41 protein-coding genes and 2 riboswitches (2 of these 43 running past the window's edge) are annotated in these 57671 nt (G+C 60.8%); of the genes, 18 read left to right on the top strand and 23 right to left on the bottom strand.

Going from position 1 to position 57671, the window contains the following annotated elements; genetic code table 11:
• From FBY12_RS03130 to FBY12_RS03115, 4 genes are all read left to right on the top strand, one after another.
• On the top strand, nucleotides 1–902 hold the 3' portion of the coding sequence (locus FBY12_RS03130; protein ID WP_145251084.1) for a sigma-54-dependent Fis family transcriptional regulator. Its footprint begins 514 nt before the window's first position; only the last 902 of its 1416 coding nucleotides appear in the window; the start codon falls outside the window, past its left edge; the stop codon is at nucleotides 900–902.
• Between the two features lie 274 nt (nucleotides 903–1176).
• A complete protein-coding gene (locus FBY12_RS03125) occupies nucleotides 1177–2568 on the top strand; it encodes a GntP family permease (protein ID WP_101208753.1) in 1392 nt (463 codons plus the stop codon).
• A 7-nt stretch (nucleotides 2569–2575) separates the two neighbouring features.
• Nucleotides 2576–3349: a 3-hydroxybutyrate dehydrogenase gene (gene hbdH, locus FBY12_RS03120; protein ID WP_101208754.1), complete on the top strand. Its 774-nt coding sequence runs from the start codon at nucleotides 2576–2578 to the stop codon at nucleotides 3347–3349.
• 69 nt (nucleotides 3350–3418) lie between these two features.
• Nucleotides 3419–5374 (top strand): acetoacetate--CoA ligase, encoded by a 1956-nt coding sequence (locus tag FBY12_RS03115; protein WP_145251081.1) that lies wholly within the window; start codon nucleotides 3419–3421, stop codon nucleotides 5372–5374.
• Between the two features lie 253 nt (nucleotides 5375–5627).
• Here the strand turns inward: FBY12_RS03115 and FBY12_RS03110 are convergent, their stop codons facing one another.
• On the bottom strand, nucleotides 5628–6734 hold the full coding sequence (locus FBY12_RS03110) for a PilT/PilU family type 4a pilus ATPase (RefSeq protein WP_145251078.1): 1107 nt from the start codon (nucleotides 6732–6734) through the stop codon (nucleotides 5628–5630).
• A gap of 195 nt (nucleotides 6735–6929) precedes the next feature.
• Here FBY12_RS03110 and FBY12_RS03105 point away from each other — a divergent pair, with 195 nt between their 5' ends.
• Together FBY12_RS03105 and FBY12_RS03100 are read left to right on the top strand one after the other, a co-directional pair.
• Nucleotides 6930–9467, top strand: a complete 2538-nt coding sequence (locus FBY12_RS03105) for a PAS domain-containing sensor histidine kinase (RefSeq protein WP_145251075.1) — start codon at nucleotides 6930–6932, stop codon at nucleotides 9465–9467.
• Nucleotides 9468–9522: 55 nt separating this feature from the next.
• Nucleotides 9523–9798 carry a peptidylprolyl isomerase gene (locus tag FBY12_RS03100; protein WP_145251072.1) on the top strand — a complete coding sequence of 92 codons (276 nt, stop codon included), beginning with the start codon at nucleotides 9523–9525 and terminating at the stop codon, nucleotides 9796–9798.
• A 107-nt stretch (nucleotides 9799–9905) separates the two neighbouring features.
• Here the strand turns inward: FBY12_RS03100 and FBY12_RS03095 are convergent, their stop codons facing one another.
• The 8 genes from FBY12_RS03095 to FBY12_RS03060 form a co-directional block, all read right to left on the bottom strand.
• Nucleotides 9906–10823: a sugar kinase gene (locus FBY12_RS03095; RefSeq protein ID WP_145251069.1), complete on the bottom strand. Its 918-nt coding sequence runs from the start codon at nucleotides 10821–10823 to the stop codon at nucleotides 9906–9908.
• Nucleotides 10824–10952: 129 nt separating this feature from the next.
• On the bottom strand, nucleotides 10953–12206 hold the full coding sequence (locus FBY12_RS03090) for an amino acid deaminase (protein ID WP_145251066.1): 1254 nt from the start codon (nucleotides 12204–12206) through the stop codon (nucleotides 10953–10955).
• 39 nt (nucleotides 12207–12245) lie between these two features.
• Entirely contained in the window at nucleotides 12246–13010 is a 765-nt protein-coding gene (locus tag FBY12_RS03085) for an IclR family transcriptional regulator (RefSeq protein ID WP_121730640.1), read from the bottom strand.
• Between the two features lie 146 nt (nucleotides 13011–13156).
• Nucleotides 13157–13546, bottom strand: a complete 390-nt coding sequence (locus FBY12_RS03080) for a RidA family protein (RefSeq protein WP_092269232.1) — start codon at nucleotides 13544–13546, stop codon at nucleotides 13157–13159.
• Between the two features lie 42 nt (nucleotides 13547–13588).
• Entirely contained in the window at nucleotides 13589–14380 is a 792-nt protein-coding gene (locus FBY12_RS03075) for an amino acid ABC transporter ATP-binding protein (RefSeq protein ID WP_145251063.1), read from the bottom strand.
• Nucleotides 14377–15039, bottom strand: a complete 663-nt coding sequence (locus FBY12_RS03070) for an amino acid ABC transporter permease (RefSeq protein ID WP_092269237.1) — start codon at nucleotides 15037–15039, stop codon at nucleotides 14377–14379. The genes FBY12_RS03075 and FBY12_RS03070 overlap by 4 nt, the downstream gene beginning before the upstream one ends.
• A gap of 9 nt (nucleotides 15040–15048) precedes the next feature.
• On the bottom strand, nucleotides 15049–15711 hold the full coding sequence (locus tag FBY12_RS03065) for an amino acid ABC transporter permease (protein ID WP_121730638.1): 663 nt from the start codon (nucleotides 15709–15711) through the stop codon (nucleotides 15049–15051).
• Between the two features lie 53 nt (nucleotides 15712–15764).
• On the bottom strand, nucleotides 15765–16613 hold the full coding sequence (locus FBY12_RS03060; protein WP_145251060.1) for a transporter substrate-binding domain-containing protein: 849 nt from the start codon (nucleotides 16611–16613) through the stop codon (nucleotides 15765–15767).
• Between the two features lie 378 nt (nucleotides 16614–16991).
• Between FBY12_RS03060 and FBY12_RS03055 the strand changes: the two genes are divergently transcribed.
• Nucleotides 16992–17423, top strand: coding sequence for a thioredoxin family protein (locus FBY12_RS03055; protein ID WP_145251057.1), 432 nt, complete (start codon nucleotides 16992–16994; stop codon nucleotides 17421–17423).
• A gap of 139 nt (nucleotides 17424–17562) precedes the next feature.
• Here FBY12_RS03055 and FBY12_RS03050 read toward each other — a convergent pair whose 3' ends face one another.
• Both FBY12_RS03050 and FBY12_RS03045 read right to left on the bottom strand, forming a co-directional pair.
• On the bottom strand, nucleotides 17563–19122 hold the full coding sequence (locus FBY12_RS03050) for a TerC family protein (RefSeq protein ID WP_145251054.1): 1560 nt from the start codon (nucleotides 19120–19122) through the stop codon (nucleotides 17563–17565).
• 378 nt (nucleotides 19123–19500) lie between these two features.
• A complete protein-coding gene (locus FBY12_RS03045; RefSeq protein WP_145251051.1) occupies nucleotides 19501–20367 on the bottom strand; it encodes a LysR family transcriptional regulator in 867 nt (288 codons plus the stop codon).
• A gap of 140 nt (nucleotides 20368–20507) precedes the next feature.
• On the opposite strand from FBY12_RS03045, the gene FBY12_RS03040 reads away from it, so the two are divergent.
• Nucleotides 20508–22046, top strand: coding sequence for an MFS transporter (locus FBY12_RS03040; protein ID WP_145251048.1), 1539 nt, complete (start codon nucleotides 20508–20510; stop codon nucleotides 22044–22046).
• A gap of 66 nt (nucleotides 22047–22112) precedes the next feature.
• On the opposite strand, the gene FBY12_RS03035 is transcribed toward FBY12_RS03040, so the two are convergent.
• Nucleotides 22113–22520 (bottom strand): MerR family transcriptional regulator, encoded by a 408-nt coding sequence (locus tag FBY12_RS03035; RefSeq protein ID WP_145251045.1) that lies wholly within the window; start codon nucleotides 22518–22520, stop codon nucleotides 22113–22115.
• A 77-nt stretch (nucleotides 22521–22597) separates the two neighbouring features.
• Here FBY12_RS03035 and FBY12_RS03030 point away from each other — a divergent pair, with 77 nt between their 5' ends.
• Together FBY12_RS03030 and poxB are read left to right on the top strand one after the other, a co-directional pair.
• Entirely contained in the window at nucleotides 22598–23833 is a 1236-nt protein-coding gene (locus FBY12_RS03030) for an NADH:flavin oxidoreductase/NADH oxidase family protein (protein WP_145251029.1), read from the top strand.
• A gap of 94 nt (nucleotides 23834–23927) precedes the next feature.
• Nucleotides 23928–25652, top strand: a complete 1725-nt coding sequence (gene poxB / locus FBY12_RS03025; protein WP_145251026.1) for a ubiquinone-dependent pyruvate dehydrogenase — start codon at nucleotides 23928–23930, stop codon at nucleotides 25650–25652.
• Nucleotides 25653–25765: 113 nt separating this feature from the next.
• Here the strand turns inward: poxB and FBY12_RS03020 are convergent, their stop codons facing one another.
• The 5 genes from FBY12_RS03020 to cobW all read right to left on the bottom strand — a co-directional run bounded on the left by FBY12_RS03020 (nucleotide 25766) and on the right by cobW (nucleotide 34232).
• On the bottom strand, nucleotides 25766–27412 hold the full coding sequence (locus FBY12_RS03020) for a phospholipase D-like domain-containing protein (RefSeq protein ID WP_145251023.1): 1647 nt from the start codon (nucleotides 27410–27412) through the stop codon (nucleotides 25766–25768).
• A 168-nt stretch (nucleotides 27413–27580) separates the two neighbouring features.
• Nucleotides 27581–28243 carry a VWA domain-containing protein gene (locus tag FBY12_RS03015; RefSeq protein WP_256663277.1) on the bottom strand — a complete coding sequence of 221 codons (663 nt, stop codon included), beginning with the start codon at nucleotides 28241–28243 and terminating at the stop codon, nucleotides 27581–27583.
• Nucleotides 28244–28245: 2 nt separating this feature from the next.
• Nucleotides 28246–29244 (bottom strand): ATP-binding protein, encoded by a 999-nt coding sequence (locus FBY12_RS03010; RefSeq protein WP_145251016.1) that lies wholly within the window; start codon nucleotides 29242–29244, stop codon nucleotides 28246–28248.
• A 68-nt stretch (nucleotides 29245–29312) separates the two neighbouring features.
• The gene (gene cobN, locus FBY12_RS03005; protein ID WP_145251013.1) at nucleotides 29313–33167 is read right to left on the bottom strand and encodes a cobaltochelatase subunit CobN; all 3855 of its coding nucleotides are present in this window, start codon (nucleotides 33165–33167) and stop codon (nucleotides 29313–29315) included.
• A gap of 3 nt (nucleotides 33168–33170) precedes the next feature.
• Entirely contained in the window at nucleotides 33171–34232 is a 1062-nt protein-coding gene (cobW, locus tag FBY12_RS03000; RefSeq protein ID WP_092269275.1) for a cobalamin biosynthesis protein CobW, read from the bottom strand.
• Nucleotides 34233–34327: 95 nt separating this feature from the next.
• Nucleotides 34328–34546, bottom strand: a riboswitch (cobalamin riboswitch).
• Nucleotides 34547–34721: 175 nt separating this feature from the next.
• A riboswitch (cobalamin riboswitch) is annotated at nucleotides 34722–34951 on the top strand.
• A gap of 117 nt (nucleotides 34952–35068) precedes the next feature.
• Here cobW and FBY12_RS02995 point away from each other — a divergent pair.
• The 4 genes from FBY12_RS02995 (at nucleotide 35069) to cobM (ending at nucleotide 37232) form a co-directional block, all read left to right on the top strand.
• Complete coding sequence (locus tag FBY12_RS02995; RefSeq protein ID WP_121730629.1) at nucleotides 35069–35263, top strand: CbtB-domain containing protein; 195 nt, start codon at nucleotides 35069–35071, stop codon at nucleotides 35261–35263.
• A gap of 11 nt (nucleotides 35264–35274) precedes the next feature.
• Nucleotides 35275–35985, top strand: a complete 711-nt coding sequence (locus tag FBY12_RS02990; protein ID WP_145251009.1) for a CbtA family protein — start codon at nucleotides 35275–35277, stop codon at nucleotides 35983–35985.
• Entirely contained in the window at nucleotides 35982–36395 is a 414-nt protein-coding gene (locus FBY12_RS02985) for a cobalamin biosynthesis protein (protein WP_092269284.1), read from the top strand. Before FBY12_RS02990 ends, FBY12_RS02985 begins: the two co-directional genes overlap by 4 nt.
• Nucleotides 36396–36485: 90 nt before the next feature.
• Nucleotides 36486–37232, top strand: a complete 747-nt coding sequence (cobM, locus tag FBY12_RS02980) for a precorrin-4 C(11)-methyltransferase (protein WP_145251006.1) — start codon at nucleotides 36486–36488, stop codon at nucleotides 37230–37232.
• A 78-nt stretch (nucleotides 37233–37310) separates the two neighbouring features.
• Here the strand turns inward: cobM and nfuA are convergent, their stop codons facing one another.
• From nfuA to FBY12_RS02965, 3 genes are all read right to left on the bottom strand, one after another.
• Nucleotides 37311–37895, bottom strand: coding sequence for a Fe-S biogenesis protein NfuA (gene nfuA, locus FBY12_RS02975; protein ID WP_007898222.1), 585 nt, complete (start codon nucleotides 37893–37895; stop codon nucleotides 37311–37313).
• Between the two features lie 57 nt (nucleotides 37896–37952).
• On the bottom strand, nucleotides 37953–38987 hold the full coding sequence (locus tag FBY12_RS02970) for an acyltransferase (protein WP_145251003.1): 1035 nt from the start codon (nucleotides 38985–38987) through the stop codon (nucleotides 37953–37955).
• A gap of 87 nt (nucleotides 38988–39074) precedes the next feature.
• The gene (locus tag FBY12_RS02965) at nucleotides 39075–41372 is read right to left on the bottom strand and encodes a fatty acid cis/trans isomerase (RefSeq protein ID WP_145251000.1); all 2298 of its coding nucleotides are present in this window, start codon (nucleotides 41370–41372) and stop codon (nucleotides 39075–39077) included.
• Between the two features lie 155 nt (nucleotides 41373–41527).
• On the opposite strand from FBY12_RS02965, the gene metH reads away from it, so the two are divergent.
• From metH to FBY12_RS02945, 4 genes are all read left to right on the top strand, one after another.
• Nucleotides 41528–45238: a methionine synthase gene (gene metH / locus FBY12_RS02960; protein WP_145250996.1), complete on the top strand. Its 3711-nt coding sequence runs from the start codon at nucleotides 41528–41530 to the stop codon at nucleotides 45236–45238.
• A 187-nt stretch (nucleotides 45239–45425) separates the two neighbouring features.
• A complete protein-coding gene (locus tag FBY12_RS02955) occupies nucleotides 45426–45644 on the top strand; it encodes a DUF2970 domain-containing protein (RefSeq protein WP_101209707.1) in 219 nt (72 codons plus the stop codon).
• Nucleotides 45645–46277: 633 nt separating this feature from the next.
• Nucleotides 46278–47936, top strand: a complete 1659-nt coding sequence (locus FBY12_RS02950) for a nitrite/sulfite reductase (protein WP_145250994.1) — start codon at nucleotides 46278–46280, stop codon at nucleotides 47934–47936.
• Nucleotides 47920–48414, top strand: a complete 495-nt coding sequence (locus FBY12_RS02945) for a DUF934 domain-containing protein (RefSeq protein WP_145250991.1) — start codon at nucleotides 47920–47922, stop codon at nucleotides 48412–48414. Before FBY12_RS02950 ends, FBY12_RS02945 begins: the two co-directional genes overlap by 17 nt.
• A 70-nt stretch (nucleotides 48415–48484) precedes the next feature.
• On the opposite strand, the gene FBY12_RS02940 is transcribed toward FBY12_RS02945, so the two are convergent.
• The 3 genes from FBY12_RS02940 to sohB all read right to left on the bottom strand — a co-directional run.
• The gene (locus tag FBY12_RS02940; protein WP_145250987.1) at nucleotides 48485–52387 is read right to left on the bottom strand and encodes a dermonecrotic toxin domain-containing protein; all 3903 of its coding nucleotides are present in this window, start codon (nucleotides 52385–52387) and stop codon (nucleotides 48485–48487) included.
• 39 nt (nucleotides 52388–52426) lie between these two features.
• On the bottom strand, nucleotides 52427–57343 hold the full coding sequence (locus tag FBY12_RS02935) for a dermonecrotic toxin domain-containing protein (RefSeq protein ID WP_145250984.1): 4917 nt from the start codon (nucleotides 57341–57343) through the stop codon (nucleotides 52427–52429).
• A gap of 214 nt (nucleotides 57344–57557) precedes the next feature.
• Nucleotides 57558–57671: the 3' portion of a protease SohB gene (gene sohB / locus FBY12_RS02930; RefSeq protein WP_145250981.1), read on the bottom strand. 909 nt of this gene lie beyond the right edge of the window; 114 of the gene's 1023 nt are visible here — the last part of the coding sequence; its start codon lies beyond the right edge, outside the window; its stop codon occupies nucleotides 57558–57560.

Raw genomic sequence — 57671 nt, 5'->3', positions numbered from 1 at the left:
CCCGACGCAGTGCCAGCACCGAATCGCCGGTGTTGTTGCTCGGCGAAACCGGCACCGGTAAAGAGCTGTTGGCACAGGCGATTCACGGCGCCTCGCCGCGCGCGCACAAGGCGTTTGTCAGCATCAACAGCGCGGCGATTCCCGAGGCGTTGCTGGAAGCGGAATTCTTCGGCACCGCCCCCGGCGCGTTCACCGGCGCGGATCGCAAGGGCCGGGTCGGCAAACTGCAAATCGCCCAGGGCGGCACGTTGTTTCTCGATGAAATCGGTGACATGCCGTTGCCGCTGCAAAGCAAACTGCTGCGGGTGTTGCAGGAAAAAGAGTTCGAACCGGTGGGTTCCAACGAAGTGATCCAGAGCGATGTGCGGGTGATTGCGGCGACGTCTACTGACCTCGAAGCGGCGATCAAGCGCGGCGAGTTTCGTGCGGATTTGTATTACCGGCTCAACGTATTGCCGATCCAGGTGCCGCCGCTGCGCGATCGTCTGGACGATATTCCGGCGCTCAGCGAAGCGATTCTTGAAGAACTGCGCAGTCAGCATGAATTGAACCGCGAAGCGCTGGAATTGCTCGGCCAGCATGCCTGGCCGGGGAATATTCGCGAACTGCGCAATGTGCTGGAGCGCGCGGCGCTGTTGAGTGATGACTTGGTGCTGACAGCGACGGATATGCGAGGGGCGATTGGCACGTTTACGCCGGTTGAGCGTGTGGCGAATTCGGTGGTTGAGCCGGTGGTTCTCGAAACGTTTAGCCAGGCGCGGGAGCGGTTTGATCGGCAGTTGATCGAGACGGCGCTGGCGCAGTGTGGCGGCAAAGTGGTTGAAGCGGCGGCACGATTGGGGCTGGGGCGGTCGACGTTGTACAAGAAAATGGTGGCGTTGGGGATTGCTGAGTCTCTTTGAAGAGATATAAATCTCTGTTCGTAGACAAGGACCCTTCGCGGGCAAGCCTCGCTCCTACAAGGGCGGCGCTGTACCTGTAGGAGCAAGGCTTGCCCGCGAAGGCGTCCTCACCAACAAAGTAAATCTCAAAACCGAGACAAATTTCAAAATACGCCTCCCATCATAAAATATTCTCTTTATATTTCAACACCTTAACCATCTGGCACGATTCCCGCTAAAGCCCTTTCCCACAAGCATCACCCTACAAAAATAACAATCCAGGAGAGACACACCCATGAGTGTGATCATTGCCTTGGCAGCGCTGACGCTGCTGATGCTGGCTGCCTACCGTGGCTACAGCGTTATCCTTTTTGCTCCGATTGCCGCCCTCGGTGCGGTGCTGCTCACCGATCCATCCGCCGTCGCGCCCGCGTTTACCGGGGTGTTCATGGACAAGATGGTCGGTTTCATCAAACTGTATTTCCCGGTATTCCTGCTCGGCGCGGTGTTCGGCAAGTTGATCGAGTTGTCGGGTTTCTCGCGGTCGATTGTTGCGGCGGCCATCCGTTTGCTCGGCACGCGGCAAGCGATGCTGGTGATTGTGCTGGTCTGCGCGCTGCTGACGTACGGCGGCGTTTCGCTGTTTGTGGTGGTGTTTGCGGTGTACCCGTTTGCCGCCGAGATGTTCCGCCAGAGCAATATCCCCAAACGCCTGATCCCGGCGACCATCGCCCTCGGCGCGTTTTCCTTCACCATGGACGCCCTGCCCGGCACTCCACAAATCCAGAACATCATCCCCAGTACCTTCTTCAACACCACCGCGTGGGCGGCGCCGTGGCTGGGGCTGATCGGGACGATCTTCGTGTTCTGCGCCGGCATGCTGTTTCTGCAACGCCAACGCAACAAGGCCCAGCGTGCCGGTGAAGGGTATGGCACCGAACTGCGCAACGAACCGGAAACCGCTGCCGACATCAAGCTGCCCAATCCGTGGATCGCGCTGTCGCCGCTGTTGGCGGTGGGCATCATGAACCTGCTGTTCACCCACTGGATTCCGCAGTGGTACGGCAAGACCCACAGCCTGTCGTTGCCCGGCATGGCGACGCCGGTCACCACTGAAATCGCCAAACTCACCGCGATCTGGGCGGTGCAAGCGGCGCTGCTGGTCGGCATCCTCATGGTGTTGGCGTTTGGTTTTCAGGCGATCCGCAGCAAGCTGGCCGAGGGCAGCAAAAGTGCGGTCAGCGGCGCGCTGCTGGCGGCGATGAACACCGCGTCAGAATACGGCTTTGGCGCGGTGATCGCGTCCTTGCCGGGGTTCCTGGTGCTGGCCGACTGGCTGAAGAACATTCCCAATCCGCTGGTCAATGAAGCGATCACCGTGACCCTGCTGGCCGGCATCACCGGTTCGGCGTCGGGCGGCATGAGCATTGCGCTGGCGGCGATGGCCAATGATTTTATTGCCGCAGCGCACGCGGCGGATATTCCGCTGGAAGTGCTGCACCGCGTGGCGGCGATGGCCAGCGGCGGCATGGACACCCTGCCGCACAACGGCGCGGTGATTACTCTGCTCGCGGTCACCGGGCTGACGCACCGCGAAGCTTACAAAGACATTTTCTGTATTACGCTGATCAAGACCCTGGCGGTTTTTGTGGTGATCGGTACTTTCTACGCCACTGGCATTGTGTGAGGTATTCATGACGACTCTGACAGGCAAGACCGCATTGGTCACCGGTTCCACCAGCGGCATCGGCCTGGGCATTGCCCTGAGCCTGGCCAAGGCTGGGGCCAACGTGGTGCTCAATGGTTTCGGCGACGCGACGGCAGTGATTGCCGAGGTCGGGCAATTCGGCGGCAAGGTCGGCCATCACCCGGCCGACGTCAGCGACCCGCAGCAGATCGCCGAGATGATCGCCTACGCCGAGCGCGAGTTCGGCGGCGTCGACATTCTGGTGAACAACGCCGGCATCCAGCATGTGGCGGCAGTGGAAGATTTTCCGCTGGAGCGCTGGGATTCGATTATCGCGATCAACTTGTCGTCGGTGTTTCACAGCAGCCGTTTGTGCCTGCCGCAGATGCGCGCGAAGAATTGGGGGCGGATCATCAACATCGCCTCGGTGCACGGCCAGGTTGGCTCGGTGGGCAAAGCGGCGTATGTCGCGGCCAAGCATGGGGTGATCGGACTGACCAAAGTGGTCGGCCTCGAAACCGCGACCACGCAGGTGACGTGCAATGCGATTTGTCCGGGTTGGGTGCTGACACCGCTGGTGCAAAAGCAGATTGATGACCGCGCCGCCAAAGGCATCGACCCGCAGCAGGCGCAGCACGATTTGCTCGCCGAGAAGCAGCCGTCGCTGGAGTTCGTCACACCGCCGCAACTCGGCGAACTGGTGCTGTTCCTGTGCAGCGAGGCCGGCAGCCAGGTGCGTGGCGCGGCGTGGAATATTGATGGCGGGTGGTTGGCGCAGTAACCAGGCACCAAACCCTGAATGCGTGAGGTTTCCTGTGACAAGCAGCAGATAAGCAAAAAGAGGCAAGCCATGTCCGACATCTTGTGGCAACCCGGCGCCGAGCGCATCGGCAAGACCCGCATGGAGGCGTTTCGGCGCTTCATCAATCAGCGGCATCAACTCGACATCGCCGACTACCCTGCCCTGCATCAATGGTCGATTGATCAGCGCGAAGCCTTCTGGCAAGCCATCGCCGATTTCTTCGACATTCGTTTTCACCAGCAAGCCGACGCGGTGCTTCGCGAAGGCTCGCACATGCCCAGCGCCGAGTGGTTCCCCGGCGCGACCCTGAACTTTGCCGAGCACTTGCTGCGCCGGCGCGACGATGCGGTTGCGGTGGTCGCTATCGCCGAAAACGGTCAGCGCGATCAACTGACCTGGGCTGAACTGGCCAGCCACGTCGGCGGTTTACAAAACAGCCTGAAAGCCGCCGGCGTCGGCCTCGGTGATCGAGTCGCCGCGTGCATGCCCAACACCTGGCAAACCCTGGTGGCGATGCTCGCGACCACCAGCCTCGGGGCAATCTGGTCCTGTTCGTCGCCGGACTTTGGCACCCAAGGGGTGATCGACCGTTTTGGCCAGATCGAGCCGAAAGTGCTGATCACGTGCGCCGGTTATCGTTATGCCGGCAAGGACATTGACCAGACAGCCAAACTCAACGAAATCCTTGAACGCCTGCCGACGTTGCAGCAGTTGATCATCGTCCCGTACGCGCGGCCGCAGGCACGTTGCGAGGATTTTCACACCGAGGCCAACGTGACGCTGTGGGAGGATTTCTATGCCGTCGGCGGCGAGCCGGATTTCGTCGCGGTGCCGTTTGCGCATCCGCTGTACATCCTGTATTCCAGCGGCACTACCGGTGTGCCGAAGTGCATCATCCACAGCAGCGGCGGCGTGTTGTTGCAGCACGTCAAGGAACACGGTTTGCACTGCGACCTCGGCCCCGGCAGCCGCTTGTTCTACTACACAACGTGCGGCTGGATGATGTGGAACTGGCTGGTCTCGGCGCTGGCGGTGGGCAGCGCGGTGGTGCTGTACGACGGCTCACCGTTTCATCCCGGCCCAGAGCGTTTGCTCGACTTGATCGACGACGAACGCATCAACGTTTTTGGCACCAGTCCGAAGTTTTTGGCGACGCTGGAAAGCAGTGGCGTGCGACCTCGACAGAGCCATGACCTGAGCAGTCTGCAAACCCTGCTGTGCACGGGTTCGGCGCTGTCGCCGCAGAGTTATGACTTCGTCTACCGCGACTTCAAAAGCGACGTGTGCCTGGCCTCGATGTCTGGCGGCACCGACATCGTTTCGTGTTTCGTCAACGGCAATCCCCTGTCCGCCGTGCGCCGCAGCGAGATGATGGGCAAAAGCCTGGGCATGGCGGTCGAGGTGTGGAATGACGCCGGGCAAGCGGTGATCGGCGAGAAAGGTGAATTGGTCTGCACCCGGCACTTTCCGGCGATGCCGATCGGTTTGTGGCACGACCCGGACGGCGAAATACTCCGCGCGTCGTACTTCAGCCAGTTCCCCGGCGTGTGGGCGCAAGGCGATTACGCCGAACAGTTGGCGCACGGCGGGATGATGATTCACGGCCGCTCCGACGCCGTGCTCAACCCCGGCGGCGTGCGCATCGGCACCGCAGAAATCTATCGTCAGGTGGAAAAAATTCCGCAGGTGCTGGACAGCGTCGCAATCGGCCAGCAATGGCGGGATGACGTGCGCGTGGTGTTGTTTGTCCGGCTCAAGGATGGCGTGCCGCTCGATGAAACGCTGCAACAGCAGATTCGCCAAGTCATCCGCGCCAACACCACGCCCCGGCACGTGCCGGCGAAGATTGTTCAAGTCAGCGATATTCCCCGCACCATCAGCGGCAAGGTGGTGGAGTTGGCGGTACGCAACGTGGTGCACGGGCAAGCGGTGAAAAACACCGATGCGCTGGCCAATCCCGAAGCCCTGGAACAATTCCGCAACCGCCCGGAACTCTCGGACTGAACACCGCCCCGTAGGAGCAAAGCTTGCTCGCGAAAGCTGTCGCACATTCAACATCAATGTCGCCTCACCCACCGCCATCGCGAGCAAGCTCAGCTCCCACAGGGATTTGTGCCGAATGAGGGATTCGCGTGCGGCGCCTAACCAATGTAGGAGCAAAGCTTGCTCGCGATGGCGTCATGTCAACCGACACCAATGCTGACTGACCCACCGCTATCGCGAGCAAGCTCGGCTCCTACAGGGATTTGTGCAGGTTTCAGTCCATCAGGCCCCATTCGCCGGAGGGTGGCTGGGTGGGCGATGCGTCGGCGTGCAGCTTCAGGCGCAGGCGCAGGTTGTTTTGCGAGTCGGCATGTTTTAACGCTTCCGCCTCGCTGATCGCGCCTTCCACCACCAACCCGTACAGCGCCCCGTCAAACGTCTGCATGCCCAATTCCGCCGATTTCTCCATGATGCCTTTCAGCTCGTCCAGCGCATTACGCCGGATCAAATCCGCAATGGTCGGCGAGCCAAGCATCACTTCCACCGCCGCCCGTCGCTGGCCGTCGATGGTACGCACCAGACGCTGCGACACAAAGGCTTTGAGGTTGTTGCCCAAGTCATGCAGCAGCTGTTCCCGGCGTTCCTGCGGGAAGAAATTGACGATGCGATCGAGCGCCTGATTGGCGTTGTGCGCGTGCAGCGTCGAGATCACCAGATGCCCGGTGTCGGCAAATGCCAACGCGTGCTCCATGGTTTCGCGGTCGCGAATCTCGCCGATCAGCACCACGTCCGGGGCCTGGCGCAGGGTGTTTTTCAGGGCCGCGTGAAAGCTGCGGGTATCGACGCCGACTTCGCGCTGGTTGATGATCGATTTTTTGTGCCGGTGGATATACTCCACCGGGTCTTCGATGGTGATGATGTGGCCGCTGCTGTGACGATTGCGGTAATCGATCAGCGCCGCCAGCGACGTCGATTTGCCGGAACCGGTAGCGCCGACGAACAGCATCAGGCCTTGCTTGAGCATCACCGCTTTGAGCAGCACTGGTGGCAAATTAAGGTCTTCGAAACGCGGGATGTCGAGTTTGATGTTGCGCGCGACAATCGACACGTCGTTGCGCTGCTTGAACAGGTTGATGCGAAAGCGGCCGATGCCGGCGAGGGAAATCGCCAGGTTCATTTCCAGTTCCCGATCGAACTCCAGCCGCTGTTCGGCGTCCATGATGGACTCGGCCATGGCGGCGATTTCGCCGGGTTTGAAGCGCTCGTCCGACAGCGCTTTGAGCACGCCATCGAACCGCGCGCTGGGCGGCGCGCCGGTGGAGAGGTACAGATCGGAGCCGTCCTGACTTGCCAGTTGCCGCAACAGCGCATTAATTTCCATGGCAAAAAACACCTGCAAAGCTTTCAATGAACAGATATGAGCCGAATCCGTGACGACTCGGGCCATCCAGCGTCTACCGCTTTGCAGCAATAGTAGACGTAGCCACAAGTAGACGTAGCCTCAAAAAGACGTAGCGCCAAATAGACGTAGCCCCAAGTAGACGTAGCCACAGCGACCGACGTGCAGGACATTTTGATGAACGCATCACCGACCGGCAGCGATGCCCAGGCTTTGATCGCCCGACTCGACTGGAGCCGCAGCCCCTTGGGCGCCGCCAGTCGCTGGCCGCAAAGCCTGCGCACCGCGGTAGACATCGTGATTCATTCGCCGATGCCCATGCTGTTGTTATGGGGTCCGCAGCTCACACAGATCTACAACGACGGCTTCGCCCTTTTGACCGGAAGCAAGCACCCGCACGCTTTCGGACAGCCGACGCACCTGATCTGGCCTGAACTGCAAGACTTTACCGACCCGATTTACCGCGCCGTCCTGCAAGGCCAGGTGCGTTCCTACAGCGAGCAGCGCTTTACCCTGCATCGCGACGAAGGCAATTCTGACTTCTGGCTCGATTTGACCTACAGCCCGATTCGCGATGAAAACGCCGAGGTCGCCGGGATTCTGGTCACCGCCATCGAAACCAACGAACGCCGGCGCATCGCTCTCGAACTCGAACAACGCTCCGCCGCCAGCCTCAAGGCCCAGCGTGATACCGAACAACGTCTGCAACTGGCGCTGGCCGCCACCGATGCGGTCGGCACCTGGGATTGGGACATCGGCGAAGATCGGTTCATTGCCGACGCGCATTTTGCCCAGTTGCATGGCGTCGATCCGGCGCGGGCCAATCAGTTGCCGATCAGTGAATACCTGCAAGGCGTGCACCCCGAAGACCGCAGCATGGTCGCGCGCAGCATCAAGCATTGCATCACCCACGGCACCGAATACGCCGAGGAATACCGCTTGCTGCAAGCGGATGGCGAGTTGCGCTGGGTATTCGCCCGAGGGCGTTGCTACAAGGATCACCATGGCCGACCGACACGCTTCCTCGGCGCCGCGCTGGACCTGACCGAGCGCAAAAATACTGAGCAGGCGTTGCGCCAGAGCCAGACCGAGTTGCAACTGATCATCAACGCGATGCCGATCCTGATCAGCTACGTCGACCGGGATCAGCGTTTTCGCCTGAACAACGCGGCGTACCTCGACTGGTACGGGCTGACGCCACAGGAACTGTTCGGCAAGACCATCGAGGAAGTGCTCGGCGAGCACGCCTATCAATTACGTGCCGAATACATCAAAGAGGCGCTGGCCGGCAAATCCTGCTCGTTCAGCATCGACACCAAACATCGCGATGGCAGCATCCGCAACGCGCTGATGAATTACCTGCCGCGGCACGGCGCGGACGGCGCAGTGAATGGTTTCTACATTTTTGTCATTGATGAAAGCGAACGCAAAGTCACTGAAGAAGCGCTGCGCAATCTCAATGAAACCTTGGAAGAGCGCGTCGGCGCGCGCACCCAGCAATTGGCCGAAGCCAACCAGCGCCTGCAAAACGAGATGGTCGAGCGCGAACGCGCCGAAGACGCTTTGCGCCACGCGCAAAAAATGGAAGCGGTCGGCCAGCTCACTGGCGGCATTGCCCACGACTTTAACAACATGCTCACCGGCATCATCGGCAGCCTCGACCTGATGCAGCGCTACATCGCCGATGGCCGCGCAGCCGAAGTCGGGCGGTTCATGGAAGCCGCAGTGTCCTCGGCCAACCGTGCGGCGGCGTTGACCCACCGCTTGCTGGCGTTCTCGCGCCGGCAATCGCTGGACCGCAAACCGCTGAATGCCAACGAGCTGATTGAGTCGCTGGAAGACCTGCTGACCCGCACCAAAGGCGACCATATCGAGCTGCACCTGAAACTCGCCGCCGACGTCTGGCCGGTCAGCACCGATGTCAGCCAACTGGAAAACGCCCTGCTCAACCTGGTGATCAACGCCCGCGACGCGATGCCCGATGGCGGCCGCTTGCTGATCGAAACCGCCAATGTCTACCTCGACGGCAGCGATTTGCTGTCGCTGGAATCGGTGAAGGCCGGCGACTATCTGATGATCGCGGTCAGCGACAACGGCACCGGCATGACCCCATCGGTGCTGGCCAAGGCTTTCGATCCGTTTTTCACCACCAAACCCATCGGCCAGGGCACTGGCCTCGGTTTGTCGATGATCTACGGGTTTGCCCAGCAGTCGGGCGGCCACGCCAGCCTCGACAGCGTCCCGGACCAAGGCACTTGCGTGCGCCTGTACTTGCCGCGCTTGCACCTCGGCACGCCGCAGGATGTCTTGCTCGCGGACAGCGGCGCGGCGCCTTCGGCGATCGAGGGGGAAACCGTGGTGTTGGTCGAGGACGATCCGGCGGTGCGGATGCTGGTGCTGAATTTGCTCAACGAGCTGGGCTATCACGCGCATGAGGCCGAAGACGCACGCGCCGCCCTGCCCTTGCTTGAATCGGATCTGCGCGTTGATTTGCTGGTGACTGATGTCGGACTGCCGGGCATGAATGGCCGGCAATTGGCGGAAATCGCCCGCCAGCATCGGCCGGACCTGAAAGTCTTGTTCATGACCGGTTACGCGGAGAAAGCCGCCGAGCGTCAGGGGTTCCTCGATGACGGCATGGACATGGTCGCCAAACCGTTTTCGATTGATGTATTGGCGAACAAGATCCGCACGATGATCGGCGAACCGCAGTGAGTTGAGGCATAATCGCGCGCCCCGCTGTCATCACCGTTGCAAGGTAAACGTATCCATGAAAGCTCAAGCCCGCCATATTCTGGTGAAAACGTCAGAAGAAGCCGAGCACCTGAAACAACGCATTGCCAAGGGCGAAGCGTTTGATGTGCTGGCGAAAAAGTTCTCGACCTGCCCGTCCGGCAAGCGCGGCGGCGATCTGGGCGAAGTGCGGCCGGGGCAGATGGTTGGCGTGATCGACGCGGTCATCTTCAAAAAACCGCTGCGCGTGGTGCACGGGCCGATCAAGAGCAAATTCGGCTATCACCTGGTGCAAGTGTTCTACCGCGATTGATCGGTTGCCTTCTTTCGCGAGCAGGCTCGCTCCTACAGTGAGTCGCGATCCGTCGTAGGAGCGAGCCTGCTCGCGAACCGCCTGCGCAGCAAACGGCCATTCAGGGCTTATCGCGGGATCAGTGCTCCAGGGAACTGAATAACCCTGCTCGCCAATGCATGCCCAGCCTGCGCCGCCGCGACCGGGCTGCCACCCAGCAACCGACTCGCCAGATAACCCGCACTAAACGAATCCCCCGCCGCCGTGGTATCGACCACGCGTTCAACCCGTTGCGCCGGCACTGCAAACGACTCACCTGCGCAACGAATCAGGCAAGCCTCGGCGCCACGCTTGAGCACCACTTCCGGCGTGCCGATCTGTTCATAGGCGGCAAACACCGCATCGCTGTCGGCGAAGTGGAACAGCGCCTGCTCGTCATCGACGGTCAGCAACGCCAAGTCCACATACGGCAGCACACTGCGATACGCCGCGCGCGCCTCTTCCAGTGACGGCCACAGGCGTGGTCGGTAATTGTTGTCGAAGACGATTTGCGCGCCGCGCTGGCGGGCTTCGATCAACGTTTGCAGGAGCTTCTCGCGTCCCTGTTCGCCGAGCACGGCCAAGGTAATTCCGCTGAAATACAACACGTCGTAATCCGGCAACGCCGCGAGAATCGGCGCCGCGGCGGGCGTGGTGAAGCAGCTGCGCACCGCCGCTTCATTGCGCCAGTAAAGAAAGCGCCGCTCACCGGCGGCGTCGGTCTGGATGCAATACAAACCGGGCAAACGGCCGGGCAAGCGCTGGACCATGCCCAGGCCGATGTTTTCACTGGCCCAGCTCTGGCACATGGCGTCGCTGAAACTGTCATCGCCGAGCGCGGTGACGTAATCCACGGTCGCCCGCTCGCCCAATTCGCGGGACAGGTAAACCGCGGTGTTCAGTGTGTCGCCGCCGAAACTTTGCTGCAGGCTGCCATCGGCGCGCTGTTGCAGTTCGATCATGCATTCGCCGATCAGGGCGATGCGTGGGGATTTTGCGGTGTTCATGGTTGTTCGGGTCTCTGGTGATGCGATGTTGTCTGGGCGGATGCCATCGCGAGCAGGCTCACTCCTACAGGATGCGTTCCCCCGTAGGAGCGAGGCTTGCCCGCGAATGCCGCGCCTCGGTCTCAATCCTTAGAAACAGGTGTGCATGTTCTCGATGACCTGCAACTGCTCATCCACCAGACACCCGGTGCGCCATTTATCAAAGGTCAGGCATGGGTGCGAAGTGCCGAACGAAATGATGTCACCGACGCGCAACTCAACCCCCGCCGCGACCGTCATGAACGCATGCTGGTCCATCACCGCCGTCACTTTGCAGGCACTCACGTCGTCGCCAATCGCTGGAATCACACCAGCCTTGTAGCGCAGCAATGGCACCGGCAAACCGGCGTCATAGGCGACGTCGCGTTTGCCCAAGGCAATCACCGCAAACCCCGGCTCCGGCAACGATTGCACGTGCGCCCAGACTTCCAGCGCCGGGCGCAGGCCTTCGTGCAGGTCGCTGCGGCGGTCGAGCACGCAGCATTGCGCTTCTTTATAAATGCCGTGGTCGTGCGCCACATAACTGCCGGGGCGCAGCACGCTGAGGAAACGTCCGCCGGCGTTCTGGGTTTCGAACGATTCGGCGATCAAGTCGTACCACGCCGAACCTGACGCAGTGATGATCGGCTTGGGAATGGCAAACGCGCCGCTGTCCTGCAACTGCACCGCGAGGCGCACCAACGACGCGGCGAATTCGCGAATGCCGCTGACCGCGTGATCGCCATGAATCACCCCTTCGTAACCCTCGATACCGGTCAACGCGAGTGCCGGTTGGGCGGCGATGGCTTTGGCCAGCTCGATCACTTCCTGCTCGCTGCGGCAACCGCAACGGCCGCCGACCACGCCGTACTCGATCATCACGTTGAGCCGCACGCCGCGCGAGGCGAAGTAGGCGCCGAGGTCGGCGACGTTGTCCGGGTGATCGACCATGCAGTGAAATTCGAACGTCGGGTCGGCGAGCAAATCGGCGATCAGCGCCATGTTCGGCGTGCCGACCAATTGGTTGGCCATCAACACCCGGCGCACGCCATGTGCGTAACCGGCGCGGGTCTGTGTGGCGCTGGCGAGGGTGATGCCCCAGGCGCCGGCGTCCAGTTGGCGCCGGAACAGTGCCGGGGTCATGCTGGTTTTGCCGTGCGGCGCCAGTTGTGCGCCGCTGTTGCTGACAAATGCCTGCATCCAGCGAATGTTGTGTTCCAGCGCTTCACGGTGCAGCACCAGCGCCGGCAGGCTGACGTCGCGCACCAGATGCGCGCCCAATGGCGCAAAGCCTTTTTCGACGTTGGCCGTTGATTGCGCAGTGGCCTGAGCAGTGGATTCAGCAGCGGATTTGGCAGAAGACATGGTCGAACTCCTTACATTCGCGGCCGCAGGCAGCCGCTGTTATTCGTTGATACGCCGGGCGAGGCTGTTGGCACTGTCGATCAGCACCCGGCGATAGTCGTTGTAATTGTTTTTTGCGTCGGCCCGTGGGGCGACGATGCACAGCGTCGCAATGGCCACGCCGTTGGGATCTTTGACCGGGGCGGCGAAGCAGTGGGTGAAGGTGTCGGCGACGCTGTCGAACGAGAAAAAGCCATCGACACCGGCCTGACGGATCTCCCGAAGAAACTGCTCCAGCGGCAAGCGTTCACCGTTGGGCAGGATGAAGTCATCGTGGTCGATCAGGTCGACGATCGCCTGATCGCTCAAGTGCGACAGCAGCAGGCGCCCGGAAGCGGTCCACGGAATCGGCGCGTTTTCCCCGATGTCTGAGGAAATGCGAAAATGCCGCTCGCCCTCCTTCATCAGCGCCACCGTGTATTTGCGCCCGTTGAGCAGGCACATCTGCGCGGTTTCGCGGGTCTGGCTGACGATCTCCTGCAAGGCGTGATCGGCCTCGCGGGTGAGGTCGAAATGCCGCAAGTGCGCCTGCCCGAGGAAATACAACTGGCGGCCGAGGTAGACGTGACCGTCCTTGCCGACCGGTTCGAGAATCCGTCGTTCGAGCAGCGAAGCGACCAGTTCGTAGACCGTCGATTTCGGGCTGCCGATGCCGCTGGCAATCTCGTTGGGGCGCAGCGGCTGGCCGATTTCCTTGAGGAAATCGAGAATATCGAACGCCCGGTCCAGACCCCGTGCCCGGCGCTTGATGGTGTCTTCGGTCATGTCATCAGTTCCCATAAAAGTGCCGGGAGTTTAACCAGAGTACGGTGGTGACTGTTATGGCGCCTTCGCGGGCAAGCCTCGCTCCTACATGAAACGGCATTCCCCTGTAGGAGCGAGGCTTGCCCGCGAAGCAGTCACCGCACATCTCAAGCCTTTTTCTTGTACGCAATGCAGTCGATCTCGACTTTGCAGTCGACCATCATGTTCGCCTGCACACAGGCGCGAGCCGGGGCGTGTTCGCTTTTGAAGTACTCGGAGAACACCTTGTTGAAACTGCTGAAGTCGCGCGGATCCTCCAGCCAGACTCCGGCGCGCACCACGTCTTCCAGGCCATAACCGGCTTCTTCGAGGATCGCGATCAGGTTCTTCATGGTCTGGTGGGTCTGTTCGACAATGCCGCCAGTGATGATCTCGCCATCCACCGCCGGCACCTGCCCGGAAACGTGCAGCCAGCCATCGGCTTCAACGGCGCGGGCGAAAGGTCGAGGCTGGCCGCCAGCAGCGGTACTGCCGGTGCCGTAACGAGTAATGCTCATGAATGTTTCTCCTGGTTGAAAATCGTAAAAATGTGAAAAAAATCAGAAACGCGTGTTCTTCAGAAACTCCGCCAGACGTGGCGATTTCGGGTGTTCGAACAATTCCTTGGGTGGCCCCTGCTCTTCGATCCGGCCCTGATTCATGAACACGATCTTGTCCGAGACTTCGAAGGCAAACCGCATTTCGTGGGTCACCAGCAGCATGGTCATGCCTTCATCGGCGAGGCCCTTGATCACGTTCAGCACTTCGCCGACCAGCTCCGGGTCAAGCGCCGACGTCACTTCGTCAAACAGCATCAGGCTCGGGTTCATCGCAATCGCCCGGGCAATCGCCACGCGCTGCTGCTGACCGCCGGACAACTGGCCGGGATAGTGATCGCGGCGTTCCAGGAGGCCGACGCGCTCCAGCCATTTTTCCGCGAGCGCGACGGCCTCGTCCTTGTGCAGCTTCTTGACCTTGAGCAAGCCCAGCGTGACGTTCTGCAACGCTGTGAGGTGCGGAAACAGATTGAATTGCTGAAACGCCATGCCGGTCATCGCGCGATGGCGGGCGATGACTTTTTCGCCGTGACGCACGCGTTTGCCGTTGACCTCGTCGTAACCGATCGATTCGCCGTCGAGCAGGATCTGCCCGCCCTGAAACTCTTCGAGCATGTTCACGCAACGCAGCAGCGTGGTTTTGCCCGAGCCGCTGGAACCGATCAGCGTGACCACATTGCCGCGCTGCATGGTCAGGTCGACGCCCTTGAGCACTTCGAGTGGGCCGTATTGTTTGTGCAGGCCGCGAATGTCCAGCAGGGCCTGGCCGTTTGCTGCGATAGAAGTCTGAGTCATGGCAAAGCCACCCGCTTTTCAATGTGCCGGCCGAGTAATTCGATGGCGTAGTTGATGACGAAGAAGAGGAAACCGGCGAACAGGTAAAACTCCAGGGTCATGAAGGTCCGGGCGATGATTTGTTGCGTGCTCAGCAGCAACTCGGCGACGCCGATCACCGAGAGCAAGGTCGAGGCCTTGACGATTTCGGTGGACGAGTTGACCCAGGTCGGCAGGATCTGCCGCAAGGCTTGCGGCAACAGCACGTAGCCCAGCGATTGATAAAACGTCAGGCCAATCGCCTTGCCCGCTTCCATCTGCCCGCGCGGCAATGCCTGCAAGGCACCGCGGACAATTTCCGCGACGTGCGAACCGCAAAACAGCGTCAGCCCCAGGGCACCTGCCTGAAATGCGCTGATCTGCCAGCCCAGCGCCGGCGCCATGTAGAAGCAGGCGAGCACCAGCACAAACACTGGCGTGCCACGGATGATGTCGACGTAAAAGCGAAACGGTGCGCGCATCCAGACGTTGCCGTAAGTCAGCACCAGCCCGGCCACAATGCCGATCAAGGTGCCGAACAGAATCGCCAGCGCCGAAACTTGCACGCTGGTGATGAACCCCGACAACAGGGTTTCGCGGGCAATCCATAACTCATGCAGCCAACTCGGGGATTCGTACATGCCAGGCTCCTATCGGCGGATCGCCAGACGCTGCTCGAGGTAACGCAGCATCATCGCGATGAGGTAACAGGCCGCTACATAGAGCGCCGTGGTGACCATCCAGGTTTCAATCACCCGGTAGCTCTCGACGTTGATCTTGCGCGCGTAATAGGTCAGCTCCGGCACGGCAATCGCCGCCGCCAGCGAGGTGTCCTTGAACAGTGAAATGAAGTTGTTCGACAGCGCCGGGAGGACGTTGCGCAGCATCACCGGCACGGTCACGTAAGCCTTGACCTGCCACTCGCCGAGACCAATCGCCAGTCCTGCTTCGCGCTGCCCTTTGGGAATGCTCAGCAAGCCGCCACGGAACACTTCGGTCAGGTACGCGCCGGCGTACAACGACAGCGTGACGATGAACGAAGGGATCTTGTCGAGGCGAATACCCAGGCTCGGCAAGGCAAAGTAGATCAACAGAATCAACACCAGAATCGGCGTGTTGCGGATCACCGTCACGTACACCGAGGCCAACACCCGCAATGCGCGATGCTTCGATAACAAGGCAAACGCCATCAGCAGGCCAATCACGCAGCCGATGGCGATCGACACCAGCGCCAGCTCCAGGCCCAGACCGAGCCCTGCCAGCAAAGTGTCGAAATCGCGCCAGACGGCCGCAAAGTTCAACTGATAATTCATGGTCAGCAATACCTTGAGCGGGGCGCTGTGGCAGCCGCCCTGCTCTCACGGGATCATTTGAATTCGACTGGGAAACCGATCGCCGGGCTTGGCAGGTCTACGCCAAACCACTGTTTGAACGATGCCGAGTAGGTCGGAAACTCAACGCCGGTCATGGCTTCATGCAACGCGGTGTTGACGAAATTCAACCAGTCCTGATCGCCACGTTTAACCGCACACGCGTAGGTTTGCGGGCTCCAGGCGTAGGTCGGGCTGCGATAACGGCCTGCGTTCTGCACCATCAGGTATTTGACCGAGGACTGATCCGTGGCGGCCGCGTCGGCGCGCCCGGAGTTCACGGCCTGGTACATCAAATCGACGCTGTCGTACTGATCGACCTTGGCCTGCGGCAACGCCTGGTGCACCAGCTCTTCGGCGTACACGTTCTGCAACACCGCCACCGTAACGTCATCGCCCGCCGCTTTCAGGTCTTCGATTTCCTTGTATTTGCTGTTCGCCGGCAACAGCAGGCCCACGCCTTCGCGGTAATACGGCAGGGTGAACGCCACTTGCTGCGCGCGGCTGGCGGTGACGGTGATGAACTGGCAACTCATGTCGACCTTGTCGGTCAGCAGATTGGGAATCCGCGCATCGGAGGACTGCACCACAAACTCGACTTTGCTCGGGTCGTTGAACAAACCCTTGGCGACGATCCGCGCAATGTCGATATCAAAGCCCTGCAACTTGCCATCCGCTCCCTGAAAATGCCACGGCGCGTTGGTACTGCCTGTACCCACGATCAATTTCCCACGGGCCAGCACGCTATCAAGCTTGCTGTCCGCCGCCTGGGCAACACCCATAGCCGCAGTCGTAGCCGCAAACAGAAAGACACACGCTTTAAACAAGGAAGGTCGGCGATGCATGGCAAGCACTCCAGATTAATGTTTATTCCGCTATACCGGACGTCGGTGTGTAACAACGGAATAGACAGCAGAAAGTGTGCCACAGGATAGGTGCAGGGTGTGGGGGAGATTTAAATGTGTTTTGAATCAGGGGGATGGGTGGCTGACGCTAGACAGCGTTACCGGATGCACAGGTTAGCGAGCGCTACCGTTTGCCTCAGTTGAGCGGGTATTTGCACCACATTGGTAGCTTGGCGATTCAAAATGTCGCGGGTATTCCGTCAAGCGTATCTGCGGGTTGCGCGAATTCTGCACCTGTAATTTCTGACAGTAGACCCACCCCTCGCCCTTCTTTAACGTCATCGAGCCTTCGATGATCGTTGTGAAAAGGAGATTCCCATGCGCTCGACAACCTCTCACCCGGCGTTGCCGCCGCTGTATCGCAAGGCTTTGAACACGTGGCGGCCGGTGATTCTTTATTTCGGTAACGAGCATTGCCCTGCTTGCGAAGAGGCTGCGCCGATTTTCCGCGAGACGGCCGAGCCGTATCGGCATCACGCGAGCATTTATATGTTGAACACCAGCGAAGCACCGCGGCATCCGGATGTGACGGGGACGCCAACAGTGTTGTTTTACCGGGATGGGAAGCTGCTGAAGAAGCTCAAGGGGTTTGGCAGTCAGCAGAAGCTGGAGGCTGATTTTGTTGCGCATATTGGCCGGGTGCGGGCCCGGCACATGGCGCGCAAACCGCGTCATGATCTGGCGTGGTTGCGGCGCACGTTGCGGGGGTTGTGCACTGTACGGCGGGCGCGAGGGTTGGTTGGGGTTTGAAGGGGGGTTGTCGGTGAGAAAGCTTCGCGAGCAGGCTCACTCCTACAAGGATTGGTGGTGAACACACATTTGGTGTTCATTCGCGATCCAATGTGGGAGTGAGCCTGCTCGCGATGTGGCCCGCAAACTCGCTGAAGAATCAGCCGTCGATACGCTTCAACATCACCCGCACCACCCGCCGCTCTTCAACCGCCATAACCGTCATCAGCCAGCCGTCTCGCTCATGGCTGTCGCCAATCATCGGCAGGCGATCAAGCACGCTCATCACCAGCCCGGCGAGGGTTTGGTAGTTGTCGGTCGGCTCGGCGCTGAAGCCGGTCAACTGGCGCACTCGCGTCAGGTTCAACGCACCACTGACCATAAACCCGCCCTGCTCTTCAACGACGTCCGGGCCTTCGATTTCGCTGGCGTCCGGCAGCTCGCCGGCAATCGATTCGAGAATGTCGGTCATGGTCAACACGCCGACGAAGTCGCCGAATTCATTGACCACGAACGCAATGTGCGTCGAGGCCTTGCGCATCTGCTCGAGGGCATTGAGGATCGAATAGCTTTCCAGCAGGTTAATCGTGGTGCGCGCCAGGTCCTGCAGATCGGGCTCGGTGCCGCCGAGGTAATCCTTCAGCAGCTCCTTTTTATGCACGAAGCCCAACGGCTCATCTACCGCGCCATCGCGGATCAGCGGCAATCGCGAGTAGGACGAATGCATCAGCCGTGTACGAATAGTCTCGGCGTCGTCGGACAAATCGATGTGATCGACGTCCGCCCGCACCGTCATCAGCGTGCGAATCGGCCGTTCGGCCAGTTGCAACACGCCGCTGATCATCACCCGTTCACGGCGGTCGAACAGCGCTTCAGTCGGGGCTTCACCGTGATCGAGCAAATCGGCAATCTCTTCGCCAACTTCTTCAGCAGCCAAACGGCGACCGCCGAGCAGGCGCATCACCGCGTGAGCCGTACGTTCACGCAACGGGCGCAAGCCCTGCATCGAGCGTTTGCGGCGGGCGCGGGCGATCTGGTTGAACACTTCGATCAGAATCGAGAAGCCAATGGCCGCGTACAAATAACCTTTCGGAATGTGGAAACCCAGGCCTTCAGCGGTCAGCGCGAAACCGATCATCATCAGGAAGCCCAGACACAGCATGATCACTGTCGGGTGTTCGTTGACGAAGCGCGTCAGCGGTTTGCTCGCGACGATCATCAGGCCGATGGAAATGATCACCGCGATCATCATCACCGCCAGTTCATCGACCATGCCCACGGCGGTAATCACCGCGTCGAGGGAGAACACCGCGTCGAGCACGACGATCTGCGCGACGATTGGCCAGAACATCGCGTACACCGCATTGCTCGCGCGCTGGCCGACGTGGCCTTCAAGCCGTTCGTGCAACTCCATGGTGGCTTTGAACAACAGGAACACACCGCCGAACAGCATGATCAGGTCCCGTCCGGAGAAGCTCTTGTCGAACACCTCGAACAGCGGCTGCGTGAGGGTCACCAGCCAGGAAATACTGGCCAGCAGGCCCAAACGCATCAGCAGCGCCAGCGACAGCCCGATGATTCGCGCGCGGTCACGCTGATGCGGCGGCAATTTGTCCGCCAGGATCGCGATAAACACCAGGTTGTCGATGCCGAGCACCAGCTCCAGCACGATCAACGTCAACAAGCCCAGCCAGGCGGTGGGGTCAGCTATCCATTCCATAAAAATGTCTCGATCTCTTCAGCGAATTCAGAATGCCGGGCACGGCAAAGTGCGGCGCGAGCGCCGTGGGGCTGTGATTAAAGAAGGAAACCGAGGTCGGAAAACCGGGTGTCTGGCGTGCGTCAGGGCCGCGCGAATGCGCGAGATGGGTGGCTGACTGGGAGGCTCCGAGAGGGTGTTCATGCAGGTCCTGAAAGGAGAAAAGGACTTGGAGCGTACAGCGAGCGGCGACATTTCCTACAGCGGGAAATCATTACAAAATCTGTAATGGATTGAATTTGGGCTGTTCTTGAAGGCGCCATCGCGAGCAGGCTCGCTCCTACAGGGGACTATCGAACGCCGAAGATCCCTGTGGGAGCGAGCTTGCTCGCGATGCTCTCAACGCTTTTTTATCTGCTCGATATACCTGGCCACCGCCGGCGATTTCTCGAACCGCCGATAGATCATCGACAACCACGAACTCGCCTCACACCCGGCAATCGGCCGATACACCACGCCCGGCAACCCGACATGCCCGACCACCGATTCCGGAACTACCGCCACGCCCTGCCCCAATGAAACCAAAGCAATCACCGCGACCAATCCGCCCGGCTGCGCGCCCAGGTTCGGGGCGAAGCCGCCCTGCGCGGCGACTTGCAGCGTGCCGTTGATTTGTTCGGGGAGGATGAACGTTTCGTTCTGCAAATGCGCCGGGCTGATCTGCGGTAAACGGCACAACCAGGAATCGTCCGGCAGTGCCAGGACAAAACCTTCCGCATCCAGCCCAATCGCTTCCAGCCCTTCGGGCAACGGCATCGGCGAGCGCACATAACCAATGTCGAAACGCCCATCGACAACCATGCCCGGCAACGCCGGCATCGGGCTTTCGCGCACATTCAGGCTGACATCCGGACACTCGCGGCCAAACGTTTGAAGCTGTTTTTGCAGCAGGCCGGAATACACCGCTGACGCCACGTAACCCAACTCGATATGGCCGAGATCGCCGCGCCCGGCACGTTGTGCACTGCGTTGGGCGAACTCGAATTGGCGCACGGTCGCCTCGGCCTCGATGACCAACGCGGCCCCGGCCTCGGTCAGGCTGACTTCCCGTTGCTGACGCAGGAACAGTCGCGTGCCGAGTTCGCTTTCCATGTCCTGAATCTGCCGGCTCAACGTCGGCGGCGCGATCCCCAGTTGCTCGGCGGCGCGGGTGAAATTGCGCTGCCGGGCAACGGCCAGAAAATAGCGGAAATGCCGTATATCCATGGTGCGTTAGCTCAAAGGTAATGAAGTCCCGACTGGCAGCTAAAATCGCTTGCTATGGAGCGCGATAAGCTGCCGGGGCATCCAAAGTAGAGAGAGCCGACCATGCCCGTCAACCACGTTACTGAAAAGACAATTCGCTCATGAGCCGGGTCAGCCCGCGTCTGACACTGCTGACCGCCTCCGGTGTCTGCTCGCTGATCGTCCTCGACACCAATATTGTCGCGGTAACCCTGCCGACGATCGCCCGCGACCTCGGCGCCAATTTCGCCGACATCGAATGGGTGGTCAGCGCCTACATGCTCGCGTTCGCCGCACTGTTATTGCCGGCGGGGAGCATCGCCGACCGCTTTGGCCGGCAGAAAACCCTGCTCTGGGGCCTGGGCATTTTCATTCTCGCCTCCCTCGGTTGCGGCGCCGCGCCGAGCGCGTTGCTGCTCGATATCGCCCGCGCAATCAAAGGCGTTGGCGCCGCGTTGTTGCTGACCTCGGCGCTCGCCTCGATTGGCCACACGTTTCACGATGACGTCGAGCGCGCCAAGGCCTGGGCGTTCTGGGGCGCGTGCATGGGCGTGGCGATGACCGCCGCGCCGACCTTGGGCGGTTTGATCACCGAATACCTCGGCTGGCGCTGGATTTTCTACCTCAACCTGCCGGTGGGTTTGCTGCTGGTGGCGCTGGTCTGGCGCAACGTCCCGGAATCACGCGACAGCCAATCAGCGCGACTCGATCCGTGGGGCAGCCTCGCATTCAGCGCCAGTTTGCTGTGCCTGATCTGGGGCCTGATCGAAGCCAATCGCATCGGTTGGAGCAACCCGCTGACCTATGCGCGACTTATCGGCGGCGCGCTGTTGCTCGGCGCGTTTGTGCTCATCGAGCGCATGCAGCGGCGACCCATGGTCGATCTGCAATTGTTCAAGCATCCGCGTTTCATCGGCGCGCTGTTGGGGATGTTTGCCTACGCCGGTTGCGCGCAAGTGATGATGACGCTGCTGCCGTTCTACCTGCAGAACGGCCTGGGATTCTCGGCGATTGCTTCGGGTTTGGGCATGTTGCCGTTCGCCGTGACCATGCTTATCTGCCCGCGTATCGGCGCTCGACTCGCCAGGCGGTTTTCCCCGGCAAGCATGATGGCTGCCGGGCTGACACTGGTTGGCCTCGGCAATTTGCTCAGTGCCTGGGCCGTCAACAGCGGCGGTTATTCAGCGTTTGCCTTGGCGATTGCCGTGACCGGTGCCGGCGCCGGACTGCTGAATGGCGACACGCAGAAAAACATCATGGCGTGCGTGCCACGCGACCGCGCCGGCATGGCGTCGGGCATGAGCACGACCATGCGCTTCAGCGCGATCATGCTGGCAATCGGCGTGTTCGGTGCGCTGCTTGCCAGCCACACCGAATTGCTCCTGCGCAATAGCCTCGGCGGACAATGGCTGGAACAGACGCGCGGCATCGCCTCGCGGGTGGTCGCTGGCGACATGACAGCGGCGCTGGGTTTGCTGCCGGAACCTGCACGCGCGGCGGTCGAGCCGTTGGCCCGGCAAGCGTTCGTCGGCGGTTTCAGTCTGTTGCTGCTGGTCGCCGGAGGGCTGGCATTGCTCGGCGCGCTGGTGGTTGGCACGTTGATGCGCAAGCCGATTCCCACTCCCGCCATTCATTTATCGCCATCCGCCGCTCAACAGTGATGGCAGTGCGTTGACCATCGGGCCGTCTTCGCGCGCGAGTTTCGCTCCTGCAAGAGATTTGCGCTCTCAGCGTTGTTTGAACGACGCCAGTACCCGCTCGGCATTGGCGTCGCAAGCCACGCCTTCGGGCTTCGCCTGGATGTCGTCAATCACCGCCAGTAGCTTCGCTTTGCTCTGGGCCAAGTGTTGCTGCATCTGTTCGATCTGCTCGACTTTGCGTTTGAGCCCCGCCAGCAGTTCGTCGTGCCTGAACTCACCGGTAGCAGTGTCCGGCATCAATTGCTTCAACTCTTCCAGGCTGAACCCGGCCTGTTGGGCGCACTGGATCAGGTACAACGTCTGCAACACCTGCTCGGGGTAGTGCCGGTAGCCGTTGGCCCGGCGTTCGACTTTCTGGATCAGGCCTTGGGCCTCGTAAAACCGAATGCGCGACGCATTGAAGCCACTCAACTGCGCCAACTCACCAATTTTCATCTACGCCTCACTTGCCTGCTTGACATTAAAGTTGACTTTAAGCTTAGCCTCCTTGAATCAATGATGAGGAGTCAAGCATGTCGCCCTTTCAACCGCTGAATTTGCCCAACGGCCAGACCATCGCCAATCGCATTGCCAAAGCGGCAATGGAAGAAAACCTCGCCGACACCCAACAAGCCCCGTCCAAAGGCCTGTTGCGTTTGTACCAGGCCTGGGCCGAGGGTGACGCCGGATTGTTGCTCACCGGTAACGTGATGATCGACCGCCGCGCCATGACCGGCCCCGGTGGCGTAGTGCTGGAGGACGAGCGACACCTTGAGCGTTTCCGCCAATGGGCGACGACCGGCCGGGCCGGTGGTGCGCAATTCTGGGTGCAGCTCAATCATCCGGGGCGTCAGACCATGGCCAATCTCGGTCAACAAGCGTGGGCGCCATCGGCGGTGGCGCTGGACCTGGGCTCGTTCTCGAAGATGTTCGCCGAACCGAAACCGATGACCGAAAGCGATATCAACGAGGTGATCCAACGCTTCGCCAACAGCGCGGCCCTCGCGCAAAAGGCCGGATTCACCGGCGTGCAGATCCACGCCGCCCACGGTTATCTGCTCAGCCAATTCCTCTCGCCGCTGACAAACCGTCGTACCGATCAATGGGGCGGCTCCCTGGAAAATCGCGCTCGCCTGTTACTTACCGTGGTCAGCGCCGTGCGCAAAGCCGTGTCGCCGCAATTCTGCGTCTCGGTCAAGCTCAACTCCGCCGACTTCCAACGCGGCGGCTTCGATGCCGACGATGCCAGACAAGTGATCCTGTGGCTCAACGAACAGCACATCGACTTGCTGGAATTGTCCGGCGGCAGCTATGAAGCGCCAGCCATGCAAGGCGAGGCTCGGGATGGCCGCACGCTTGCCCGCGAAGCCTACTTTCTGGAGATGGCCGGCGAACTGGCGAGCGTCGCACACATGCCGGTGATGGTGACCGGCGGGATTCGCCGATTGGCCATCGTCGAACACGTGCTCGACAGCGGCATCGCCATGGCCGGGATCGGCACCGCGATGGCCGTCGAGCCGCACCTGGTCAAGCACTGGCGGGAAGGCAAGAACAGCCATCCGCACTTGCCGCCGATCCACTGGAAACGCAAGCCCTTGGCGGCGTTGGCGACCATGGCGGTGGTGAAGTTCCAGTTGCATCGCCTGAGTCGCGGCCATCAGCCCCGGCCACAGGTTTCAGCGCTGTGGGCGTTGATCCGCGACCAGCTGTACATCGCCAAGCGCACGCGCCAGTACAAACACGCCATGGCAATGGCAATGGCAAAGTGAACGAGTCTTCATAAATCGCCGGGAGTCATGGCCGCCGTTGAGTTGTCCTCTTTCTATCCCGAGGACAATTCATCGATTAATGGAGCCGCATCCCATGGCGAAAATCACCATTGCCCAGCAACTCGCGACCACCCTTGAACAGGCTGGCGTCAAACGCATCTGGGGCCTGACCGGCGACAGCCTGAATGGCCTGACCGACGCCTTGCGCAAGATGGACAGCATCGAATGGATGCACGTGCGCCACGAGGAAGTCGCGGCGTTTGCCGCTGGCGCGGAAGCCGAGGTGACCGGCGGTTTGACCGTGTGTGCCGGCAGTTGCGGGCCCGGCAATCTGCACTTGATCAATGGCTTGTACGACTGCCACCGCAACCATGTGCCGGTGTTGGCGATTGCCGCGCAGATTCCGTCGTCGGAAGTCGGCCTCAATTACTTCCAGGAAACCCACCCGCAAGAGCTGTTCAAGGAGTGCAGCCACTTTGTCGAACTGGTCAGCAACCCGGCGCAGATGCCGCAGGTGCTGCACCGGGCGATGCGCAGCGCGATCCTCAATCGCGGCGTCGCGGTGGTGGTGATTCCCGGCGATGTTGCGTTGCAGGAAGTCGAAGACAACCTCAAGGCATGGCCGGCGCTGTCGCAACCACGGCATCTGCCTGCACCGGATGACCTCGATCGAATGGTCGAACTGCTCAGCCAGAGCAAAGCCGTGACCCTGCTGTGCGGCGCCGGTTGTGCCGGTGCGCATGATCAGGTTGTGGCGCTGGCCGACGCCCTCGGCGCGCCGGTGGTGCACGCCTTGCGCGGCAAGGAACACGTGGAATGGGATAACCCGTTCGACGTCGGCATGACCGGGCTGATCGGCTTCAGCTCGGGTTATCACGCGATGCTCAATTGCGACACGTTGGTGATGCTCGGCACCGACTTCCCGTATCGGCAGTTCTACCCCACCGACGCGACCATTATTCAGGTTGACCACAACCCCGAAGCGCTCGGCCGCCGCACCGCACTGGATCTGGGGATCGCCGCCGACGTTGGCGAAACCCTCGCCGCGCTGCTGCCACGCCTGCCATACAACGGCGACCGCAGCTTCCTCGAGTCGTCGCTCAAGCATTACGACAAAGCCCGCAAAGGCCTGGATGACCTCGCCGAACCTTCGGCGCCGGGCCAGCCGATTCACCCGCAATACCTCACGCGACTGCTCAGCGAACTGGCCGATGACGACGCGATCTTCACTGCCGACGTCGGCACGCCAACGGTGTGGGCCGCGCGTTATCTGAAAATGAACGGCAAGCGCCGCTTGCTCGGTTCTTTCAACCACGGCTCGATGGCCAATGCGATGCCACAAGCCATTGGCGCGCAAGCAGCGTTTCCGGATCGGCAGGTGATTTCGATGTCCGGGGACGGTGGATTCGCCATGTTGATGGGCGATTTCATCTCGCTCGCGCAGTTGAAACTGCCGGTGAAAATCATCGTCTACGACAACGCTTCGCTGGGTTTCGTCGCGATGGAAATGAAGGCCGGCGGCATGCTCGACACCGGCACAGACCTGCACAATCCGGACTTTGCGGCGATGGCCAATGCGATGGGCATACTCGGGATTCGCGTCGAAGAATCCGAAGCGCTGGAACCGGCGCTGCGTCGTGCCTTGGCGCATGACGGGCCGGTGCTGGTCAACGTGGTCACCGCCACTCAGGAACTGGCGATGCCGCCGGCGATCAAGCTTGAGCAGGCCAAGGGTTTCAGTTTGTACATGCTCAAAGCGGTGATGAGCGGGCGTGGCGACGAGGTGCTTTCGCTGGCGCGGACTAACTGGTTCCGCTGAGGTTTGATGCTGGATTGACTGGCCCCATCGCGAGCAGGCTCACTCCTACAGGTTTTCGCACATGACCTGTAGGAGCGAGGCTTGCCCGCGAAGAGGCCATCGACCACACCAAATCACCTTCCCGAAAAGCGCAATCGCGACAACTCACGCAAATCGCCCCGCACATAGTAATCGTGCGTCCAGCGATCATCCGCCGCCAACGGCTGCACCTCTTTCAGTGCCAGTTTTTTCGCGAAGTAGCGAAACCGGTAATGCTCATAAAAGCGCAGCAACTCCAACCCGTAACGGTCCGCCAAATCCGTGTTACCACGAATGATCAGGTAGTTCTCATCATTGCCATTGCTCGCCGCCGCGCTGAGGTTGTGGCTGCCGCTGATGATCGTCGGCGTGTCCGTGGTGAAATCGGTCACCACCGCTTTGGTGTGCACCAACAGATTGCCTTTCTGCCCTTTCATGTTCTCCCGCAGCCAGCCTTCCAGCCCGGTATTGAGCAGCGCCGTCGCAGCAAATTCTGCAGTGCGGTCGGCATGGAAACCGCTGATGCGGCTGACGGTATTTTGCAGTCCGTAACGCAGGATGTTGTCGTGCGGTGCGCCGAGCAGCGCGTTGAGAATGTCGTCGGGCAAGGCGAACGCAGTCACGAACAGCACGTCCTTTTTCGCGGCGTTGATGATCCGGATAAACGCCTGCAAATCCGCCTGACCGGAGCGCGGCGAGAACCCGGCGAACAGCGCCTGCGTCGGGTCTATCGGGTTGTGGCGGTTGAGCCAGGTGCGCGTCGCGCCGACGTCCGCCGGGTTGTCCCAGACCTGTTCAAAGGTTTGCAGATAGCTCGCGGCGATGCGTGGATCATCCAGCACATGCACCACGTTGGCTTGGCGGTAAACGCCGTTGGCGGTGAAATTGGTGCTGCCGCAGAGCACCGCGTGCGGCTGAAACCGGCCGGCGCTATCGCGTTGGCTGAGGACGATGAACTTGTTGTGGAAGATGTTGTGGGTGATGCGCCCGCGCTTGTTCGCTGCCGGGATGTTCGCCAGGCTGGCTTGGTTGAGCGCCGTGTCTTCGTCGTCGGGTTGCGCGTGATACAGCACCCGCACCTTGACTCCGCGCGCGAATGCGTCGTTCACCGCGTCGATGATCGACTGCAACTGGTATTCGTAGATCGCGATGTCGAGCGCCCAATTCGAGTCCTGCGCTCGCTGAATAAACCCGAGCAGACGCCCGAGCAAGCCGTTTTCCAACCACTGCTGCGCCGCCAGTGGCCAGGCTTCGATCGGCAAGTGTTTGTTGGCGCTGATCTGCGCGTCGAGCTCAGGGAATTTGCGCTGGAACGCCTGGCTGGCCGCCACCGCGCGATTGAAAATCACGCTCTGGTTGCCTAGCTGACCGTCGTCGGAAGTGATTGTCAGTTCGAGGTATTCAGCGAGTTGCGGCGCGTCGGGCGTGCCGTAGGCAAGGTGCACGCGGTAGTGCAGCGTCGTCCCCGGATTGACCGCGTAATCGGCCCAGCGAAATTTCTGCAGCGGCGCGATATTGCTCGGCGTCGCGTGGTACTGGGGGAAGGTGTGCGGCTTGCCGGGAAAGGTCAGGCTGTTGAACAGAAACAGCCACGGTTTGCTGCCGGTCTGCTTCTCGATGGCAAACCCGAGCAAGCCTTTGCGCCGAGGTTCGGCGAGGTCCATGGCCAGCAGCACGCCGTTGGTGCCGGCATAGGCTTTGACGCGGAAATCGTCCTGGGCATTGGTGACGAGCACGCGCATGGTTCACTCCTGTGAAGGGCTGGCCTGCTAGAGCATAAATGCGGATGGAGGGTGATGATCCGCAACCATGGTGATGCAATCGCGAGCAGGCTCACTCCTACAAGTCATGCGCATACCCTGTAGGAGCGAGGCTTGCCCGCGAAGAGGCCAGTCCAGACACGGAAGCCCTCAACCGATAATCAGCTCATCAATATGCCGATACTCCGCTTGCAGTTCCGAAGCCAACTGCCGCGCCCGCCCCAGCCGGATCGGCCCGCGCTCGATATTAATTAAAAGCCCAGGGCAATCCAGCGCCGGCAACCCCGGCCAGTCCTTCAGCCGCCCATCCGTCACCAGCAACAAGCGCTGCTGTTCTGCCGGAAAGCGTTTACGCCGCGCGCCCAGCCACTGCCCCGCCTCCGCCAGCGCCGCCAATAATGGCGTGCCACCGCCCGCGCCGAGCCCGTTGAGCCAATCGCGCAAACCGCTGGAAGCCTTCAGCCCCTGCACCTGCCACCTCGGTGCCGTGCCGCTGGCAGTCAGCAGCGCCAGGCGCGCGCGTTGCCGATAGGCGTCGTCGAACAGCTGCGCCAGCAAACCTTTGGCATCGCTCAACGCCTGATGGCGGCGGGTCGAGGCCGAAGCGTCGACGATCACCAGCCACAACTCATGCGGCGCGCGGCTGCGCAGGTGAAACAGCAAGTCTTCATGCTGGCGCGGACGGCCGTTGAGCAACGTGCCGGGCCAGTTGATCGAACCTTGTGGCGCTGCGCGACGTTTGCCTTGGCGGCCATGGTCGAGCGTTCCGGCGCGGGGTCTGGCATTCGCCCCCGCGTCAGATCGCGGGCGAATGCCTAGGGCTTTTTTGGCCAGCTCGGCACTTCACGTCGGGCGCCGATGGGCAACGCCTGCGCAGGCATTTCGCCCCACTGGCCCTGGCCTTCGCTGGGGTCAGAGTTCTGCGCGGACGGTGGCTGATTCTGTTGCGGCGGCGGATTCGAATGTTGGCGACGACGATGGCGCAAGGCAAATTCGGCGACGGCGTCGATGTCTTCTTCGGCAATTGCCTCGGCGCCACGCCACGCCGCATGGGCGCGCGCGGCACGCAGCCAGACCAGATCGGCGCGCAGGCCATCGACACCGGCAGCAAAGCAGCGCTCGGTGATCATCGCCAGCGCAGCGTCATCCAACGGGATAGCGGCCAACGCGCTGCGTGCCTGCTGGCAGCGTTCGCGCAAGGCCTGTTGTTGCGCTGCCCATTCGGCGCAGAACACTTGCGGATCGCTGTCGAAATCCAGCCGCCGACGGATGATCTGCCCTCGCTGCGTCGGCGCGGTGTGGCCGCTGAGGGCGACGTTGAGGCCGAAGCGGTCGAGCAGTTGCGGGCGCAATTCGCCCTCTTCCGGGTTCATGGTGCCGATCAACACAAACTTCGCCGAATGCCGATGAGAAATGCCATCGCGCTCGATCAGGTTGGTGCCGCTCGCAGCAACGTCAAGCAGCAAATCAACGAGGTGATCGGGCAGCAGATTGACTTCATCAACGTAGAGCACGCCGCCGTCAGCCTTGGCCAGCACGCCGGGAGAAAACTGCGCGCGGCCCTCGCTCAGTGCGGCGTCGAGGTCGAGGGTGCCGACCAGGCGTTCTTCGGTGGCGCCCAGCGGCAGCGTGACGAATTGACCGCTGGCGAGCAAGTCGGCGAGGCCTCGGGCGAGGGTCGATTTGGCCATGCCGCGCGGGCCTTCAATGAGCACGCCGCCGATTTTCGGGTCGATGGCGGTGAGGCACAGCGCGAGCTTCAAATCATCGGCGCCGACCACGGCGGAGAGCGGGAAATGGGGTGTGTCGGTCATTGGGCAATCTCGTTCATGGTCGGTAATTTCTCAGCAGCAACTTCCATCCCTTGCGGGGGTGCGGTGTACTAGCCGTCTTCTTCGATGTCCAACAGCAGGTTTTCCAGCGCTTCGCGGTATTCGCCGGGCGCTTGCCACATGCCGCGTTGCTGCGCTTCGAGCATGCGCTCGGTCATGTCGCGCAGCGCATGCGGGTTGTGTTCGCGGACAAAATTTCGGGTCGCCGGATCGAGCAAATAGGCGTCAGCAAGCAACGCGTACTGGTGATCGTCAATCAATTGTGTGGTCGCATCAAACGCGAACAGATTATCCACGGTCGCCGCCAGTTCAAACGCGCCTTTATAGCCGTGACGCTTGACGCCGTCGATCCACTTCGGGTTCGCCGCGCGAGAACGGATCACCCGGTTCAGCTCTTCTTTCAACGTGCGAATTTTCGGCAGATCCGGTTGACTGTGATCGCCGTGATAACTGGCCGCTGCGGCGCCGCTGAGGCTTTCGACGGCAGCGAGCATGCCGCCCTGGAATTGGTAATAGTCGTTGGAATCGAGCAAGTCGTGCTCGCGATTGTCCTGGTTCTGCAACACCGCTTGCACCTGGCTCAGGCGCTGGGCGAACTGTTGCCGCGCCGCCGTGCCTTCATCCGAGCCGCCGTAAGCGTAGCCGCCCCAGTTCAGGTAGACCTCGGCGAGGTCTTCGCGGCTTTGCCACAAACGCCCGTCGATAGCGCCCTGCACGCCCGCGCCATAGGCACCGGGCTTGGCCCCGAAAATGCGCCAACCGGCCTGACGCCGGGCCGCGTCTTCGTCGAGACCGCTGGCGAGCAATGCTGCACGTTCGGCGCGAACCTTGGCCGCCAGCGGATTGAGATCGTCCGGTTCGTCGAGTTCGGCCACCGCTTGCACCGCCGCGTCGAACAGCCGTATCAGATTGGCGAAGGCATCGCGAAAGAATCCGGAAACGCGCAACGTCACGTCGACTCGCGGACGGTCGAGCAGGCTAACCGGGAGGATCTCGAAATCATCGACGCGTTGACTTCCGGTCGCCCACACCGGACGCACGCCCATCAGCGCCATGGCCTGGGCGATGTCGTCGCCGCCGGTGCGCATGGTCGCGGTGCCCCACACGGACAACCCGAGTTGACGCAGGTGATCGCCGTGGTCCTGCATGTGCCGTTCGAGAATCAGGTTGGCTGACTGGAAACCGATGCGCCACGCGGTGGTGGTCGGCAGATTGCGCACGTCCACCGAATAGAAATTGCGCCCAGTGGGCAACACGTCCAGGCGACCGCGACTCGGCGCGCCGCTCGGCCCGGCGGGAACAAAACGACCGCTGAGGGCATCGAGCAAACCGCGCATTTCCGCAGGGCCGCAAGCGTCGAGCCGGGGCGCGACGACCTCCAGCAGATGCTCTAGAATCGCATCCACCTCAGCCCAACTGGGACCTTGTGGGAGCGAGCTTGCTCGCGATGGCGGTGGTTCAGTCGACATCGAAGTTGAATGATCCACCGCATCGCGAGCAAGCTCGCTCCCACAGGGATTTGGGTCGGCTAACGTGTCGGTGATCAACTGCGCGGCGAACAGCTCAAGCCGTTCGCGGGTATCGCCCGCCGTGCGCCACACGTCGTCGCTGATCGCCAGTAGCTGCACCGGGCGCGCGCCGAGCCACGGTTCGGCCAGCTCGCAGTCGAGCGGATCAAAGCCCAATGCAAGCGCTTTCGCCAGCGCCCGCAGCAGGCTCGATTGCGCGCCGCGACCGTCGCCGCGGGGGATGCGCAGCAACGCCAGCAGCGTATCAATGCGCAAACGCCCGCTCGGCGATTCGCCGAAAATATGCAGGCCATCGCGAATCTGCGATTCCTTCAAATCACACAAATAGGTGTCGAGACGCGGCAACCAGATTGCCGCGTCGGCATCGCTATCGAGCTTTTCATCGAGCTGCAATTCGCGGTCGATGTGCGTCTCGCGCACCAATTGCAGAATGTCGCGCTGCAACTCGCGGGCGCGGCGTGGATCAAGTAATTGCGCTTCGTAATATTCGTCCGCCAACAGCTCCAGATTACGCAGCGGCCCGTAGGTTTCGGCGCGGGTCAGCGGCGGCATCAGGTGATCGATGATCACCGCTTGGGTACGCCGTTTGGCCTGGGCGCCCTCACCCGGATCGTTGACGATAAATGGATAAATGTTCGGCAGCGGCCCGAGCAACGCGTCCGGCCAGCAATTTTCCGACAGCCCGACACCCTTGCCCGGCAGCCACTCGAGATTGCCATGCTTGCCGACGTGAATCACACCGTGCGCGCCGTAGGTGTTGCGCAACCAGAAGTAGAACGCCAGATAACCGTGCGGCGGCACCAGATCGGGATCGTGATACACCGCGCTCGGGTCAACCTGATAACCACGGGCCGGCTGGATGCCGACGAAGGTCAGGCCAAAACGCAGGCCGGCGATCATCATCCGACCGTCGCGGAACATCGGATCGTTTTGCGGCGGTCCCCAACGTTCCAGCACCGCTTGGCGATTGGTTTCGGGCAACGCGTCGAACATCAGCGAATAGTCGTCCAGCGCCAGGCTCTGCATGCATGGCCGCTGGTCGAGCGTGTCGAGGTCATTGCTGACGCCGCCGAGCAGTTGCGCGATCAACGCGGTGCCGCTCGCCGGCAATTCTGCGGGCAACGGGTAGCCTTGCTGATGCAGCGCGCGGAGGATATTCAGCGCCGCCGCTGGTGTGTCCAGGCCGACGCCGTTGCCGATGCGGCCATCGCGGGTCGGGTAGTTGGCGAGGATCAGCGCGATGCGTTTTTCACGGTTCGGCACCCGGGCCAGATCGATCCAGCGTCGCGCCAGTTCGGCGACAAAATCCATGCGTTGCGGTTGCGCTCGATAGCAGACCACATCGGACTGGCTGCGCTCACTGCGCCAGGCCAGATCCTTGAAACTGATCGGGCGGCTGATGATGCGCCCGTCGAGTTCCGGCAGCGCGATGTGCATCGCCAGATCGCGGGGGCCGAGGCCTTGTTCGCTGGCGCGCCAACCGGGTTCGTTGTCCTGGGCGCAGATCGCCTGGATCACCGGAATATTGCGCCGAAACGGCCGCAAGTGCGGCGCTTCGGGGCTGGACTGGGCGAACCCGGTGGTATTGAGAATCACCGCCGCTTCGACCTCATCCAGCAGGTCCTCGACCACCGTCAGGCAGCCGGGTTCTTTCAGACTGGCCACGGCGATCGGCAGCGGATTAAGCCCCGCCGCTTGCAGTCGCTGGCAAAACACATCGATAAAACCGGTGTTCGCCGCTTGCAGGTGCGAGCGGTAGAACAGCACCGCCGCCACCGGTTGTTCGGCGCGCCAGTCGGCTTGCCAATCACTCAGTTCAGCGGGGCTTTTCTGTGGGTGGTAAATAGCCGTGCGCGGCAGGGTTTGCGGCTCGGCCCAGGCGTAGTCGCGGCCCAGCCATTGGCTGGCCAGACAGCGGAAAAAATCCAACGCGTTGGCCATGCCGCCCTGACGCAAAAATTGCCAGAGACGATCGCGCTCGTCGGCCGCCACGGTGCTGAGATCGCTGAGTTCCGGGTCCGGGCGGTCGTCGCCGGGCACCAGAATCAGTTGCACACCGCGCGCCGACAATTCGACCAGGCGCTCGACGCCGTAACGCCAATAACCGATGCCACCGTGCAGCGAAATCAGAATCACTTTGGCGTGACGCAGCACTTCATCGACGTACAAATCCACCGACGCGTGATTCTGCACCTGCATCGGATTGGCCAGGCGCACGCTGGGGTAATCGTCGGGCAATTGCTGCGCGGCCTCGGCGAGCAGCGCCAGGCTGGAGTCGCCGCTGCACAGGATCACCAGTTCGGCGGGGGTTTGCCCAAGGTCGGCGATGTTGTCATCCGACACGAAACCGCCGGGCTGGGTCCTGAGCAGGTGCATGGCTTAAACGCTGAGCGCGGCGCGCAGTTGCGCTTCGAGTTGGCCGGCGTCGAGTTCCTGACCGATCAACACCAGACGCGTGCTGCGCACTTCATCGGCGCCCCACTGGCGGTCGAAGTGCTTGTCGAAACGCGTGCCCACGCCCTGAATCAACAGGCGCATCGGCTTGTTCGGAATCGCCGCAAAACCTTTGACGCGCAGAATGCCGTGCTTGACCACCAATTGCGTCAGCGCGTCCATCAGCAGGCTTTCGTCGGCTTGCGGCAGTTCGATGGAAATCGAATCAAAAGCATCGTGATCATGATCGTCTTCACCTTCGTGGTGATGATCGTGATGGCTGTGGCGGCTGTCGATGTGTTCTTCGGAACCGGCGCCCAGACCGATCAGCACGTCCAGTGGCACACGACCGCTGCTGGCTTCGATGACTTTGACCGCTGGCGGCAGTTCTTCGGCGACTTCCAGGCGTACGCGAGCGAGGTCTTCCGGGCTGATCAGGTCAGCCTTGTTGAGGATGACGAGGTCGGCGCTGGCCAGTTGGTCGGCGAACAATTCGTGCAGCGGCGATTCGTGATCGAGGTTTGGGTCGAGTTTGCGCTGGGCGTCGACCTGGTCCGGGAACGCGGCGAAGGTGCCGGCGGCGACGGCCGGGCTGTCGACCACGGTGATCACCGCGTCAACCGTGCAGGCACTGCGAATTTCCGGCCACTGGAAGGCTTGCACCAGCGGTTTTGGCAGGGCCAGGCCCGAGGTTTCGATGAGGATGTGGTCGAGGTCGCCGCGACGCGCGACCAGTTCGCGCATCACCGGGAAGAATTCTTCCTGAACCGTGCAGCACAGGCAGCCGTTGGCCAGTTCGTAGACGCGGCCGTTGGCTTCTTCTTCGGTGCAGCCGATCGAGCATTGCTTGAGGATTTCGCCGTCGATGCCCAGCTCGCCAAACTCGTTGACGATCACCGCGATGCGCCGCCCTTGCGCGTTGTCGAGCATATGGCGCAGCAAGGTGGTTTTGCCCGAGCCGAGGAAGCCGGTGACGATGGTGACGGGGAGTTTGGCCAGTGTTTTCATCGGATGCCCTTTGGCAAGGTGGCGGGCATACGGGACGACGACCGCAGCGATGAAAGCGCGGAAGATTTCGCCACCGGATCACCCCGCCCGGTTGTAGTGAGAATTCGTTTCGAGGCAGGTCTCCTGGCTTTCGGCGCGCCGGCCTGGTGGGGCCTGGCATTCGCTGCGCCTTCCCGCGGACCCGTTTTGGAGGGGGTTTGCAGTGGCGTGGCAGCGAACATCACCGTTCACAGTTGCGGGGGCAGCCGCGGCATCGACCGCGTTCCCTTCTTAGCTTCGGCACATGCCGAAGAACCTCGAAAGCGCAAGGCTACGCATGGTGCGGGGGCGGGTCAATGTCTTGTGGCGGCCATCCGGACGCCATCGCGGGCAAGCCTTGCTCCCGCAGGAGCGCCGCCGTCTGTAGGAGCAAGGCTTGCCCGCGATGGCCACACCTCGGTTTCCAACTGAGAACCCCTGCCAATTGACGCTGCGCCGCGCGCATGCTCTCCTACACGCCTTGTTACGGGTGCCCTTCACAGGGTGAAACGGGAAACCGGTGAATCATGTGCTTTACTCTTAAGCCATGTCAGTCCGGTGCTGCCCCCGCAACGGTAAGCGAGCGAAGAATCAGATCCACTGTGTCGGCAGTTCGGCATGGGAAGGCGATTCTTGCAGGCTCGGGCATTTGCCCTCGCCCCTCGTGAGCCCGGAGACCGGCCCGCAACACAAAGTGACCACTACGATCACTGAATGACAAACCCGCGGTGGGCGGGCGCTGTTTAGACTTCTGCGCGCTCGCTCGCAGGGGTTTTCATGCGCTCGATTCACCCGCTGACAGACCAGAGGGAAGCGCCATGTCGATCATCAGCAGCACCGACCACAGCACCGCCGCCAGCAACACTACGACCCTGAGCCAACGCCTGACCGCCGCCGTCTGCGCGTCGATCCTCGGCGCGTGCCTGGTGTATTTCGCCGGTTTCTCGCACATCGAAGCGGTGCACAATGCCGCCCACGATACCCGTCACAGCTCTGCGTTCCCGTGCCATTGAGACCTGCCGACATGATCAAGCGTATCGCGCAAACCGCAGGTTTCACCGGGCTGCTGGCCGCCCTGTTGCTGACCCTGCTGCAAAGCTTCTGGGTGTCACCGCTGATTCTCCAAGCGGAAACCTATGAAAAATCCGAGCCCGCCGCAGCCGTTGTCGCTCACGAGCACAGCGAAGGTGCAGTCGCCGCTCACACGCATGACGCCGAAGCCTGGGAGCCGGAAGACGGCTGGCAACGCGTGTTGTCCACCACGGGCGGCAATCTGGTGGTCGCGGTCGGTTTTGCGCTGATGCTCGCGGGCCTGTACACCTTGCGCGCGCCGACCAAAACCGCCCAGGGCCTGCTGTGGGGTCTGGCCGGTTACGCAACCTTCGTGCTGGCGCCGACCCTCGGTTTGCCGCCGGAACTGCCGGGCACCGCTGCCGCTGATCTGGCGCAACGGCAAATCTGGTGGATCGGCACCGCGGCGTCCACCGCCGTCGGCATCGCCCTAATCGTGTTCAGCCGCCACTGGCTGATGAAGATTCTCGGCGTGGCGATTCTTGCGGTGCCGCACGTAATCGGCGCGCCGCAACCGGAAGTCCACTCGATGCTCGCGCCGGAAGCGCTGGAAGCGCAGTTCAAAATCGCCTCGCAGTTGACCAACGTGGTGTTCTGGCTGGCCCTGGGCCTGATCAGCGCCTGGTTGTTCCGCCGCAAAAGCGCCGGTCAATACCCCGCATGACCGATGCCAGCACAGCGCCGACCCTGGTGGTCGGCCTGGGCTGCCAGCGCGGCTGCCCGGTTAGCACGTTGCGGGCGTTGCTCGATCAGGCATTGCAGGCGCATCACATCGAGCTTCGGCACATCAAGGCATTGGCCAGCATCGATCTGAAACGCGATGAGCCGGGCTTGGTGGAATTGGCCGAGCAACTGGGCTTGCAATTGATGTATTTCAGCAGCGAACAATTGGCCGGTTATCAACCACAACTCAGCCATCAATCGCAGATCGCTTTCGAGCGCACCGGCTGTTATGGCGTGGCAGAAAGCGCCGCCCTCGCCCTCGCAGAACATCTGGCCCAGGCGCCAGCAAAATTGCTGATTTCGCGGCAAAAATACGCCCAAGCCACGCTCGCATTGGCCAGTGCTGCGTAAAATCCCCGATAATCCCCGCCTCGATCATGAGCAATCTTCATCTGAAGCCTTGCCTCGAAGGTTTTTCTCAGCGTTTTTCAGGAATTGACGATGACCGTCTACTTCATTGGCGCCGGCCCCGGCGACCCGGAACTGATCACCGTCAAAGGCCAGCGGCTGATTCGCAGCTGTCCGGTAATCATCTATGCCGGCTCTCTGGTGCCGGCGGCGGTGCTCGAAGGGCATCAGGCGCAAACGGTGGTCAGTAGTGCCGAATTGCATCTGGAACAGATCATCGAGCTGATCAAGGCTGCGCATCTTATAGGTCAGGATGTGGCGCGTGTGCACTCGGGCGATCCGAGTTTGTATGGCGCGATTGGCGAGCAGATTCGTTATCTGCGCGAGCTGGATATTCCGTTTGAAATCATCCCCGGCGTGACCGCGACGGCGGCATGCGCGGCGTTGCTCGGCGCTGAGCTGACCTTGCCGGACATCTCGCAAAGCGTGATTTTGACCCGTTACGCGGACAAAACGGCAATGCCTGCCGGTGAGGAACTGGGCAGTCTGGCGCAGCATGGCGCGACGATGGCGATTCACTTGGGCGTCAACCATTTGCAGAAGATTCTCGCCGAATTGCTACCGCATTACGGCGCGGACTGCCCGATTGCGGTGATCCACCGCGCGACCTGGCCGGATCAGGATTGGGTGGTCGGGACAATTGACGACGTTGCCGAGAAGGTTGCGGCGAAGGGCTTTCGGCGTACGGCGCTGATATTGGTCGGCCGAGTGCTGGGCAGCGATCAGTTCAGCGAGTCGTCGCTGTATCGCGCCGGGCATGCGCATCTCTACAGGCCCTGAGGTCATAGGTAAGTGTTCACGCATAAAAAAACGGCGCTCACGGGGCGCCGTTTTTTTATGTCGCAGTGAACACCTTACTCAGTAGTAGGCGTTTTCTTTCTGCGTGTGGTCGGTCACGTCACGAACACCCTTGAGCTCGGGAATGCGCTCGAGCAACGTGCGCTCGATGCCTTCACGCAAGGTCACGTCCGCCTGGCCGCAGCCTTGGCAACCGCCGCCGAACTTGAGTACGGCAATGCCGTCTTCGACCACATCGATCAGGCTGACCTGACCGCCGTGGCTCGCGAGCCCCGGATTGATCTCGGTTTGCAGGTAATAGTTGATGCGCTCGTTGACCGGGCTGTCGGCGTTGACCATCGGTACTTTGGCGTTTGGCGCCTTGATGGTCAGCTGGCCGCCCATGCGGTCGGTGGCGTAATCGACTACCGCGTCATCCAGGAAGGCTTCGCTGAACGAATCGATGTAAGCGGTGAAGCTTTTGAGCCCCAGCGCGGTGTCTTCAGGTTTTTCTTCGCCCGGTTTGCAATAAGCAATGCAGGTTTCGGCGTATTGAGTGCCAGGCTGGGTGATGAAGACGCGGATGCCGATGCCTGGGGTGTTCTGCTTGGAGAGCAGATCTGCCAGATAATCGTGGGCGGCGTCAGTGATGGTAATAGCGGTCATGGAAACTCCTCGCAGGCTTGGGCGCAGTTTACGCCAATCATCGCGCGGCACAAAGTCCTAGTATTTTTGTCGGGAAAGAGCCAGCGCTGGTTCAGCAGCCTTTTCGCCGTCGATCTGTGCTTTAAGCCACCGATAGCTGCGTTTTTCCACCCATTCGTAGCTCAGCCACGAGGCAAACCCGATTGTCAGCGCGCACACCGCGAACATCACGTAGGGATTAACGCCATAACGCTGTGCGACAAATCCGCCAGCAGACAGCACCAGCACGTGCATCAGGTACACCGAATAAGAGCAATTACCGAGCATTTCCAACACTCGGTTGTTGGCGAAAAATCGCTCCAGCGCGATGCACGCCATCACCAGCACCGCGCTCGGCAAGCCCCATGCGAGGAATCGCGGCCCCGGCGGCAGGTGATAAATCATCAACAACGCGCCGGCAATCCCCAGCAGCGGCAGGTATAACCCCGGTTTGATCCAGCCACGACGGTAGATCATGCCGATGGCGATCCCGAGCAGGAATTCGTAAACAATGTCCGAACGGTAGAACTCGCTGACCCAGCCATAACCGGTCCACGCCTGGCATACCGCGAACAGCATCGCCGCGACGATCAGCAGTCGCACTTGCAAGCGAAACAGCAACGCCCAGGCAAACAGCAGGTAAAAAAGCATTTCGTAGTTCAGGGTCCAACCGACGTTGAGCGTGGGATAAATCCCGTAACCGCCGGGGTTCTCCGTAGGAATGAATACCAGCGACAGCAGGAAATGCGACCAGTCGACACTTTGATCCGGCAATACCGGCCGCGCGAACACCACCACCAGCGCCATTAACGCTGTGTACAGCCAGTACGCCGGGACGATGCGGAACAGTCGATAGAGCAGGAAACGCCCGGGCGGCAGCGACTTGCCTTCGGTGGAGAGAAAAATCACCAGCCCGCTGATGACGAAGAAAATATCGACGCCCACCGCACCTTTGTCGATAAACGCCTGCCCCACCGGCCCGCGCGCATGGAAATCAAAAAAAATCTGCATGAAATGGTGGCAAACCACCGCCCAGGCTGCGATGAAACGCAAGGCCTGCACTGAAATCAACATCAACGGCCCTCTCTATAAATCACCACAGATCCGTTGTAGGGGATCGGCGTATTACAGGTGGGACATTGGAAATCCGGCAAAGGTCGGTCAGAGGTTCTCGTAGCGATTCATGTCCAGCACGCCCTCTTCCACCGGGTCGGTTTCGTGGACGTAGCTGCTCAGGTCGTGGAAGTAGAACCAGAACTGCGGATGGCTGCGGCGAATCCCCCAGCGGTCGACGATTTTCTCGAAGCGGCTGGCGTCCTTGGCGTTTTCCATTGCTGCGACAAATGCCGGCACTTGCGCCGCCGGCACGTTGAACATGAAGTTCGGGTAGCTGCTGAGCACCCCCGGATAGATCGTCAAGGTGTCCAGCCCCGGTTGAAAACGCAGGGATTCGCCGAGCAGGAATGCGACGTTGCTGTGTGCGCGGTTGCGCAGCAGGCTGTAGATCTCACGTTTGCCGCTGGCAGTTTCGACGCGCAGCATGGTCGCTTCCGGCAACTGATCGATCACCCGCAAACCCGCTGCCGGACGTGAAGTCAGCTGGCTCAAGGCCTGCTCGGCGTTCTGCAACGCCGGGTCGATATTTGGCCGCGAGCAGTAAGCGCCGGCGCAACGGTTGATCGGATCGGGGCGCGCATTGAGGTCGCCGTACCGGGCGAGCAATTGCTCGGCGAAGTCGCGTTTCGGGTCTTTTTCATCGAGTTTGAGCGCCGTCGGCTTGTCGTCATCGATGGTTTCGTAATCCAGCCACATCTTGAATTTGCCGCTGTTCTGGTACCAATCATCGAGGTAATCCTCGCGCGAATCGGCCGGCATCAGGCGCAGGAAGTTCTGTTCGGCGCCGTTGCGGATCAGGTCGAAATACAGCCGCGTCTGCGCTTGGTGCGAGACGTTGCCGAACACATCGAAATTGACCGCCAACTGATAATAGGTGCGCTCCAGCAGCGGATAGTCGAACAGCCACATTGTTTGCGGCACTTCGCCGATCAGGCCTTTGTTCACCGAAGCACTGTCGAAGTGGCGAAAAATGCTCAGCAGCGCGTTGTCGTTTCCGGCCCACAACGTCGACCAGCTCGGCGCTGGCGCATCGGCGTAACTGTCGCGGCGCAAAGCTTCGTATTCGTTGCGCTTGTCGCGGTAGTTGTGCCACAGGCTGAGGACGCTGCCGACATCGTCGTTCTGCCCCGGCATCGCCAACAGCGGCGTGGCTTGGCCGCGATAGTTCGGGTCGGTGATGTACAGATCGTGCTCGGGCGCCTGGAACAGCGCCCAGAAGTTATCGCGAATCACATCCGTGGCGATCTGCCCACGGCACACCGGCCCGCGAATAAAGGTGCGGACAAAGTATTCGGCGTTATCCAGCATGAACTGATAACGCGCCTGCGCCGGGATCGCTTCGAACGTGGTGAACGGATTGGCGCGCCCCTCGGGGCCATAGCCCGGCAAGGCATTGACCTGCCAATTGCCGCTGTAGAACAGGCTTTTGACCCGGGCCATTTTCGCCGCGCTCAGCGGATAGGTGATGTGGGTTTTCTGCACAATCACGCCTTGCACCGGCCACAAACGGTAATAAATGCGCGTCCCCGGGTCATCGTTAGGCCGGCGCGTATTGATCAGGTCGATCGGCTGACCGCTCGGCGTGCGCGAGCGCACCCACTGGAAAAAATGCCCCGGCTCGCCGTCCTTGAAATAGATGTGCGCAAGAAACCAGTGCTCGAACAACCAGCGCCCGACCAGACTTTCCCGCGCGCCAGGCGCATTCAACAGGTTTTCCCATTGCAGCACTTGCAGCGCTTCCTGGGCGCTCGGCACCAGGCCTTGCTGATCAATCGGCGCGCCGGACACGAGCCAGCGCTGCAGCGTCTGATATTGCTGATCGGTCAGGCCGGTGACCGCCAGCGGCATGCCTTCTTTCGGGTGAGCGCCAGCGTAACCGTCAAACTCCGCCGGCATCGCGCAGACGTTTTCGCGATTAAGGCCCAGCGCAATCCCCTCCGGCAGTTTGGCGTTGGGCGTCAGCGCGGTTGTGTGCCCGAGTTCGAGCATCCGCGCCATCAACGCGGCTTGGCTGCCCTGCGCATCCAGCACCGAATAGAAGCCTTTCTGCTGCCACGCGCGTTTGCCGAAAGCGTCGTAAAACAGCCGCGTTGGCGGCGCCGCGATGCTGCGCTCACCGTCGTACACCGGGGTTTTGCTGGCGCCACGCAACGCGCCTTCGCCGCTGCCCAAGTTCAGCTGACACGCCGAGTCGTAGCACGCATGGCAGGCCACGCACTTTTCGGTGAAGATCGGCTGAATGTCGCGGGTGTAGGAGATATCCGAAGAACCAGCAGGATCCTGCGCAGTGGCGCCCAAACTGATAAACAGCAGCAACATGCTGATGACGACGCGATACGGCATGTCTCTGGTCCCGAAGATGAAAAATCGCCGCGATTCTACCGTTTTGCCACTACCGCCAACATGAGCGATATTCATGCAAAACCCGGACATGCTCTAAAACCGCACAGGTTTGCTATTATCCCGGCCCTTCGTCATGGTCTTTCCGAGTAGTCCCAATGTCCGATCGCAGTGTTCGCCTTCAAGCTCTCAAGCAAGCCCTCAAAGAGCGCATCCTGATTCTCGACGGCGGCATGGGCACGATGATCCAGAGCTATAAGCTTGAGGAACAGGATTACCGTGGCAAACGCTTCGCCGACTGGCCGAGCGATGTCAAAGGCAACAACGACTTGTTGGTGCTGACCCGCCCGGACGTGATCGGCTCAATCGAAAAAGCCTACCTGGATGCCGGCGCCGACATCCTCGAAACCAACACCTTCAACGCCACCCAGGTGTCCCTCGCCGACTACGGCATGCAGGGCCTGGCTTACGAGCTGAACGTAGAAGGCGCGCGTCTGGCGCGCAAGGTCTGCGATGCCAAGACCCTCGAAACCCCAAACAAGCCGCGTTTCGTCGCCGGCGTGATCGGGCCGACCAGCCGTACTTGCTCGCTGTCTCCGGACGTCAACAACCCCGGCTACCGCAACGTCACCTTCGATGAACTGGTGGAAAACTACACCGAGGCCACCAAAGGCCTGATCGAGGGCGGCGCCGACCTGATCCTGATCGAAACCATCTTCGACACCTTGAACGCCAAAGCGGCGATTTTCGCCGTGCAAGGTGTGTTCGAAGAGTTGGGCATCGAATTGCCGATCATGATTTCCGGGACCATCACCGACGCTTCCGGCCGGACCTTGTCGGGCCAGACCACCGAAGCGTTCTGGAACTCGGTGGCGCATGCCAAGCCGATTTCCGTCGGCCTCAACTGCGCGCTCGGCGCCAGTGAGTTGCGTCCGTACCTCGAAGAACTGTCGAACAAGGCCAACACCCACGTTTCCGCGCACCCGAACGCTGGCCTGCCGAACGAATTCGGCGAGTACGACGAGTTGCCGGCAGAAACCGCCAAGGTCATCGAAGAATTCGCCCAAAGCGGTTTCCTGAATATTGTCGGCGGTTGCTGCGGCACCACGCCGGGCCACATCGAAGCCATCGCCAACGCCGTTGCCGGTTACGCGCCACGGGTGATTCCGGACATTCCCAAGGCCTGTCGCCTGTCGGGTCTGGAACCGTTCACGATTGATCGCAACTCGTTGTTCATCAACGTCGGCGAACGCACCAACATCACCGGTTCGGCGAAATTCGCCCGCCTGATCCGTGAAGACAACTACACCGAAGCGCTGGAAGTCGCCCTGCAGCAGGTCGAGGCCGGCGCTCAGGTGATCGACATCAACATGGACGAAGGCATGCTCGATTCGAAGAAGGCGATGGTCACCTTCCTCAATCTGATTGCCGGCGAACCGGATATTTCGCGCGTGCCGATCATGATCGACTCGTCGAAATGGGAAGTGATCGAAGCCGGCCTCAAGTGCATTCAGGGCAAGGGCATCGTCAACTCGATCAGCATGAAAGAAGGCGTTGAGCAGTTCATTCATCACGCCAAACTGTGCAAGCGTTACGGCGCGGCGGTGGTGGTAATGGCCTTCGACGAAGCCGGCCAGGCCGACACCGAAGCGCGCAAGAAAGAAATCTGCAAACGCTCCTACGACATTCTGGTCAACGAAGTCGGCTTCCCGCCGGAAGACATTATTTTCGACCCGAACATCTTCGCGATCGCCACCGGCATCGAAGAACACAACAACTACGCCGTCGACTTTATCAATGCGTGCGCCTACATCCGCGACGAGCTGCCGTACGCGCTGACCTCTGGCGGCGTGTCCAACGTGTCGTTCTCGTTCCGTGGCAACAACCCGGTGCGCGAGGCGATTCACTCGGTGTTCCTGCTGTACGCGATCCGCAATGGCCTGACGATGGGCATCGTCAACGCCGGCCAACTGGAGATCTACGACCAGATCCCGGCCGAGCTGCGTGACGCCGTCGAAGACGTAGTGCTCAACCGCACCGCCGAGGGCACCGACGCCCTCCTCGCCATCGCCGACAAGTACAAGGGCGACGGCAGCGTCAAGGAAGCCGAGACCGAAGAGTGGCGCGGCTGGGAAGTCAACAAGCGTCTGGAGCATGCGCTGGTCAAAGGCATTACCACGCACATCGTCGAAGACACCGAAGAATCGCGTCAGTCGTTCAGCCGCCCGATCGAAGTCATCGAAGGCCCGCTGATGTCGGGCATGAACATCGTCGGCGACCTGTTTGGCGCCGGCAAAATGTTCCTGCCGCAAGTGGTGAAATCCGCCCGCGTGATGAAGCAGGCCGTGGCGCATTTGATCCCGTTCATCGAACTTGAAAAGGGTGACAAACCGGAAGCCAAGGGCAAAATCCTTATGGCCACGGTCAAGGGCGACGTGCACGACATCGGCAAGAACATTGTCGGCGTGGTCCTCGGTTGCAACGGCTACGACATCGTCGACCTCGGCGTGATGGTCCCGGCCGAGAAAATCCTGCAAGTGGCCAAGGAGCAGAAGTGCGACATCATCGGTTTGTCCGGCCTGATCACGCCTTCGCTGGATGAAATGGTCCACGTGGCGCGCGAGATGCAGCGCCAGGACTTCCACTTGCCGCTGATGATCGGTGGCGCGACCACCTCGAAAGCGCACACGGCGGTGAAGATCGAACCGAAGTACAGCAACGACGCGGTGATCTACGTCACCGACGCCTCGCGCGCAGTGGGCGTGGCCACGCAGTTGCTGTCCAAGGAACTGAAACCGGCGTTTATCGAGAAGACGCGCCTGGAATACATCGAAGTCCGCGAGCGCACCGCCAACCGCAGCGCACGCACCGAACGCCTGAGCTACCCGGCGGCAATCGCCAAGAAACCGCAGTTTGACTGGAGCACTTACGCGCCGGTGAAACCGACGTTTACCGGGGCCAAGGTGCTCGACAATATCGATTTGAAAGTGCTGGCCGAGTACATCGACTGGACGCCGTTCTTCATCTCCTGGGACCTGGCGGGCAAGTTTCCGCGCATTCTCGAAGATGAAGTAGTCGGCGAAGCGGCGACGGCGCTGTACGCCGATGCCAAGGAAATGCTCGCCAAGTTGATCGACGAGAAGCTGATCAGCGCCCGTGCAGTGTTCGGTTTCTGGCCGGCGAATCAGGTGCGCGACGACGACATCGAGCTGTACGGCGATGACGGAAGGCCCTTGGCCAAACTGCATCACTTGCGCCAGCAAATCATCAAGACCGACGGCAAACCGAATTTCTCCCTCGCCGATTTTGTCGCGCCGAAGGACAGCGAGATTACCGACTACGTCGGTGGTTTCATTACCACCGCCGGGATCGGCGCGGAAGAAGTGGCCAAGGCGTATCAGGACGCCGGCGACGATTACAACTCGATCATGGTCAAAGCCTTGGCCGACCGCTTGGCCGAAGCCTGCGCCGAGTGGTTGCACCAGCAAGTGCGTAAAGATTATTGGGGTTACGCCAAGGACGAGACGCTGGACAACGACGCGCTGATCAAAGAGCAATACAGCGGCATCCGCCCTGCCCCCGGCTACCCTGCCTGCCCGGATCACACCGAGAAAGGCACGTTGTTTGCGTTGCTCGACCCTGAGGCCAGCGAAATGCAGGCCGGGCGCAGCGGCGTGTTCCTCACCGAACATTACGCGATGTTCCCGGCGGCAGCGGTCAGCGGCTGGTACTTCGCGCACCCGCAGGCGCAGTATTTTGCGGTGGGCAAGATCGACAAGGATCAGGTGCAGAGCTACACCTCGCGCAAAGGTCAGGATTTGAGCGTGACCGAACGCTGGCTGGCGCCGAATCTGGGTTACGACAACTGAGTTTCGGCTGATCGCACACCCTGTGGGAGCGAGCTTGCCCGCGATGGCGTTCTGTCAGTTGACATGATTGTTGCTGACCGATCGCTTTCGCGGGCAAGCCTCGCTCCTACAGGGAGTTGTGGCGTTCACGGATAGTGCGCGCTGCATTGTCTATGCTTGCCTGACACACATTCGTGACGAGGGATTTATGGACGATCCAGTCGACAACAAGCCGCCGACCTTATGGCAGATGCTGCACAGCGTGGTGGCGGCGGCGTTCGGGGTGCAGAGCGGAAAGAATCGCGCCCGCGACTTCACTCACGGCAAGCCGAGTCATTTCGTGATTCTGGGGATTTTGTTCACGGCAGTTTTTGCGCTGTCACTGTTCGGCATCGTCAAACTGGTCCTGCTGCTGGCCGGGATCTGATCCTCCCCTTTAGCGCCCCCACGTACCTTGTAGCAGCTGGCGCAGCCTGCGTCCGGCTGCGCAGCAGTCGTAAAACTTGCCAATGCGGTCTTCTGAAACACCGCAGCGCATGATTTAGCGACTGCTGCGCAGCCGAACGCAGGCTGCGCCAGCTGCTACAGGGGACGTGCGCGGGAACGCGCGCGGTTCATGGGTATGCGCGGGAGCGTGCGCGGTTCATCGGGGTTATTGGTGACTCACCCAGAACACCGCCGTACCCACGACCAGGATGATCAGGAACAAAATCGCCCAGGCATCAACGGAACTGTCGCTTTTCCTTGCTTTGGTTGGGTTGCTCATTGCATCGCCTCTTGTCGGTTTTATCGGTGATTGCATAAAGACTCGACCACAGTAAAGACGACGATTGCCCTCACCACAACTAAGGGCTTTTCAATAACGCTTCGCGTTAGGCCTTTTGGTTCTTTACATATACTCAAACATCACTTTTGCGCATAACTGCAAACTGGTATCTTGCCCCGGCTCCGTAGGGAGTGCGCGGCCGTGCGCGCAGAATTGCCGAGGCAGTATCGGAAACTTCAGCAAGCGAAAAACGCCACTGGATCCGACCGGCCCAAGCCTGAGAACAGGACTTATATGTACGTATACGACGAGTACGATCAGCGGATCATCGAGGACCGCGTCAAGCAGTTCCGTGATCAGACCCGACGCTATCTGGCAGGCGAGCTGAGCGAAGAAGAATTCCGCCCCCTGCGCCTGCAAAATGGCCTTTACATCCAGCGTTTTGCGCCGATGTTGCGGGTGGCGGTGCCTTACGGCCAACTGACCTCGCGCCAGACGCGAATGATGGCCAAGATTGCCCGCGACTTCGACAAGGGCTACGCCCACATCAGTACCCGGCAGAACGTGCAGTTCAACTGGCCGGCGCTGGAAGACATCCCGGACATCCTCGCTGAACTGGCCACCGTGCAGATGCACGCGATCCAGACCAGCGGCAACTGCCTGCGCAACGTCACCACCGACCAGTTCGCCGGTGTCGCCGCCGACGAGTTGATCGACCCGCGTCCGTGGTGCGAAATCGTCCGCCAGTGGACGACGTTCCACCCGGAATTCGCCTACCTGCCGCGCAAATTCAAGATCGCCATCAACGGCTCGACCTCTGACCGCGCTGCCATCGAAGTGCACGACATTGGCCTTGAGCCGGTGCACAACGCTGCGGGCGAACTGGGTTTCCGCGTGCTGGTCGGTGGCGGCCTCGGCCGTACGCCGGTGGTTGGCGCGTTCATCAATGAATTCCTGCCGTGGCAGGACTTGCTGAGCTACCTCGACGCCATTCTGCGGGTCTACAACCGCTACGGCCGTCGCGACAACAAGTACAAGGCGCGGATCAAGATCCTCGTCAAAGCGCTGACCCCAGAAGTGTTCGCGCAAAAAGTAGACGCTGAAATGGAACACCTGCGCGGTGGCCAGACCACGTTGACCGATGCCGAAGTGCATCGCGTCGCCAAGCATTTCGTTGATCCCGAGTACAAGGCGCTGGACAACCAGGTCGCTGAACTGGCTGCGCTCGACAAGGAACACCCAGGTTTCGCTCGCTGGCGCACCCGCAACACCCTGGCGCACAAGAAGCCGGGCTATGTTGCCGTGACCCTGTCGCTGAAACCGACCGGCGTTGCGCCGGGCGACATCACCGACAAGCAGCTCGATGCCGTTGCCGACCTCGCCGAGCGTTACAGCTTCGGCCAACTGCGCACCTCGCACGAACAGAACATCATTCTCGCCGACGTTGAACAGACGCAGTTGTTCACCCTGTGGGGCGAGTTGCGCGAGCAAGGTTTCGCCACGCCGAACATCGGCCTGCTGACCGACATCATCTGCTGCCCGGGCGGTGATTTCTGCTCGCTGGCCAACGCCAAGTCGATCCCGATTGCCGAATCGATCCAGCGCCGCTTCGACGACCTCGACTATTTGTTCGACGTCGGCGAACTGGACCTGAACATTTCCGGTTGCATGAACGCCTGCGGGCACCACCACGTCGGCCACATCGGCATCCTCGGGGTGGACAAGAAAGGTGAGGAGTTCTACCAGGTTTCCCTCGGCGGCAGCGGCAGTCGCAACGCCAGCCTGGGCAAAATCCTCGGCCCGTCTTTCGCCCAGGAAGCCATGCCTGATGTGATCGAAAAACTGATCGACGTGTACATCGAACAACGTCACGAAGATGAGCGTTTCATCGACACCTATCAGCGCATTGGCATCGACCTCTTCAAGGAGCGCGTCTATGCAGCGAATCATTAAGAACAACGAAGTCGTCGACGAAACCTGGCACCTGCTGCCCAAGGATTTCAACATCGACGAAATCAGCAACTGCGACGACTACATCGTGCCGCTGGCGCTGTGGCGCGAACACGGGCGCATGCTGCTGGCCCGCGACGGTGGTTTGGGTGTGTGGCTGGACGCCGATGAAGAAGCCGAGGAAATCGGTGATGACGTCGACAAGTTCAAGGTGATTGCCTTGAACTTCCCGGCGTTCACCGATGGCCGCAACTACTCCAACGCCCGTCTGCTGCGTGACCGTTATGGTTTCAAAGGCGAGTTGCGCGCAATTGGCGATGTACTGCGCGATCAGTTGTTCTACATGCACCGTTGCGGGTTTGACGCCTTTGCGATTCGTGCCGACAAAGATCCGTATGAAGCGCTTGAAGGGCTCAAGGATTTCTCGGTGACGTATCAGGCTGCGACCGACGAGCCGCTGCCCCTGTTCCGTCGACGCTAAGGCGTTTTCGCAGCAGCAAAACCTTGAGCCATGGCCGCGACGCCGGGCTCAAGGTTTTTTTTCGTCTGTTTTATTGTCCTAGCCGCTGCGCCGCATGGAGCATCATCGCCCTCGCCTCCAGATGTTCGAAACTGGCGAATGGGTCATCGGCGTTGCTGGCCGCCCACTCGATATCCTCGAATATCTGCTGGCGCAGCGCCGGCAATTGCGCCACGGCATCGACCAATTGCCACACGCGCTGTTGCAGCGACGGGTAATGCACCCGGAAGTCAGCGCTGCGCTGCACCGCATCCAGCGCACCAAAAAATCGCTCGCTGCCCTCTACTGCGGCCAGCTGTTGCCAGTGTTCAAGGTGCGCGCTGGCCTGCGCGGCGGGCAGAGCGTCGAGCCACACATGGGGCTGAGCGAAGTCGGGCGACGGCGGCGCCATCCAGACATTGATCCCGGTTGCCTGGCGATGACGGCTGATCCAGCTCAGGCTGTCCTCGTCGTTCATCGGGTTACCGGTCAGCAACAGCTGGTGAGTACCCACCGACTGCGTGCGCACGGCGGCGGGTATGCGGTCGATCCGGTTGTCACGCAGGTCCAGCAGTTGCAGATACGGATGATCCAGCACGCCCACCGGGCAAAATTCGATACCGGTGTCACGCAAGTTGAGGCTGCGCAATGCCGGCAAATGCAACACCAGCGGCGGGCGCTCAAGCGGGTTGGCGCTCATGTCCAGCGTCGTCAGTTGCGACAACCCGCTGAGCCCGCCAGCATCCTCCTCCGACAGCCGCAGGCCGGTATCACTGAGGTTCAAGGACGTCAGTTCCGGCATTTGCCGGATCGCTGCCGGCAAGCGGCCGACCCACATGTTTTCGACGTTCGGCACACGCAAGTCAGTGCCCGTCAGGTTCAACACGCGCAATCTGGGGAATGTCTGCAGAAACGGCGACAGGCTTTCAGGCCGGCTCAGCGTGACATAGGGCATGGAGAGCTCCACCACCTCGTTGAGCGTCACGTTCAGCACCGGCAACTTGTGGAAATATTCCAGATCCAGATTGAGTCGAAAACCGATGAATTGCCCATCGCTGTAGAGATGGTTGGAAGCCACGCTGCGCCGCTGCCATAACCCCGCCAGTTGATTGGCCAAGCTCTTTCTGCTGTCGCGCTCGACGCGAATGGCATCGGCGATGCGCGCAAGATTTTCCGCTTCCAGCGTCGGCGGGTCCATGCCTGCAGCGTCAAGGTCATCAGCGTCCAGCAGGTCGAACTGCATGTCGACGACGTCACTTTCCACTTCATTGACCCACGCCCGCAGGTCTGTGCGCAGTTGCTGGATTTGCTGGTTGAGGAACACCAGATAGCGCTGCGCGTTTTCGCCCCACTGGGCCAGACGCGCCTCAAGTTGCGCATCTGTCATCGAGGGATACAGTTCCTTGAGCTGCAGTTTCTGGAACGTCAGGGTAAAGCTTTCGGCCTGCGGCGTATGCGGATAGCCGCCGCCGCGCAGGCCCTCGCTGTTGAATGGCAGGCCCGAATCCAGGCGTTGCAGGCCGATCTCCAGTTCAGTGCGCGCCAGCGGTGTGGCGCGGATTTGGCCACGCAAATCGGCCACGCCGTGTTCCGCGCGCAGACCGAGCGCCAGGCGTTGTGACGGCGACAGGGCGTCCAGCACAGCTTGGTAAAAATCCACCGCCGGCCCACCTTCACGGCCCTGGTAAGCTTCACCGAGCTTGATCAATTGCCGCGTATACGGCGCGCCACGCGGGCCAATACTGTCCAGCACCGGGCCAACTGCCGATGATTCACAAACCACAATACGTGTGCCGGGCAGCCAGCCCGCAAGCCGTTCGAGTGAATGCAAGGCGAGTACATCGCTGTCGGCGTTGATTACCGAACTCAGGTGCAAGCCCTCATACGCGCGCGCCAGACGTACATGCGCCGTGTAACCCGCCGCTTTGCCACTCAGCTCACTGAGCACGCGTTTGGCCTCGGCCAGGGTATGCGGCGCGGCGATATCGATGCCTGAACGGTCGAGCATTTGTTCGATGGCGCTTTTCGGCAAGTCCGGATACTGCGACTGAAACAGCTTCACCCACTCATGGTCCGAGTGCTGCGACGCGGCATAACGCTGGTTGAACTGCCCGACACGCGCACGCTGGGCTTGCAACGCCTCGACAGAATTGGCCGGCAAGGCATCGATGGCTTGCTGCAGTTGCTGATCCAGACCAAAACGATTAAGGGTGTCCGCCACAATCGGCGGCGGCGGATGCCCGGCGTCCATCCGCGCGAGCAGGTTGGCATCGAGCCCACAGACTTGGTCGATGTTTAGCAGCGTTTCGTCGCTGAACTGTGCAGTTTCAGCAACGAGCCGGCGCAACTGGACGATGCGTGATTGCGCGGTGTCCAGCGCGGTCACGGCGTCGCTGACGGCATGATCGATGACCAGCGGCACTTCGGCGGCGACTGATGGCAATGCTGCCGCCACTGCTTGCTCTTCTGTTTTCATCAGCGCGCCGGCATGGATCGCCGGCAGGGCGTTGAGCAAACCGAACAGCGTGCGCCCGACACCGGACCAACGCGCACCAGTGGTCTTGCCTTCAATCGCCTCGTCGACACCGTAACCGGCGTCGATCAGCCCGGCCAACGCCAGCAAACCCTCGCCGCCCGGCACCAACAATGCCAACGGGGCGAAGCGGTTGACCCATTGCAGGATCGGCTCGACCACCGCGCTCAAGTCGTCGCGATTGACCTGCGCGTCCGTGCGAATTGTCTGAACGCTCGCCTCGGCCGCTCGTTTCATCACCCGTACCCACTGCGCAAAAGGATCCTGCGCGCGGCTCGCGACCTCGGTCGACAAGTAGTCTTCGGGCGGCCAATAGCCGTCGTTATTGAAAAAGCCGTGGGCCTTTTTCAGTTGATAGTGCCTGGGATAAATCGCCATCGCGTCCAGCGCTGTCAGCACACCGGCATGGAAGGTTCCGTCCTGCTGGTCGTCGTCGGCAAAGTGCGCGGCCAGCGCCTGTTTGCTGGCCTCTTGCCGGGCGATGCCGACCACCCAGTCACACATGGCTTTATGGTTGGCAAACTCGTGGAATGGCGCCGCGTTGCCTGGCACGTAGAGCAATATCTGGCCGCTGGCGCGATCGGTGAAACAGGCGATGTCGTCGCTGGTGTAGCGATAAATCACCAGCCAGGCTGCTTGCACCGACGACGGCACGTGCGTGGCCGCCTGCAATTGTTCAATCGAAAGTTGCGCCCAGGTCTGTCGGGCGTCCAGCCCTGCGGCGCGCAAGGCCAGTGCCAAACCGGCATCGCTGAGGCTGTTTTCCTGATGCTGCAAATAAGCCGCCATCACGTAAGCCAGCTTCACCGAAGTGCGCAACGGATAGGCGCTGGCCCCCAGCAGGGTTTGCTCGTCTGGCCAGGTACTGGCGACGTACGCGGCGTACAGTTCCTGAAAATCCAATGTCCACACCCATTGCTTGAATGCGGCCGGTTGCAGCGCCAACTGCGTTGTTGGCCCATAGACCTGCGCAGTGGTCTGCCGGTAGATGCCTTCATAGTCACGGTAGCCGCCACCGGGATTGCTCGACTCGTCGATATCGACGATGCGTACCTGCGGCCCGATCGCGGGCGGTGTGTACAAGCCAAAAGCAGTCTCGCCGAAACGCCCGGCGCCCACCGTCTGATAATTTCGCAACAGCACTTGCGCCAGGCTCTGCGAGGTTCGCGCCCTGCCCTGGTGAATATCGCCCTGCGGCGGATGGGCGTAAAAATCGTAATTGAGGTCCACCAGAATCGCGTTGCGCGTGGAAGCGCCCCAGCGCTGTTCGATCAACTGAGCGGCGTACTGCATCGGAGTCATCGGCAACCCATGGTCCAGCAGGCTCGCGAGTTCCTGGCGACGCCGATTTGTCGCAAGCAGGCTGCTCAACGGGGTGCTCAACGGAGTGGTTGGCAAGTGTTGCGGTGCAATTAAGTTCATCTGCGTTCCTTGCAAATTTTTGGGAGAAAGGTTCGACAGTCAGCCACCGGAGTGCGTCGGTGACTTGCCCACCTGTTCAGTGGTCACTGGCAAAACCAGCCCTGGATTGCGCTGCAGCGCTTCGTCGGTCAGCCGCTTGATCAGCGCGCGACGGTCATTGGTGTAGTTGTTGACGATCGCGACCATGCTCTGGTTGAACTGCGTCAGGGTGAAATGCACCTGCACGTCCAACTGCGAAAACGAGGTAACGGCACGGTTCATCACGCTATCGAAAAGCTCATGGTGGGCGCTCTGCAGGTATTCGATCCAGAATTCCTGCAGCACCATCCAGTCCGACAACGCCGAGGTTTGTTCCAGTTTCACCACTTCCGCGAAAATCCAGTCGAGGGTTTGCGGGATCACTTCAACGCGAAGGCGAAAGTTCATGTCGCGCGGTTGCGCCGGTAAATTCAAGCGCTCCGCCAGGCCCACGCGATACGCGAGGCTGATTTCCATTGCCTGATCCAGCGACAATGGCCCGGTCCGCGTGCGCGAGATAACGTTTTTCAGGGCAAATTTTTCAACTTCGCTCAAGCGGTACAAACCGCGCAGCAACTGGGTCAGCGCAGGCTCGGTATCAATCAGCGCGCCCCGGGCCACATTCATCGCGCGGTAACACAGCACCCGGACATGCAAATCGCTGAACAGCAGCGAAGAACCGTCGGCGCTGATTTGCTCGATGTTGGCCATGCGGAATAAGGTGCGACGCAATTCGCTGTCCTCGGCGGCAGCCTCGACCACTTCCCAGACACGCTGGCTCAGCGAACGGTAAACCGCGCGAAAATCGGCGCTGTAGCGCAATTTCACGAGCAAACGGAAAAATGGCCGGGAGTCCGGGTAAGCGAAAACCGAGCTCCACAGCGTGCGTTTTTGCAGGATTTCGATTTCCGTGGCGCCAGTGAGCCAGGTCGAACTCATGGTCGCGTCCAACAATGCGTCCTGCACCGTATGCCCATAACCCATTGAACTCAAACCGAAACTGACGTCGTTGAGTTGCTGATAAGCGAGGAGCCGCTGGCGGGTTAGCGTGGTCAGCGGATTGCCGGCGACCAAGGTGCCCTCGTTCAACGCCAAGCGCGCGGCGAAGACATCTTCGGGGATGCTGGTTATGCGGTTATCGCGCAGATCCAGCGTGTTGAGGCGCATTAGTCCGGTGGCGCCATTCGGCCAGCCAGTGATGCCGGTGCCGCGCAATTCGAGGCGTTCCAGCAGCTGCAATTGCGCGACATCGGGCGTGCGCGAGAGCGTTGGGTTGCCGCTGAGGTTCAATTGCCTGAGCAGCGTCAGGCCGGACAGTTCGTTGGCCGAGACGTTGGTGAGGACGATCTGGTTGTCGCTGAGGTCAAGTATTTCCAGGCGAAACATCGCGCCGATGGCCTGCGCCAGCCGGGTCAGGCCATTGCCAACCAGCGACAGGCGCCGCAGAAATTTGAAGTTATGCAGGAACGTGTTCAATCCGGTGCTGGTGCCAATCCGGTCCATCACCAGCGTCCCGATGTGGTTGAAATCACCCACCAGCAGCGGCAAGTCGCCCAATGGCAACGGCGCAAGCGTCAACTCGTACAAGCGGCCATCGAACGTCAGCATGCTCTGGGTTTCCCGGCGCCAGGCGCGAATGATCTCCTGCGCCGCGCGCGATTTGGCCCGGGTCGACACCTTGAGCCGTGACCCAGGAGCAATTTGCGCCCAGCTTTCACGGTTGATCCAGCTGTGTAATGACTGCCGGATCATCAGAAACTCCAGCCTCAACCCTTCAAGTTTGCGCAACGCCAGTACATCGTCCACACCGAGACCGGCCAGAAACGCATTGATTTCCTCGACCGAATGCGCGGGATAGAGTTCTTGCGCACGTCGTATCAGCGCCGCAGAGCGTCGCGGCGTGGAGGCCGGAAACGGATGAACGCCACCGATCCCGGGCGCTGGCATCGAATCTGCCAGGCGCATCGGCGAAGCGTAGTCCAGGCGCGGCGCTTCTATGCCCAGCACGCGTTGCGCCGCCGCCCGACGGGCCAGCGCCAGCGCGGTGATTTTTCCCCTCAGCGCGACGCCAGCGTCTGGCGCCTCAACGCCTAACGCCGCGCGACGAGACGCCGACAATCCTTCCCACAGCGCCTGAAAATAGTGCGCGCGGGTGCGCCCAGGCAGATAGCTGAGCAAATTCGATTGCGCGTCCCGCACCTCGTACCGATCAGGGTGGGCATTGATCCGCACCTGCTGGGTCGCTTGCTCGGACCCAAGGCTGGCCAGCTCGTCGGTATAGAACGACCACTCCAGCACGCTCACATAAAGATCGCTTTCCCAGCCCGGCAATTGGCCCAGTGTGCTGAGCACCACACGATCTGTATCGATACCGCCGGCGGCATCCAGGTAGAGCCCTTCGTAAGCCCGACTGATCCGTACCACCTGGGCATAACGCCGGGCCTCCTCAGCCAGGCGCAACGGCACACTACCGGCTTCGAGTTGTTCGAGCTCGCTGGCATACGCGTAGTTGATCAACTCGTCAACGATGCTGATCGGCAGATCGGGAAACTGCCTGCGCAGCGGCACCGCCATCACTTCATTCACCGCCACGCCGCGCTGATACCACCAGTCGAACAACGCCAGACGTTTGTGATCGGCGCGCTCGGCCAATTTGCCCATCAGCGCCGAGAGCTGCTCGCTTGGCACTTTCGTCGATGAACCCAGCACCCGCTCGCGCTCGAGGGCGCTCAAGCCGCCGAGCAGATCCGCGTGGAATTGGCCTTTGCGGACTTTGTCGAGGTTGAGTGTGAGGGTCTTGCTGGCGCTGTCCGCGTCGGGCGCCAGGTAGCGGCTGAACACTTGCCCGGCGCTGTCGACGACGTTGATCGCGGTCTCGGCCGGCCACTGCTTGAACGTGGTCAACAGGCGCAATTGCAGGTCGGCGTCAGCACTGGAGGCCAATCGCGTGTCCTTCAATTGCTCGATGAACGACAGCACGGTTTGATCGGCGGCAAAACGCCGAACAGTTTCGACCAACAACGCTGGCGGGTTGACCCGATCAAGCAGGACCCGGCGCATGGCCCGCTCATCGGTGCCGCTGACCGCAAGGATTTGCAGCGCCCGAGCGTCCGGGATGTCGCGCTCTGCATAGCCCAGGCGCCGGAACAGCTTCAGCCGGTCCCACTCGCCGGGCAGCTCGGAGTCGTGTCGCCACGCGCCGACGTCGTTGGTTTCGAGACGCGGCGAATAGCTCTCGCGGAGGATCGAGCCCTCGATCTCCCACAAATTGGTATCCGCCTGCTGGCGCACCGCATATACATCTTTGCCCAGCGTCAGGTACGCCTGATCCTCAAACCAGTACAAGCCGCGCCGATCCGGCTTGATCCACGCCGGCAAGGACATATCGAGGCGATACGGCGCGAGGTCGGGTTTCCACAGCCGGACCTTGCCATCGGAGAGACGCACCTCGCGCAGGCTTTGGATGAAATCGGTGCTCCTGACGGATTTGAACGACGCTCTGAGCGCGCCCGCACCCGCCGACAACGCGACCATCACGATCAGGTTTTCCAGGGTGTCGAAGCAGTAATCCGCCGCCGCTTCCTGCTCGCCCGCCGACCAACTCTCGATGCCGTGGTAAATCCCCAGCACCAGTTCGGCCGCCGTCAGCGCCATCAGAACTTCCCCTACCACGGGGATAAACGAAACCCCGAACAGGATCAGATCAATGCCAATGACTTTGTAGGTTTCAATTCTCGCCAGCCGCGACTTCTCGTCCTCGTCGTCAGTCGGCACGACCAGCAGTCGCGCGTCGGCAATGATCTGCACCACGCGCTGGCGGTAGAGTTCAGCGAACAGGTCGGTAGTCACGTCTTGGGTGGTCACCGGAATCCAGGCAGTGGCGCTCGGCTGCATCCAGCCTGGCGCTGGCATCAGCAGACGAGCAGCGAGTGCGGTCTGAAAATCGGCGCGGTTGCCCAGCGAGACAAACCTTGGCAGAAATTCGCTGAAGGCCGGTTTGGCCAGACGCGCCGCCAAGTCGAATTGCAGCGCTTTGACGCTTGGGTATTCCTTGAGCGGTTGCGTATCCCCCGGCAGGTACAGCACGCAGGGATTATCCACAAAAGCACCGGCACTGACCGAGACGATCAGCATGGCCCCCAGCAGCGCGTGACCGGCCAATTCCAGACCTTTACAGGCGACGGCGCGCCCCGCAAGGGTGATCGATGGCTTATTGCTGGCGACATCCGCGAGCATGCGAAACACCGGCTCGCTGATGTGTTTTTTCATCAACGCCATGTGTCGGTCGACGTCAAAACACTGCTGCGAATGGGCAATACAGGCTTGGCGTACCGCCCCGGTTTCATCGTTGGGCTCAAATACACTGTCAAGATGCTTTTGATACTGTTTGCCCAAGTCCAGCGAGCGACAAAGTTGCGCAAATTCATGCGGTTTAATATTCAGGATTTTATTGGCGACGCCGTTAATACGTTCCGGCTGATAAATCAGCGACTTGTCATCGTAATTACCCATCAGCGTTTCACTGGCTTCAAAGTTCTCGCACGCAGCAGCCAGAAGATCTCGATCAATCGGCAACACCAGTTTTTTCCGCAAGCCGAATAAACTGGATGTTGAGCGTATATGTTGAAACACCACCCCTCGTATATCGAGGAACTCGCCTAACTTGTCAGCGAGAGCGTCGGACAATAACGGTGCGCAGAACTGTTGCGGGTTTTTCAACGGGGACATTGCCGCGACCACGGTGGCTCGCGAACGTTGACTCGCCACCACGCTGGCGTGCAGCGCGGTACGCGCCTCGGGCGTCGACTGGGCCAGCCACGGCGCAATCGGATGGCTTTTAAACAAGTTATAGAAAATGCCTTGTTGTTCAGGCGTCATGGCTGCGGCCACTTGGCTGTCTGTTGTCAGCGAAGAGGCTGCCGGTAATTGCGAGGACATAAGCGGATAACTCTTTGATCATAAGAGTCATCAGTCTAAACAGCGGCCCTGCGAATAAAAGCCGCAATAGCTGATCAATATCGGCTTGTTCAAATCAACAATATGAACGTGAGCTATATATAAATACCGCCACGCACTTTTCGATTAATGACTGCCTCGAAAAACAGGCAAAAAAAACCCGATCAATCAAATTGACCGGGTCTTGGGAGGTGATTTACCAGAAGCGTTGTTGGGTCAGACGACTCCACCAACTCAGCAGCAGGCGATCCACCGAACCGCTGGCCGCCATACCGATGCGTTCCTGCAGGCTTTTGCGTTCGGCGTAGTG

Origin of the sequence: Pseudomonas sp. SJZ131, assembly GCF_007828705.1 — a bacterium.
In the GTDB taxonomy this organism is placed as follows: Bacteria; Pseudomonadota; Gammaproteobacteria; order Pseudomonadales; family Pseudomonadaceae; genus Aquipseudomonas; species Aquipseudomonas prosekii.
This window is presented reverse-complemented; position numbering and strand designations above follow the sequence as displayed.

Bases quoted from the DNA above. Each gene is read 5' to 3' on its own strand.
- FBY12_RS02970 (WP_145251003.1), bottom strand. From the start codon at position 38,987: ATGTTGATTTCAGTGCAGGCCTTGCGTTTCATCGCAGCCTGGGCGGTG.
- FBY12_RS03085 (WP_121730640.1), bottom strand. From the start codon at position 13,010: ATGACCGAAGACACCATCAAGCGCCGGGCACGGGGTCTGGACCGGGCG.
- FBY12_RS03105 (WP_145251075.1), top strand. From the start codon at position 6,930: ATGAACGCATCACCGACCGGCAGCGATGCCCAGGCTTTGATCGCCCGA.
- FBY12_RS02945 (WP_145250991.1), top strand. From the start codon at position 47,920: ATGCAGCGAATCATTAAGAACAACGAAGTCGTCGACGAAACCTGGCAC.
- cobW (WP_092269275.1), bottom strand. From the start codon at position 34,232: ATGAAAACACTGGCCAAACTCCCCGTCACCATCGTCACCGGCTTCCTC.
- FBY12_RS03110 (WP_145251078.1), bottom strand. From the start codon at position 6,734: ATGGAAATTAATGCGCTGTTGCGGCAACTGGCAAGTCAGGACGGCTCC.
- FBY12_RS03060 (WP_145251060.1), bottom strand. From the start codon at position 16,613: ATGCATCGCCGACCTTCCTTGTTTAAAGCGTGTGTCTTTCTGTTTGCG.
- metH (WP_145250996.1), top strand. From the start codon at position 41,528: ATGTCCGATCGCAGTGTTCGCCTTCAAGCTCTCAAGCAAGCCCTCAAA.
- poxB (WP_145251026.1), top strand. From the start codon at position 23,928: ATGGCGAAAATCACCATTGCCCAGCAACTCGCGACCACCCTTGAACAG.
- FBY12_RS03075 (WP_145251063.1), bottom strand. From the start codon at position 14,380: ATGACTCAGACTTCTATCGCAGCAAACGGCCAGGCCCTGCTGGACATT.
- FBY12_RS03070 (WP_092269237.1), bottom strand. From the start codon at position 15,039: ATGTACGAATCCCCGAGTTGGCTGCATGAGTTATGGATTGCCCGCGAA.
- cobM (WP_145251006.1), top strand. From the start codon at position 36,486: ATGACCGTCTACTTCATTGGCGCCGGCCCCGGCGACCCGGAACTGATC.
- FBY12_RS03020 (WP_145251023.1), bottom strand. From the start codon at position 27,412: ATGCGCGTGCTCGTCACCAATGCCCAGGACGATTTCCGCGTCAAAGCC.
- hbdH (WP_101208754.1), top strand. From the start codon at position 2,576: ATGACGACTCTGACAGGCAAGACCGCATTGGTCACCGGTTCCACCAGC.
- FBY12_RS03030 (WP_145251029.1), top strand. From the start codon at position 22,598: ATGTCGCCCTTTCAACCGCTGAATTTGCCCAACGGCCAGACCATCGCC.
- cobN (WP_145251013.1), bottom strand. From the start codon at position 33,167: ATGCACCTGCTCAGGACCCAGCCCGGCGGTTTCGTGTCGGATGACAAC.
- FBY12_RS03065 (WP_121730638.1), bottom strand. From the start codon at position 15,711: ATGAATTATCAGTTGAACTTTGCGGCCGTCTGGCGCGATTTCGACACT.
- FBY12_RS02995 (WP_121730629.1), top strand. From the start codon at position 35,069: ATGTCGATCATCAGCAGCACCGACCACAGCACCGCCGCCAGCAACACT.
- FBY12_RS02950 (WP_145250994.1), top strand. From the start codon at position 46,278: ATGTACGTATACGACGAGTACGATCAGCGGATCATCGAGGACCGCGTC.
- FBY12_RS03115 (WP_145251081.1), top strand. From the start codon at position 3,419: ATGTCCGACATCTTGTGGCAACCCGGCGCCGAGCGCATCGGCAAGACC.
- FBY12_RS02965 (WP_145251000.1), bottom strand. From the start codon at position 41,372: ATGCCGTATCGCGTCGTCATCAGCATGTTGCTGCTGTTTATCAGTTTG.
- FBY12_RS03080 (WP_092269232.1), bottom strand. From the start codon at position 13,546: ATGAGCATTACTCGTTACGGCACCGGCAGTACCGCTGCTGGCGGCCAG.
- FBY12_RS03010 (WP_145251016.1), bottom strand. From the start codon at position 29,244: ATGACCGACACACCCCATTTCCCGCTCTCCGCCGTGGTCGGCGCCGAT.
- FBY12_RS03035 (WP_145251045.1), bottom strand. From the start codon at position 22,520: ATGAAAATTGGTGAGTTGGCGCAGTTGAGTGGCTTCAATGCGTCGCGC.
- FBY12_RS02990 (WP_145251009.1), top strand. From the start codon at position 35,275: ATGATCAAGCGTATCGCGCAAACCGCAGGTTTCACCGGGCTGCTGGCC.
- FBY12_RS03045 (WP_145251051.1), bottom strand. From the start codon at position 20,367: ATGGATATACGGCATTTCCGCTATTTTCTGGCCGTTGCCCGGCAGCGC.
- FBY12_RS03100 (WP_145251072.1), top strand. From the start codon at position 9,523: ATGAAAGCTCAAGCCCGCCATATTCTGGTGAAAACGTCAGAAGAAGCC.
- FBY12_RS02935 (WP_145250984.1), bottom strand. From the start codon at position 57,343: ATGTCCTCGCAATTACCGGCAGCCTCTTCGCTGACAACAGACAGCCAA.
- FBY12_RS03090 (WP_145251066.1), bottom strand. From the start codon at position 12,206: ATGTCTTCTGCCAAATCCGCTGCTGAATCCACTGCTCAGGCCACTGCG.
- FBY12_RS02940 (WP_145250987.1), bottom strand. From the start codon at position 52,387: ATGAACTTAATTGCACCGCAACACTTGCCAACCACTCCGTTGAGCACC.
- FBY12_RS03050 (WP_145251054.1), bottom strand. From the start codon at position 19,122: ATGGAATGGATAGCTGACCCCACCGCCTGGCTGGGCTTGTTGACGTTG.
- nfuA (WP_007898222.1), bottom strand. From the start codon at position 37,895: ATGACCGCTATTACCATCACTGACGCCGCCCACGATTATCTGGCAGAT.
- FBY12_RS03095 (WP_145251069.1), bottom strand. From the start codon at position 10,823: ATGAACACCGCAAAATCCCCACGCATCGCCCTGATCGGCGAATGCATG.
- FBY12_RS02985 (WP_092269284.1), top strand. From the start codon at position 35,982: ATGACCGATGCCAGCACAGCGCCGACCCTGGTGGTCGGCCTGGGCTGC.
- FBY12_RS03040 (WP_145251048.1), top strand. From the start codon at position 20,508: ATGAGCCGGGTCAGCCCGCGTCTGACACTGCTGACCGCCTCCGGTGTC.
- FBY12_RS03055 (WP_145251057.1), top strand. From the start codon at position 16,992: ATGCGCTCGACAACCTCTCACCCGGCGTTGCCGCCGCTGTATCGCAAG.
- FBY12_RS02955 (WP_101209707.1), top strand. From the start codon at position 45,426: ATGGACGATCCAGTCGACAACAAGCCGCCGACCTTATGGCAGATGCTG.
- FBY12_RS03125 (WP_101208753.1), top strand. From the start codon at position 1,177: ATGAGTGTGATCATTGCCTTGGCAGCGCTGACGCTGCTGATGCTGGCT.